Source organism: Streptomyces sp. NPDC055254, from assembly GCF_053606025.1.
In genome coordinates this window covers 55,278-112,680 of record NZ_JBSGQV010000021.1, presented here as the reverse complement: position 1 = coordinate 112,680, position 57,403 = coordinate 55,278, and the positions used below count along the sequence as shown (strand labels likewise).

The 57,403-nt window shown below is 73.9% G+C and carries 44 protein-coding genes and 1 pseudogene (1 of these 45 running past the window's edge); 23 read left to right on the top strand and 22 right to left on the bottom strand.

Translation table 11 applies throughout. The features are described from left to right. The 3 genes from lipA to ACWFQ8_RS20885 form a co-directional block, all read right to left on the bottom strand. A protein-coding gene (gene lipA / locus ACWFQ8_RS20895) for a lipoyl synthase (protein WP_453787745.1) crosses the window boundary here: on the bottom strand, nucleotides 1-392 show its start. It extends 562 nt beyond the left edge of the window; the window shows 392 of its 954 coding nt (coding positions 1-392); it begins with the start codon at nucleotides 390-392; its stop codon lies beyond the left edge, outside the window. 109 nt (nucleotides 393-501) lie between these two features. Beyond that, nucleotides 502-1,329, bottom strand: a complete 828-nt coding sequence (lipB, locus tag ACWFQ8_RS20890) for a lipoyl(octanoyl) transferase LipB (protein ID WP_453787744.1) — start codon at nucleotides 1,327-1,329, stop codon at nucleotides 502-504. 76 nt (nucleotides 1,330-1,405) lie between these two features. Continuing rightward, the gene (locus ACWFQ8_RS20885) at nucleotides 1,406-1,759 is read right to left on the bottom strand and encodes a hypothetical protein (RefSeq protein WP_453787743.1); all 354 of its coding nucleotides are present in this window, start codon (nucleotides 1,757-1,759) and stop codon (nucleotides 1,406-1,408) included. A gap of 382 nt (nucleotides 1,760-2,141) precedes the next feature. On the opposite strand from ACWFQ8_RS20885, the gene ACWFQ8_RS20880 reads away from it, so the two are divergent. Further along, nucleotides 2,142-3,581, top strand: coding sequence for a regulator (locus ACWFQ8_RS20880; protein WP_453787742.1), 1,440 nt, complete (start codon nucleotides 2,142-2,144; stop codon nucleotides 3,579-3,581). A gap of 49 nt (nucleotides 3,582-3,630) precedes the next feature. On the opposite strand, the gene ACWFQ8_RS20875 is transcribed toward ACWFQ8_RS20880, so the two are convergent. The 3 genes from ACWFQ8_RS20875 to ACWFQ8_RS20865 form a co-directional block, all read right to left on the bottom strand. Further along, entirely contained in the window at nucleotides 3,631-4,902 is a 1,272-nt protein-coding gene (locus ACWFQ8_RS20875; protein ID WP_453787741.1) for an NAD(P)/FAD-dependent oxidoreductase, read from the bottom strand. Nucleotides 4,903-5,161: 259 nt separating this feature from the next. Further along, nucleotides 5,162-6,049, bottom strand: a complete 888-nt coding sequence (locus ACWFQ8_RS20870; RefSeq protein WP_453787740.1) for a TIGR01777 family oxidoreductase — start codon at nucleotides 6,047-6,049, stop codon at nucleotides 5,162-5,164. 295 nt (nucleotides 6,050-6,344) lie between these two features. After that, nucleotides 6,345-7,004 carry a VIT1/CCC1 transporter family protein gene (locus ACWFQ8_RS20865; protein ID WP_453787753.1) on the bottom strand — a complete coding sequence of 220 codons (660 nt, stop codon included), beginning with the start codon at nucleotides 7,002-7,004 and terminating at the stop codon, nucleotides 6,345-6,347. Between the two features lie 308 nt (nucleotides 7,005-7,312). On the opposite strand from ACWFQ8_RS20865, the gene ACWFQ8_RS20860 reads away from it, so the two are divergent. Further along, entirely contained in the window at nucleotides 7,313-8,410 is a 1,098-nt protein-coding gene (locus ACWFQ8_RS20860; protein WP_453787739.1) for a PP2C family protein-serine/threonine phosphatase, read from the top strand. Nucleotides 8,411-8,526: 116 nt separating this feature from the next. On the opposite strand, the gene ACWFQ8_RS20855 is transcribed toward ACWFQ8_RS20860, so the two are convergent. Then, the gene (locus tag ACWFQ8_RS20855) at nucleotides 8,527-8,778 is read right to left on the bottom strand and encodes a hypothetical protein (RefSeq protein ID WP_453787738.1); all 252 of its coding nucleotides are present in this window, start codon (nucleotides 8,776-8,778) and stop codon (nucleotides 8,527-8,529) included. 106 nt (nucleotides 8,779-8,884) lie between these two features. On the opposite strand from ACWFQ8_RS20855, the gene ACWFQ8_RS20850 reads away from it, so the two are divergent. The 3 genes from ACWFQ8_RS20850 (at nucleotide 8,885) to ACWFQ8_RS20840 (ending at nucleotide 11,365) form a co-directional block, all read left to right on the top strand. Beyond that, nucleotides 8,885-9,256 (top strand): ArsC/Spx/MgsR family protein, encoded by a 372-nt coding sequence (locus tag ACWFQ8_RS20850; RefSeq protein WP_453787737.1) that lies wholly within the window; start codon nucleotides 8,885-8,887, stop codon nucleotides 9,254-9,256. A gap of 6 nt (nucleotides 9,257-9,262) precedes the next feature. Then, nucleotides 9,263-10,645 carry a MocR-like pyridoxine biosynthesis transcription factor PdxR gene (gene pdxR / locus ACWFQ8_RS20845; protein ID WP_453787736.1) on the top strand — a complete coding sequence of 461 codons (1,383 nt, stop codon included), beginning with the start codon at nucleotides 9,263-9,265 and terminating at the stop codon, nucleotides 10,643-10,645. A 141-nt stretch (nucleotides 10,646-10,786) separates the two neighbouring features. Beyond that, on the top strand, nucleotides 10,787-11,365 hold the full coding sequence (locus tag ACWFQ8_RS20840) for a hypothetical protein (RefSeq protein WP_453787735.1): 579 nt from the start codon (nucleotides 10,787-10,789) through the stop codon (nucleotides 11,363-11,365). 42 nt (nucleotides 11,366-11,407) lie between these two features. Here ACWFQ8_RS20840 and ACWFQ8_RS20835 read toward each other — a convergent pair whose 3' ends face one another. Beyond that, nucleotides 11,408-12,286, bottom strand: coding sequence for a Gfo/Idh/MocA family protein (locus ACWFQ8_RS20835; protein WP_453787752.1), 879 nt, complete (start codon nucleotides 12,284-12,286; stop codon nucleotides 11,408-11,410). Nucleotides 12,287-12,581: 295 nt separating this feature from the next. Here ACWFQ8_RS20835 and glnII point away from each other — a divergent pair, with 295 nt between their 5' ends. Continuing rightward, nucleotides 12,582-13,601, top strand: coding sequence for a glutamine synthetase (glnII, locus tag ACWFQ8_RS20830; protein ID WP_453787734.1), 1,020 nt, complete (start codon nucleotides 12,582-12,584; stop codon nucleotides 13,599-13,601). Nucleotides 13,602-14,076: 475 nt separating this feature from the next. Continuing rightward, the gene (locus ACWFQ8_RS20825) at nucleotides 14,077-14,697 is read left to right on the top strand and encodes a winged helix-turn-helix domain-containing protein (protein ID WP_453787751.1); all 621 of its coding nucleotides are present in this window, start codon (nucleotides 14,077-14,079) and stop codon (nucleotides 14,695-14,697) included. Nucleotides 14,698-14,706: 9 nt separating this feature from the next. Here the strand turns inward: ACWFQ8_RS20825 and ACWFQ8_RS20820 are convergent. Both ACWFQ8_RS20820 and ACWFQ8_RS20815 read right to left on the bottom strand, forming a co-directional pair. Further along, nucleotides 14,707-16,152, bottom strand: a pseudogene (locus tag ACWFQ8_RS20820) (PepSY-associated TM helix domain-containing protein); the annotation flags it as partial. Between the two features lie 72 nt (nucleotides 16,153-16,224). Further along, nucleotides 16,225-16,959: a hypothetical protein gene (locus ACWFQ8_RS20815; RefSeq protein ID WP_453787733.1), complete on the bottom strand. Its 735-nt coding sequence runs from the start codon at nucleotides 16,957-16,959 to the stop codon at nucleotides 16,225-16,227. Between the two features lie 65 nt (nucleotides 16,960-17,024). Here ACWFQ8_RS20815 and ACWFQ8_RS20810 point away from each other — a divergent pair, with 65 nt between their 5' ends. From ACWFQ8_RS20810 to ACWFQ8_RS20780, 7 genes are all read left to right on the top strand, one after another. Continuing rightward, nucleotides 17,025-17,624 carry a rhomboid-like protein gene (locus tag ACWFQ8_RS20810; RefSeq protein ID WP_453787732.1) on the top strand — a complete coding sequence of 200 codons (600 nt, stop codon included), beginning with the start codon at nucleotides 17,025-17,027 and terminating at the stop codon, nucleotides 17,622-17,624. 31 nt (nucleotides 17,625-17,655) lie between these two features. Further along, entirely contained in the window at nucleotides 17,656-18,450 is a 795-nt protein-coding gene (locus ACWFQ8_RS20805; protein ID WP_453787731.1) for a tyrosine-protein phosphatase, read from the top strand. A gap of 138 nt (nucleotides 18,451-18,588) precedes the next feature. Beyond that, nucleotides 18,589-20,514, top strand: coding sequence for a hypothetical protein (locus tag ACWFQ8_RS20800; protein ID WP_453787750.1), 1,926 nt, complete (start codon nucleotides 18,589-18,591; stop codon nucleotides 20,512-20,514). A 105-nt stretch (nucleotides 20,515-20,619) separates the two neighbouring features. Beyond that, entirely contained in the window at nucleotides 20,620-21,516 is an 897-nt protein-coding gene (locus ACWFQ8_RS20795; RefSeq protein ID WP_453787730.1) for a metal-dependent hydrolase, read from the top strand. Then, nucleotides 21,513-22,556: a PDR/VanB family oxidoreductase gene (locus ACWFQ8_RS20790; RefSeq protein WP_453787729.1), complete on the top strand. Its 1,044-nt coding sequence runs from the start codon at nucleotides 21,513-21,515 to the stop codon at nucleotides 22,554-22,556. Before ACWFQ8_RS20795 ends, ACWFQ8_RS20790 begins: the two co-directional genes overlap by 4 nt. A gap of 65 nt (nucleotides 22,557-22,621) precedes the next feature. Beyond that, nucleotides 22,622-23,332 (top strand): TetR/AcrR family transcriptional regulator, encoded by a 711-nt coding sequence (locus ACWFQ8_RS20785; protein ID WP_453787728.1) that lies wholly within the window; start codon nucleotides 22,622-22,624, stop codon nucleotides 23,330-23,332. 25 nt (nucleotides 23,333-23,357) lie between these two features. Next, nucleotides 23,358-23,894 (top strand): N-acetyltransferase family protein, encoded by a 537-nt coding sequence (locus ACWFQ8_RS20780; RefSeq protein ID WP_453787727.1) that lies wholly within the window; start codon nucleotides 23,358-23,360, stop codon nucleotides 23,892-23,894. Here the strand turns inward: ACWFQ8_RS20780 and pulA are convergent. The 7 genes from pulA to ACWFQ8_RS20745 all read right to left on the bottom strand — a co-directional run bounded on the left by pulA (nucleotide 23,881) and on the right by ACWFQ8_RS20745 (nucleotide 37,599). Continuing rightward, nucleotides 23,881-29,265, bottom strand: coding sequence for a pullulanase-type alpha-1,6-glucosidase (pulA, locus tag ACWFQ8_RS20775; RefSeq protein ID WP_453787726.1), 5,385 nt, complete (start codon nucleotides 29,263-29,265; stop codon nucleotides 23,881-23,883). The two genes, ACWFQ8_RS20780 and pulA, sit on opposite strands and share 14 nt — an antisense overlap. A gap of 96 nt (nucleotides 29,266-29,361) precedes the next feature. After that, entirely contained in the window at nucleotides 29,362-31,134 is a 1,773-nt protein-coding gene (locus tag ACWFQ8_RS20770) for a carbohydrate-binding module family 20 domain-containing protein (RefSeq protein ID WP_453787725.1), read from the bottom strand. A 650-nt stretch (nucleotides 31,135-31,784) separates the two neighbouring features. Next, a complete protein-coding gene (locus ACWFQ8_RS20765; protein ID WP_453787724.1) occupies nucleotides 31,785-32,795 on the bottom strand; it encodes a LacI family DNA-binding transcriptional regulator in 1,011 nt (336 codons plus the stop codon). Further along, nucleotides 32,783-34,384 carry a glycoside hydrolase family 13 protein gene (locus tag ACWFQ8_RS20760; protein ID WP_453787723.1) on the bottom strand — a complete coding sequence of 534 codons (1,602 nt, stop codon included), beginning with the start codon at nucleotides 34,382-34,384 and terminating at the stop codon, nucleotides 32,783-32,785. Before ACWFQ8_RS20760 ends, ACWFQ8_RS20765 begins: the two co-directional genes overlap by 13 nt. 50 nt (nucleotides 34,385-34,434) lie before the next feature. Continuing rightward, nucleotides 34,435-35,274 carry a sugar ABC transporter permease gene (locus ACWFQ8_RS20755; RefSeq protein WP_453787722.1) on the bottom strand — a complete coding sequence of 280 codons (840 nt, stop codon included), beginning with the start codon at nucleotides 35,272-35,274 and terminating at the stop codon, nucleotides 34,435-34,437. A 2-nt stretch (nucleotides 35,275-35,276) separates the two neighbouring features. Beyond that, on the bottom strand, nucleotides 35,277-36,320 hold the full coding sequence (locus ACWFQ8_RS20750) for a carbohydrate ABC transporter permease (RefSeq protein ID WP_453787721.1): 1,044 nt from the start codon (nucleotides 36,318-36,320) through the stop codon (nucleotides 35,277-35,279). 7 nt (nucleotides 36,321-36,327) lie between these two features. Further along, entirely contained in the window at nucleotides 36,328-37,599 is a 1,272-nt protein-coding gene (locus ACWFQ8_RS20745; protein WP_453787720.1) for an extracellular solute-binding protein, read from the bottom strand. Between the two features lie 222 nt (nucleotides 37,600-37,821). Here ACWFQ8_RS20745 and ACWFQ8_RS20740 point away from each other — a divergent pair, with 222 nt between their 5' ends. The 3 genes from ACWFQ8_RS20740 (at nucleotide 37,822) to ACWFQ8_RS20730 (ending at nucleotide 41,736) form a co-directional block, all read left to right on the top strand. Continuing rightward, on the top strand, nucleotides 37,822-39,672 hold the full coding sequence (locus ACWFQ8_RS20740; protein WP_453787719.1) for a glycoside hydrolase family 13 protein: 1,851 nt from the start codon (nucleotides 37,822-37,824) through the stop codon (nucleotides 39,670-39,672). Between the two features lie 26 nt (nucleotides 39,673-39,698). Next, complete coding sequence (locus tag ACWFQ8_RS20735; RefSeq protein WP_453787718.1) at nucleotides 39,699-40,730, top strand: LacI family DNA-binding transcriptional regulator; 1,032 nt, start codon at nucleotides 39,699-39,701, stop codon at nucleotides 40,728-40,730. Nucleotides 40,731-40,848: 118 nt separating this feature from the next. Beyond that, complete coding sequence (locus ACWFQ8_RS20730) at nucleotides 40,849-41,736, top strand: phosphatase PAP2 family protein (RefSeq protein WP_453787717.1); 888 nt, start codon at nucleotides 40,849-40,851, stop codon at nucleotides 41,734-41,736. 499 nt (nucleotides 41,737-42,235) lie between these two features. Here the strand turns inward: ACWFQ8_RS20730 and ACWFQ8_RS20725 are convergent, their stop codons facing one another. Next, nucleotides 42,236-45,223: a bifunctional [glutamine synthetase] adenylyltransferase/[glutamine synthetase]-adenylyl-L-tyrosine phosphorylase gene (locus ACWFQ8_RS20725; protein ID WP_453787716.1), complete on the bottom strand. Its 2,988-nt coding sequence runs from the start codon at nucleotides 45,221-45,223 to the stop codon at nucleotides 42,236-42,238. A gap of 580 nt (nucleotides 45,224-45,803) precedes the next feature. Here ACWFQ8_RS20725 and ACWFQ8_RS20720 point away from each other — a divergent pair. Further along, nucleotides 45,804-47,819: a PIG-L family deacetylase gene (locus ACWFQ8_RS20720; RefSeq protein ID WP_453787715.1), complete on the top strand. Its 2,016-nt coding sequence runs from the start codon at nucleotides 45,804-45,806 to the stop codon at nucleotides 47,817-47,819. 354 nt (nucleotides 47,820-48,173) lie between these two features. Then, nucleotides 48,174-50,231: a PIG-L family deacetylase gene (locus ACWFQ8_RS20715; protein WP_453787714.1), complete on the top strand. Its 2,058-nt coding sequence runs from the start codon at nucleotides 48,174-48,176 to the stop codon at nucleotides 50,229-50,231. Nucleotides 50,232-50,237: 6 nt separating this feature from the next. On the opposite strand, the gene ACWFQ8_RS20710 is transcribed toward ACWFQ8_RS20715, so the two are convergent. Together ACWFQ8_RS20710 and ACWFQ8_RS20705 are read right to left on the bottom strand one after the other, a co-directional pair. Then, nucleotides 50,238-50,906: a histone deacetylase gene (locus tag ACWFQ8_RS20710; RefSeq protein ID WP_453787713.1), complete on the bottom strand. Its 669-nt coding sequence runs from the start codon at nucleotides 50,904-50,906 to the stop codon at nucleotides 50,238-50,240. A gap of 98 nt (nucleotides 50,907-51,004) precedes the next feature. After that, nucleotides 51,005-52,366, bottom strand: a complete 1,362-nt coding sequence (locus tag ACWFQ8_RS20705) for a glutamine synthetase family protein (protein ID WP_189963779.1) — start codon at nucleotides 52,364-52,366, stop codon at nucleotides 51,005-51,007. A gap of 172 nt (nucleotides 52,367-52,538) precedes the next feature. Here ACWFQ8_RS20705 and ACWFQ8_RS20700 point away from each other — a divergent pair, with 172 nt between their 5' ends. The 4 genes from ACWFQ8_RS20700 (at nucleotide 52,539) to ACWFQ8_RS20685 (ending at nucleotide 55,196) form a co-directional block, all read left to right on the top strand. Beyond that, nucleotides 52,539-53,216, top strand: coding sequence for a hypothetical protein (locus ACWFQ8_RS20700; protein ID WP_453787712.1), 678 nt, complete (start codon nucleotides 52,539-52,541; stop codon nucleotides 53,214-53,216). A 55-nt stretch (nucleotides 53,217-53,271) separates the two neighbouring features. Beyond that, nucleotides 53,272-53,952 (top strand): DUF3105 domain-containing protein, encoded by a 681-nt coding sequence (locus tag ACWFQ8_RS20695; RefSeq protein ID WP_453787711.1) that lies wholly within the window; start codon nucleotides 53,272-53,274, stop codon nucleotides 53,950-53,952. Further along, nucleotides 53,949-54,629, top strand: a complete 681-nt coding sequence (locus tag ACWFQ8_RS20690; RefSeq protein WP_453787710.1) for a DUF305 domain-containing protein — start codon at nucleotides 53,949-53,951, stop codon at nucleotides 54,627-54,629. Before ACWFQ8_RS20695 ends, ACWFQ8_RS20690 begins: the two co-directional genes overlap by 4 nt. A gap of 147 nt (nucleotides 54,630-54,776) precedes the next feature. Next, a complete protein-coding gene (locus ACWFQ8_RS20685; protein WP_453787709.1) occupies nucleotides 54,777-55,196 on the top strand; it encodes a CBS domain-containing protein in 420 nt (139 codons plus the stop codon). A 192-nt stretch (nucleotides 55,197-55,388) separates the two neighbouring features. On the opposite strand, the gene ACWFQ8_RS20680 is transcribed toward ACWFQ8_RS20685, so the two are convergent. Together ACWFQ8_RS20680 and ACWFQ8_RS20675 are read right to left on the bottom strand one after the other, a co-directional pair. Next, entirely contained in the window at nucleotides 55,389-56,450 is a 1,062-nt protein-coding gene (locus ACWFQ8_RS20680) for an alpha/beta fold hydrolase (protein WP_453787708.1), read from the bottom strand. Further along, on the bottom strand, nucleotides 56,447-57,148 hold the full coding sequence (locus tag ACWFQ8_RS20675; protein WP_453787707.1) for a DUF998 domain-containing protein: 702 nt from the start codon (nucleotides 57,146-57,148) through the stop codon (nucleotides 56,447-56,449). The genes ACWFQ8_RS20680 and ACWFQ8_RS20675 overlap by 4 nt, the downstream gene beginning before the upstream one ends. Nucleotides 57,149-57,403 lie beyond the last annotated feature (255 nt).

Here is a 57,403-nt window from a genome sequence, read left to right as displayed (position 1 = left end):
TCCGCCAGGTCGTCGCGCGCGACGCCGGTGATGGTGGCGTAGTTCAGGTCCATCGTGACCACGGACTCGCCCACCCGGCGCGGCTCGTCCCGGTCGAGGGCCTCGGGCTTGCCCGTGTCGATCTGGCAGAAGTCACAGCGCCGGGTGCACTGGTCGCCACCGATGAGGAAGGTGGCCTCGCGGTCCTCCCAGCATTCGTAGATGTTGGGGCAACCGGCTTCCTGGCAGACCGTGTGCAGTCCTTCGCCCTTCACCAGGGCCTGCATCTTGGTGTACTCGGGACCCATCTTCGCCCGGGTTTTGATCCACTCGGGCTTGCGCTCGATGGGGGTCTGGGCGTTGCGGACCTCCAGGCGCAGCATCTTGCGTCCGTCGGGTGCGATTGCGGACACGACCGGCTCCCTGTGACTTCGATTCTTCGGCGTCCACCAGGGTACGCCCGTAATTTCACACGCTCTTACGACGGCCAACCCGGGGGCGGTCGGCCGCATTCCCCCGCCGCTACGAACCCACGGCCTGCTCGGTCTCGCGGGGCCGGAGCTCCGCGTGCTCCAGCACGTCCCGCAGGTGCCGCTCCACGACCGGCAGCACCTCGGCGATGGTGACCTCTCGGCCCAGCTCGTACGAGAGCGAGGTCACACCCGCGTCCCGGATCCCGCACGGCACGATCCGGTCGAACCAGGTGTTGTCCGGGTTCACGTTGATCGCGAAGCCGTGCATGGTGACGCCCTTGGCGACCCGGATGCCGATGGCGGCGAGCTTGCGGTCCTCACGGCGCTGGCCGGCGTTGGACGGGGCGTACTCGGGGCCGTTCAGCCGGGCGTCGAACTCCTCGTCGTGCAGCCGGGGGTCCAGGTCGAGGGAGAGACCGCCGGTCCCGGGGCCCTGCTCCGTGCTTGCGGTCGCGCTCCGCCGCTCGGCGGGGTCCTCGAGGACCCACACGCCGGAGCGGCCCTCGACGCGGGTCGTCTCCAGGCCGAACTCGGCGGCCGTGCGGATCAGGGCCTCTTCGAGGCGGCGGACGTGCGCGACCACGTCCACGGGTCGGGGCAGCTTCATGATCGGGTAGCCGACCAGCTGGCCCGGGCCGTGCCAGGTGATCTTGCCGCCGCGGTCCACGTCCACGACGGGCGTGCCGTCGAGCGGGCGCTCGCTCGGGTCGGTGCGCCGGCCGGCCGTGTACACCGGCAGGTGCTCCAGCAGCAGGCAGGTGTCCTCGATCTCGTCCGCGAAGCGGGCGGCGTGCACCCGGCGCTGCTCTTCCCAGGCCTCGGTGTACTCGACGGATTCCGGTCCGAAGCCCAGATGGACAAACCCAAGCTCAGCCACGGCAGCGCCTCCTCGTTGAACCTGCTGTGTGCACGTACCGCACGCAGCAAGGGTACGGCGGCCCGCGCGAGCCCCTTCAGGCCCCCGCCCCGCCGGCCGCGGCGCGCGTCGGCGCAGGTCCGGCGCCCGGCTGTGCGGCCGGTTCGTCCGGTTCGGAAAGCGGTGCGTGCGGCGGTTGCGGCAGCTGCTTCGGCCGGCGCCGGCCCTTCGGCGGGCGGTCCGGGTCCTCGTCATCGCGCGGCAACCGCCGGTGGCCCTCCGAGTGGTCGTTGACCCAGCCGCACACCCCGCACGCGTAGCGACCGTCGAGCCCGGCGATGTAGGTACCGCAGCGCCTGCATTCCGCCTCGGTGAGCTCGGGCGCGGGCAGCGGGGCGGTGGATTCCGGACGCTCCTCGGAAAGGCGCGCCGTGCGGGGCCGGCGGTTCATGGCCCGCAGCGTACGCGGACCCATGAGGCCGGCCCGTGAAGGGCCTTCCCAACTGGGCACACGAACGAGTGAGTGCGGCCCTGACCTGGACGTACGGCCTGCTCCATGTGCTACTGCCGACAGGTCCCGGACGCGTGGTCGCGCTCCACTCGCCGCACTCGGCCCACCGGGCGCCGAAGGGCTCCGCCTTCGATCCTTCCGAGCCTGTGATCCAGGGGGAAAGTGCTTCCTGGCCACGCGCCACTGTCCACCCCGGGTCCTGTTCTGCACACGATCGGATGAATGTGGGGCAGACAGGGCGGCAAGGGCGGAGTTCGCCGCTACATTCACGCCGTCACAGGGCCGGGTCTCCGGTCCGTCACGTCAGGAGACCGTGGAGCCGATGACGGAACGACCTGCCCAGCGCGTCCCCAACCGGCAGCTCGCGGCGCTGATCGCGGAAGCCGGGTTCTCCAACGCCGGGCTCGCCCGTCGCGTCGACCAGCTCGGCCTGGAACACGGTCTCGACCTGAGGTACGACAAGACCTCCGTGACCCGGTGGCTGCGGGGGCAGCAGCCGCGCGGAACGACCCCCGCCCTGATCGCCGAGGTCTTCACCCGCCGCCTCGGGCGGCGGCTCTCCGCGCAGGACCTGGGGCTGGACGCCTGCGCGCCCGTGTACGCGGGGCTGGAGTTCGCGGCCACTCCGGAAGAGGCCGTGGACATCGCGAGCGGGCTGTGGCGCAAGGACTCCGGTTCCCACGCCGAACTGCGGAAGATCGCCTTCACCCCGGCCGGGCTGGTCGTGCCGAGCCGGGACTGGCTGATCGGCCGGGCCGACGAGCGGGTGGGCCGCGGCGCGGATCCGGCCTCGGTCCGGGTGCCGGTCCAGGGGCGGGTCTCGGTGCCCCGGCAGCGGCAGATCGACCGGGGCCCCGGTCAGCGGGTGACCGGCGGGGACATCGCGGCGCTGAGATCGGTGGGCGAGCTGTTCCGCACCCTGGACCACGCCTACGGCGGCGGCCACGCGCGGCAGGCCCTGGTGCGCTACCTGGAGCACGAGGCGGAGCCGATGCTCCGCGGCACCTACGGGGAGACCACGGGGCGGCGGCTGTTCTCGGCCGCCGCCGATCTGACCCGGCTCGCGGGCTGGACCTCGTACGACATCGCGGCCCACGGGCTCGCCCAGCGGTACTTCGTGCAGGCGCTGCGGCTGGCCCAGGCCGCCGCGGACCGGCCGTACGGGTCGTACGTGCTGGTCACCATGAGCCGGCAGGCGGTCTACCTCGGGCACGGCCGGGAGGCGGTGCAGCTGGCGCGGGTGGCCCAGCAGGGCGTCGGCTCGGGTCCGCCGCCGGTGGTCCAGGCGCTGCTGCACTCGGCGGAGGCGCGCGGGCACGCGGTGCTCGGCGAGGTGCGGGCCTCGACGGCCTCGCTGGTGCGGGCGGAGCGCGCGCTGGGCGCGGCCCGGCCCGGGGACGACGTACCGCACTGGGCGCGGTGCTTCGACGAGGCGCAGCTGGCGGACGAGTTCGGGCACTGCCACCGGGACCTCCAGCAGTACCGCGCCTCGGCCCAGCACGCGGAGCGCTCGCTCCAACTGCGGGCCCCCGGCTACGCGCGGTCGCGGTTGTTCTGCCGGGTGGTGCTGGCCACGGCGCGGCTGGGGCTCGGCGAGCTGGACCAGGCGTGCGCGCTGGGCGCGGAGGCGGCGCAGCAGGCGATGGAGATGAGGTCGGTGCGCGCGGTGGAGTACGTGCGGGACTTCGAGCGCCGGTTGGAGCCCTACCGGGACGCCTCCGCGGTGCGGACCTACCGGGACCGGGTCGCGGCGCTGTCGTGAGGCGCGGGGGCCCGGTCCCGCGGGGGGACCGGGCCCGGGGCGCGGTCGCTCAGGCCGCCACCGGAAGCGCGGGTTCCGGGGCGGCCGGGAGCGGGATGCCGAAGTCGCGCAGGACGGCGGTGGTGGCGCGGCGGGCCGAGTGCAGGGCGCCCTGGACGGTGTTGATGTCGCGGTGGTCGCCGCACACGTACAGCCCGGCGAGGACCCGGACCGGGCGCTGCCGGTCGTACGGCGGGGGCATGGCGGGGACGGCCTCCCGGGTGTGGTGGACGGCGAGCAGGTCCCAGTCCCGGGTGGAGCTCTCGTAGAGCCGGGCCAGTCGGGAGGCGACCGTGCGCCTCGGGGGCGGCGGGCCGAGCACGGTGGTGGTGACCAGGCTCCGGCCGGCCGGGGCGCGCGTCGGGTCGACGGCGCTCATCACGGCGGTGTGCGAGAGGGGCCATTCGGGGTCCCCGTCCAGGAGCAGCGAGCCGTCCCGGGGCAGCGCCGTCGGGGTGGCGTGGTGCAGGACGGTGACCTCGTGGAAAGCGGGCACGCGCAGGCCGGGCAGCAGTTCGGCGGCGGCCCGGGCGCCGGTGGCCAGGAGGACGGAGCGGCAGCTGAAGGCGCCGTGCTCCTCGGTGGTGACCAGGTTGGTCGCCACCGACCGGACCCGGACCCCGGTGCGTACGGTGCCGGGCGGCAGGCCGGCGGCGAGCAGGTCGGGCAGAGCCGCCGCGCCGCCCTCGGGCACGGCCGGGCGGCCGCGGACGAAGGTGCGCAGCGCCAGGTCGGCGACCCGGCTGGACGTGGTGAGCTCCGGGTCGCGGAGCAGGGCGCTGAGCAGGGGCCGCAGTACGCCGTTGGCGGTGCGCGGCGGCAGGCCGCGCGCGCGCAGGGCGGCGTGCGCGGTGCGTTCGGGACGGGCGAGCAGCCGTTCCTCGGGCAGGGCGGCGAACCGCCCGAGCACGGCGCTGAGCCGGGCCTGGTCGAGGGAGCCGCTGGCCAGGGCCCGGGCCGGGGTGAGTGCGGCGGCCCGCAGCTGTTTGCCGTCGGTGTGGACGAGGACCCCGGGAGCGAAGGGGCGCAGGCGCAGGGCCTCCAGGCCCGGGGTGCGGGCCAGTTCCGGGTACGAGGTGTTGAGCAGCTGGCCGATCCGGTCCAGCCGGAACCCGTCGGCCGACTCGGTGGCCATCCGCCCGCCGGGGTCGTCCGCGGCTTCCAGGACGGTGACCGTGACTCCCGCTGCGATCAGGTGGCGCGCGGCCGCGAGTCCGGAGACCCCGGCTCCTACGATGACGACGTCCGCATGGTGTGCGGTCCGGTGTGCGCTGCTGAGCACGTGCCCCTCCCCGAGGTCGGCGCGGCTGTGTCTCGTCCTCCTTCCCCCGACGGCCTCCGGGGGAACCCCGGTTCGCCGGAGTATTGCGGTCGACAACGGTCGCACCGCGGTCGCATCCGGGTCACGAACGGTCGCACGGCGGTCGCACCCGGCCCGGTTCCGCACGCGGCGGACCGCCCGGCACGGCGACGACGGCGACGGGACGGCGACGGACCGCCCGGCACGGCGACGGGACCGCGCCGGGACCGCGGCGGGCGGTCTAGAGGGCGGCGCGCAGGGCCTGCTCGATGCCCGGGTCGCGGAAGACGAAGCCGGACTCCAGCAGCCGGGCGGGCAGCACCCGCTGACTGCCCAGCACGTCCTCGGAGAACTCCCCCAGCGCGATCCGCAGCGCGGGGGCCGGTACGGGCAGCAGCGCCGGACGGCGCAGCACCCGCGCCATGGCCGCCGTGACCTGGCGGTTGGTCAGCGGCTCGGGGGCGGTGAGGTTGACCGGGCCGGAGAGGGAGGGGGAGTCGATGATGTGGCGCAGGGCCGCGACCTCGTCCCGGAGGGAGATGTACGACCAGTACTGGCGGCCGCTGCCGAGCCGGCCGCCGACGCCGGCGCGGAAGATCGGGAACAGCCGTCCCCAGGCCCCGCCCTCCCGAGCGACGACCAGGCCGGTACGGGCGAAGGCCGTCCGGACGCCGGCCGCGCGGGCGGGCGCGGCGGCCGCCTCCCACTCGACGCAGACCGAGGGCAGGAAACCGTGCCCGGCCAGGGCGTCCTCGTCCACGGGCCGGTCGCCGGTGTCGCCGTAGTAGCCGATGGCGGAACCGCTGACCAGGACGGCGGGCGGCCGGTCGAGGGCGGCCACGGCGTCGGCGATCGCGGCGGTGCCGAGGACGCGGCTGTCGCGGATCCGCCGCTTGTAGGCGGCGGTCCACCGGTGGTCGCCGACCCCGGCGCCGGCCAGGTGCACGACGGCCGCGCACCCGGCCAGGCCGTCGGGGTCGACGTAGCCCCGCGCGGGATCCCACCGCGCCTCGTCCGCGTCGGCGGGCGCCCGCCGCACGAACCGCACCACTTGGTGCCCGTCTCCCCGGAGGGACCGCACGAGGGCACTGCCGATGAGCCCGCTGGAACCGGTGACTGCGATACGCATGCCCCCATCCTGCCGCTTCGCCTCGCCGGCGGGGGAACGTGGACGGGGCGCGCCCGCGACGCGACCCCGGTGCCGCGCAAAGACCGGGGCTCCGCCCCGCACCCCGCGCCTCTAACGCCGGCGGGGCCGGAAGCCGGACCCGGTGCGGCGCGCAACCGGCGGGGGCTACGTCTCGGCCCCCGTGCGGCGCGCAACCGGCGGGGGCTACGTCTCGGCGCCGGTGCGGATCGGCATCGGCGGAGCTGGAACCGCACCGGCGTGGCTCGAAGGCCGGGGCCGGAATTCGCCGTCGGGGTCAGCCGAGCCAGGTACCCACCGCGTAGGTGATGCACATCGCCAGGGCGCCGCCGGCCACGTTGCGCAGAACCGCGCGCGCGACCGGCGCCCCGCCGAGCCGCGCGCTCACCACCCCGCACAGCACGAGCGCAGCGAGCACGGCGGCCGCCGTCACCGGCACCCGCGCCGACGACCCCGGCAGGAGGATCGCCAGCAACGGCAGCAGCGCACCCGCCGTGAAGGCGACCAGGCTGGCGAGCGCGGCGTGCCACGGATTGACCAGCTCGTCGGGGTCGATGCCGAGTTCCACCCGGGCATGGGCCCGCAGCGCGTCGCGCTCCGTCAGCTGCTCGGCCGCCTGCCCGGCCAGGTCCCGGCTCAGGCCCCGGGCCGCGAGCAGGTCGGTGAGCTCGTCGAGCTCCGCCTCCGGCTCCTCCGCCAGCTCCCGGCGCTCCAGTTCCAGCGCGGCCCGCTCGGAGTCCCGCTGCGAGCTGACCGAGACGTACTCCCCCGCCGCCATCGACAGCGACCCCGCCAGCAGCCCGGCGACACCCGCCGCGAGGATCGCCGAACGGGACGTGGTGGCGCCGGCCACGCCGACGACCAGGCCTGCGGTGGAGATGATCCCGTCGTTGGCACCGAGCACCCCCGCGCGCAGCCAATTGAGCCGGGTGCTGATCTCCGCGCTCTGCGAGCCGCCGCCGACCGGGGCCGCGCCGTGGGCCTCGACGTGCGCCCGGCCCGGCGCCCGGCCCGCCCGGCCCGGCTCGCGGCCCGGCTCCTTGCCCGCCCGGCCCGGCGCCCGGCCCTGCTCCTTGCCCGGCCCGCTCGGTTCCCGGCCCTGCTCCTTGCCCGCGCCCCGGTCCCGGTCCCGGGCCCGGCCCTCGTCTTCCGTCACGCCACCACTGTCTCGGCCCCGGCCGGCCCCGGCCACCCGTAGGAGGGGTCCGGGGTGCGCGCGCCCGGCCCGCGTACCAGGGTGGAGGGGTGAGACACGGACGCGAGGAGCCGGGCTGGCTGCGCGGGGAGCCTCCGCCGCGCTGGGCCCGGTTCGCGCCCGTGGTGGCGCTCGTCGTGCTGGTGCTCGCCCAGCTGGCCACACCCGGCGACGTGGAGCTGGGGTACTTCCTCGCGGGCCTGCCCCCGGTGGCCGCCTTCGCGTACGGGCCGGCCGGGACCGCCTGCTTCGCCGCACTGGTGCTGCTCCTGCTGGGCCTCCCCGGCCTGGGGATCGCCCAGGCCAGGGGTTCCGACCTCGCCACCGTGGCCGCCGTCGGGCTGCTGAGCGTGGTGATCGCCTGGGTGCGGCGGCGCCGCGACGCCCAGCTGGTCAACGTACGGACGGTGGCGGAGGCCGCCCAGCTGGCGGTCCTCCCGCCGGTGCCGGAACGGGTGGGCCCGGTGAGCTGCTCCGGCCTGTACCGGGCGGCGCAGCGCGGCACCCTGGTCGGCGGGGACCTCTATGACGTACGGGCGGGGCCCTACGGGGTCCGGGCGCTGGTCGGGGACGTGCAGGGGCACGGTCTGGCGGCGGTCGCCACGGTGGCCTCGCTGCTCGGTGCCTTCCGCGAGGCCGTGCTCGACGACACGGAGCTGGCGGCGGTCGCGGCCCGGCTGGACCGGCGGCTGCTGGCGGACTCGGCGGACGACGTCTCGGTGGAGCACCCGGAGCTGTTCGCGACGGCGATCCTGCTGGAGGTCCCGCCCGGCCGGGACCTCGTTCGGATGGTGTCGTGCGGGCACCCCCCGGCCCTGCGCCTGCGCGGGGCCCGGGTCGAGGAGATCGCCGTGGAGCCGGGCCCTCCGCTGGGGCTCGGGCTCGCGGGTCCGGCGCCGCCGGCCGTGACCGAACTGCCGCTCCTGCCCGGGGACCGGCTGCTGCTGTACACCGACGGGGTGACGGAGGCCCGGGACGTCGCAGGGCGCTTCTACCCCCTGACCGCCCGGTTGCCGGTGCTGGCCCGGGAGCCGGACGGGCTGGTCCGGGCGGTCTGGCGCGACCTGGCCTCCTACACGGACGGCGGGCCCCGCGACGACGTGGCGCTGCTCCTGCTCTCGCTGGACGGCTTGCCGGGCGCGCACTGATCCGCTGGTCCGGGGCTCCGGGAAGCCCCGCGGGCCGCGCGCGGGGGCGGCGGCTCACCGGCTTCCCGGAGGTCGGACGGTCGGACGGTCGGACGGTCGGACGGTCGGTCGGACCCTTACGACTCGCGGATGAACGCGCGCACCAGCCTGCAGGTGACGTTGGACGGCCGGTGGATCCCCGTCCGGACGGCCATCGTCCGGATCTTCCGGTTGGTCGCGCGCTTCGCGTCGTACGTCCCCGAGTCGAGCAGGGATATCGCCAACCGCATGGCCTTCAGACGGCGGTTGTGGCTCTCGTACCACTCGCGGGGCAGCCCCGCCGGCAGCGGCTTCTTCTTGACGTGCTGAATGGTGGTGGCAGTGGCCATCTACAGCCTCCCAAACGGTAGTTGGCTTCCTGTCGTTCTTCCTCGATTTTACTGGGGACCACTGACAAAAGCCCTGGCCGGACCGACTCTGGATAGGGTTGTCGGCATGGAGATCTGGATCAATCCCGCCTGTTCCAAGTGCCGCGCCGCGCTCACCGTGCTGGACGCCGAGGGCGCCGAGTACACCGTGCGGCGCTACCTGGAGGACGTGCCCTCCGCAGCCGAGATCCGCGAGGTCCTCGGCCGGCTGGGGCTGGAGCCGTGGGACATCACGCGCACCTCGGACCCGCTGGCCCGGGAGAGCGGGGTACGGGAGCTGCCGCGCGAGGAGACCGAGGAGGCGCGGGGCCGGTGGATCGCGCACCTGGCCGCGCACCCGAAGCTGATCCAGCGTCCGATCATCACCGCCGAGGACGGCACGGCCGTGGTGGCCCGCTCCGAGGACGCCGTCCGCGAGGCCCTGTCCCGCAAGGCCTGAGACGCCATGCACCCCACCGCCGGCCTCGACCTGCACCTCGAACTCCCCGCCGAGGGCGCCCGCCGGACCGCCCTGGCCCGGGCCCTGCGGGAAGCCGTGCGCAGCGGCCGGCTCGCCGGCGGGACGCGGCTGCCGCCGTACCGGACGCTCGCCGCCGACCTGGGCCTGGCCCGCAACGCCGTCGCCGACGCCTACGCCGAGCTGGTGGCGGAGGGCTGGTTCACGGCCCGCCAGGGTTCCGGCACCCGGGTGGCGGAGGGCGCCGCGACCTCGGCGGTACGGGCCGCTCCGGCCGGGCCGGCGGCCGGGAAGCCCCGGCACGACCTGGTGCAGGGCAAGCCGGATCCGGCCTCCTTCCCCCGCGGCCCCTGGGCCGCCAGCGCCCGGCGGGCCCTCACCGGGGCGCCCACCGAAGCCTTCGGCCCCCAGGATCCGCGCGGCCGCCCCGAGCTGCGGCGGGCCCTGGCGGACTACCTCTCCCGCACCCGGGGCGTGCGCACCGGCCCGGAGAACGTCGTGGTCTGCTCCGGCTTCGCCAACGGCCTGCGGCTCCTGGCCTCCGTACGGCCCCGGGACTGGGCGGTGGAGGCGTACGGACTCCCCTTCCACCACGGCGTCCTGGACGCCGCCGGGGTCCGCCCGCACCCCGTCGAGGTCGACGAGGACGGCGCCCGGACCGCGGAACTGCCCTCCCGGGCCCGTACGCTGCTCCTCACCCCGGCCCACCAGTTCCCGACCGGGGCGCGGTTGCTGCCGGCGCGGCGCGCCGCCGCCGTGGAGTGGGCGCGCGCCACCGGCGGCCTGATCGTCGAGGACGACTACGACGGGGAGTTCCGCTACGACCGCAAACCGGTCGGCGCCGTCCAGGGACTGGCCCCCGAGCACGTCGTGTACGCGGGCTCGCTGAGCAAGAGCCTCTCGCCGGCGATCCGCCTCGGCTGGCTGGTCCTCCCGGACCGGCAGGCCGCCGAGGTGCTGGCGGCGAAGGGCCTGCGGGAGTCCTGGGCGAGCGCGCTGGACCAGCTGGCGCTGGCCGACTTCATCGAGTGCGGCGGATACGACCGGCACGTCCGCCGGATGCGGCGCCGCTACCGGGAGCGGCGCGACCGACTGGTCTCCGTCCTTGCGGCACGCGCACCGGGGGCCCGGGTGACGGGCATCTCCGCCGGGCTGCACGCGGTGGTCGAACTCCCGCCCGGCCGCGAGGCGCCGGCCCTGGCGGCTGCGCGGGCGGCGGGCCTGGCCCTGGACGGACTGTCCGGCTACCGCAGTCCCGCCGCTCCCGGTCCGGCCCGCGAGGGGCTGGTGGTCGGTTACGCGGCCCCCGGCGACCATGCCTTCGGCGCGGCCCTGGAGGCGCTGGTGGACGTGGTCCGCCGGGTGACGTGACCCGGCGCGGGCGCGGTGCGCCGCCGGGGCGCGGCCCCTCGGCCCTCATCCCGCCCCCGCGGCCTTCATCTCGCCCCCACGTCCCGCCTCGTAGGGTGAACCCGGCAACAAAAGTGGAGATACCGTACCGAAGGACCCCTGGTGAACGAGCAGTCCCCGCCGGACCCCCGCCCGCGACCCGAGCGCGGTCCCGATCCCCTGCCGCACGCGCAGCCCTCGGGGCCCGCGCCGCTTCCTCCGCCCCGACGCGGGGCGGACTGGATGTTCGGCGGGGTGTACGGGACGGTCCTGGCCAGCGGACTGCTGGCGGCGCTGCACCAGAAGGGCGAGGAGTACACGCCGTTCTACGACGCCAGCTGGGTGCTCGTGACGGCGTGCGCGGCCGCGCTCGCGCACGGCTACTCGCACCACATGACCGTCCATCAGCGCGGCTCCGCGCGGGACCGGTGGAGGGTGCTGGGGCGGGCCCTGTGGAACGAGTGGCCGATGATCGTGGCCACCCTGCCCACCGTCCTGCTGCTGGTCACGGCGGGGCTGACGGGCTGGGACCCGTACGGGGTGACCGCGGTCGGGCTCGGCCTGAACACGGCCCTGCTGTTCGCCTGGGGTTCCTTCGTGGCGCTGCGCGTGGGCTACCGGATCGGCACGTCGCTGCTGATCGGGATGGCGGACGCCACGATCGGGCTCGTCATCATCGTGGCGAACGCGGTCATCAAATAGCCCCGGGCCGGGACCCGGGGCCGGACCGGGACCCCGACCCTGTCACTCCTCGGGGAGTTGCGCCTGCGCCTGCGCCAGGATCTCCGTCAGCCGGGCCCCGAACTCGGCCCCGCGCGGATCCGGTACGCCCGTCCTCGCGGCGTCGAGCAGTGCGTCCAGGGCCCGCCCGTAGGCGCCCGGCACGTCGCTCCAGCCGGGCAGCGCGTACACGCCCTCGGCGCCGCGCAGTTCCAGCCCCACCCCGGCCGCCTCGCGCGGTGCGCCCAGGCTGAGCACGGCGGTGCTGGCGGCGCCGGAGGCGTGCCGCAGGGCCAGCTGCACCACGTCGGAGGGGCCCCGGGTGGCGCTGACCTCGGTGACTTCGCCGAGAATCGGGATCAGCACGGACAGGGCGTGCGGGCCGACGTCCCACAGGCCCCCCTTGGCCTTGCGCCAGGGCGAGTCCGCGTACGCGCCGGGGGTGCCGTCGGGCGGGAAGACGGCGCCGAGCCAGTGGGCGGCCGCGGTGAACCAGCCGGAGCGTCCGGCCTGCTCCGCCACCCAGCCGGCGGTGGGCTCGGCGAAGCGGAGGGTGAGGAAGACCACGGAGGCGACCCGGTGCCGGGCCGCGGCGTCGGCGACGGACCGGGCCTCCTCCACGGTGGTGGCGACGGGTTTGTCGAGCAGCAGGTGGCAGCCGGCGGCAGCGGCCCGCACGGCCAGCGGAGCCTGGACGTCCGGCGGCAGGGCGAAGGCCACGGCGTCACAGTCGGCGAACAGCGCGTCGGGGTCTTCGTACACCTTCACGCCGTACTCGCGCGCCAGCTCGGCCGCCGCCTCGGGGCGTCGGCCCCACACTCCGACGAATTCCGAGCCCGGGTGCGCGGCCAGCGCGGGGGCGTGCGTGCGGTGTGCCCAGGGACCGGTGCCCAGGAGTCCGATCCGGGGGCGGCGGCCTGCGAAAGCCTGGCCGACGGCACGCTCGGCAGGATCCGCGGCGAGGTGGGCGGAGGGGTCTCCGGAGGGACCTCCAGCGGGGTTCACAGCAGACGAAGTGCTCACCGGGCCAGTCTGCCCCACCCGGGCGGGCGCCCCGCCACCAACCCGCACATCCCGCCCGACCTGCGGTGCAAACCCCGGTAACACGGGGTTCACACCCGGGCAACGGAAGGGAAATCGCGGAGGGGCACGCTGCGGTCATCACCGCAGCGACCCGCAGAGTCTGAGGATGGGGCCCGTGAGCTACAAGGCTGAGTACATCTGGATCGACGGCACCGAGCCGACGGCGAAGCTTCGCTCCAAGACGAAGATCCTCGGGGACGGCGACGCCCTGCCGATCTGGGGCTTCGACGGATCGAGCACGAACCAGGCCGAGGGCCACGCCTCCGACCGCGTGCTGCAGCCGGTGTTCTCCTGCCCGGACCCGATCCGCGGCGGGGACGACGTCCTGGTGCTGTGCGAGGTCCTGAACATCGACATGACCCCGCACGAGTCGAACACCCGCGCCCTGCTGCGTCCGGTCGCGGAGAAGTACGCCGGGCAGGAGCCGATCTTCGGCATCGAGCAGGAGTACACCTTCTTCGACGGGTCCCGCCCGCTCGGCTTCCCGGTCAACGGCTTCCCGGCCGCGCAGGGCGGCTACTACTGCGGCGTCGGCTCCGACGAGATCTTCGGCCGCGAGATCGTCGAGAAGCACCTGGACCACTGCCTCGTGGCGGGCCTGAGCATCTCCGGCATCAACGCCGAGGTCATGCCGGGCCAGTGGGAGTTCCAGGTCGGCCCGGTCGGCCCGCTGGAGGTCTCCGACCAGCTGTGGATCGCCCGCTGGCTGCTCTACCGCACCGCCGAGGACTTCAACGTGTCGGCGACGCTGAACCCGAAGCCCGTCAAGGGCGACTGGAACGGCGCCGGCGCGCACACCAACTTCTCCACGAAGGCGATGCGCGAGGACTACCGCGCGATCATCTCCGCCTGCGAGGCCCTGGGCGACGGCTCGAAGCCGCTGGACCACGTGAAGAACTACGGCGCCGGCATCGACGAGCGCCTGACGGGCCTGCACGAGACGGCCCCCTGGAACGAGTTCAGCTACGGCGTCTCCGACCGCGGCGCGTCCGTGCGCATCCCGTGGCAGGTGGAGAAGGACGGCAAGGGCTACATCGAGGACCGCCGCCCGAACGCGAACGTGGACCCGTACGTGGTGACCCGCCTCATCACGGACACCTGCTGCGCCGGCCTGGAGAAGGACGGCCTGGTCTGAGACCGGTCGCACGCCATGACCGCCCTCGCCACCCATGACGACGCCCGCCGAGCCATCGAGCTCCGGCGGGCGTCGCCGTACGGGCTCGGACACCGCGGGCCCGGACACCGCGCGCCCGGACGCCCTTGCGCAGCCGCCGCGTTGACGGAATGTCCGGGTTTTGACCGACCATGATCACGGAATATGAGATTCCGATCCACCCTGTGAGACAAGGTCTGCCCCGGGACCCGGACATCTGCTTGAATGAGCGCATGGCCAGCCACTCGCACACCTCGAACGGTCGCAGCGACCTCGAGCCGTTCTGGCCGTCCCGTCAGGATCACGATTTCGACCGGGTGTGTTGCCGCGCGAAGAACGCGCCGGCCCTCTAAAGCCTCCGGGACCTGTCTTCCGAACCTCCCCGAGGCCTTCGGTCTGCGCGGTACGACGACGTACGTCTCCCGTCGAACCCTCCGCGTGAAAGAGCTGACCACTCATGTCTCAGACCCGTTCGCTGACCTCTGCCGCCTCCGCCGCGACCGCCCCCTTCCCCTACCCTCCCAGTCCGCGCCACCGGCTTCGCGCCGTGGACCGGGACGAGGTGGCCCGCGTCGTGGACCTCCTGCCGCCCGGGGCCACCTGGCTGCCCGCCCCCCAGCACGCCCTCCCGACGCTGCCGGGCCAGCCGCCGATGATCGGCTACCTGGTGCTCGTGCCGGCCGACCAGCAGCCGCCGATCGCCTTCGCCCCGCACGCCGTCACCGCACCCGTCACCGCACCGGCGGCGCAGCCCGCCCCGCAGGGCCGGGCCCCCGAGGCGCCCGCGACCCGGGGCGACGCCCTGGTCCGCATCGACCCGGCGCAGCGCACCGCCGAGGTCGACGGCAAGGTACTGGACCTGACCTACCTGGAGTTCGAGCTGCTGGCCCACCTGGTGCAGCACCCGCACCGGGTGCACAGCAGGGACCAGTTGGTGACCACGGTCTGGGGCTACGGCCACGTCGGCGACGGTCGCACCGTGGACGTCCACATCGCCCGCCTGCGCCGCAAGCTGGGCGCCGCCCACCGCGGCGCGATCCAGACGGTGCGCCGGGTGGGCTACAAGTACACCCCCTGACCGACCCGCGGAGACGGTCGGCAGGGGCCGGCGGCGGGCCACTGCGCCGAGCAGCGCGTCCACCAGCAGGAAGACGACCAGGCTGATCCCCAGCATCGGGACGAACCAGCCGACCGCGGCCGCCATCGCGGCCAGCGGCAGCAGCAGCGTCACCGGCAACCTCCGCCAGGCGCCGCGCGGCTGCGCCCGGCCGACCGACAGCTTCCGCTCCTTCGTCGGCCGGCGCAGCCACCACATCCGATAACCCCAGAAGACCAGGAACATCACGGCGGCGGCCAGGGCCGCGAGTGCGATCTGGTTGGCGAGCCCGAAGGTCGTCCCCATGTGCAGGTCGATGCCGAAGCGCGTCAGCTGGGCGAGCAACGGGTGGTCGGCGAAGCGCAGTTCGTCCAGGACCCGGCCGTCGGCGGGGTCGACGGCGACGGCGTCCAGGTGCACCGGCACCTGCCTGTCCTTCTCCTTGACCACGTACCCCTTGCCCGCGGTCGGCAGGGTGATCTGGAGGTACTCGGTGACCCCGGCGGCGCGGGCCGCCGACACGGCCCCGTCGATGCCGATGTCGGCGGTGACCGGCGGCGGGGGCATCTCGGTGCCCTCGGGCATGGTGTGCCCGGCGTGCTCGTCGGACCCGCCGGACGGGCCGCCGGCCACGGAGGCGGAGACGGACGGGGTGGCCCCGCCGAGCCGGTCCTGGAGCTGCCCGATGTTCTCACCGGCGTACTTCGACCAGGTCAGGCCGGTGGCGGAGAGCGCGACCAGGCCGATCGCGGCCCAGAGTCCGACGCTCCCGTGCCAGGACAGTGTCCGGCGCCGGCCGGTGGCCCCGCGGTCCGGGAGGACCAGCTGGGACCTGCGCCCGCGGCGGCGGCCGATCCACAGGGCGACGCCGCCCAGGGCAACCACCCACAGCCAGCTCGCGGCGAGTTCGCTGTAGTTCCGGCCGAACTCGCCGAGCTGGAGGCTGGAGTGGAACTCGCTCAGCCAGGCCCGCAGGGGCAGTGCGTCGCCCACCGTCGTGAGCTGCCCGCGCACATCCGCCGTGTACGGGTCGACGAACACGGTGAGGGTCTCGCCCTCGGCCAGTCCCGGGCTCTCCAGGATCACGCGGGTGGTGGCGTCGGCCTCGGGCGCGGGCCACACGGACACGACCTCGCCCTTCGGCGCGACGTCCCGCGCCGCCGCGACCTGGGCACTGAGCGGCAGGGCGCTGTCGCCGACGCGGGCGACGGTCAGCTCGTCGGAGTAGAGGATCTTCTCGGCCTGCCAGGATCCGGCGTACAGCAGACCGGTGGCGGCGGCGAGGAACAGCAGCGGGGCGATCAGGAGCCCGGCGTAGAAGTGCACGCGCAGGAGCAGCGGCCGCAGGGCGGCCCAGCCGCCGCTACGGCGTCCGGGTATGTCGGGGTCGGTGTCGGCGTCCGGGGTACGGACGTCCTGAGCCTCTTCGAGGGACATGTGGGTCCTAAGTGTGGGCGAGACGCGGGGAAGCGGCCCCGGGTGCCGCCCCTCGCCGAAGAGGTGCGCCGGTCAGGCGCGGGCAGGACGGCCGGGGGCCGTGGTGCGGAACGCTCGGCCCGCGGGCGGCCCGCGGCGCACCACGGCGTGGGCGTGCACGGCCCCGCGCAGCCGGCGCGGACGGGCGTACCGGGGGCGTCGCGCCGGCGCCGCCGGGGCGGCGGCCACGGGAGCCGTCCGCGCCCGCAGCAGCAGGAACGCGCGGGCGAGCGGCCCCGCGGCGTGCAGGGCGGCGGAACCCAGGGCCCGGGCCAGCCGGAAGACGGCGGCCTCGCCCCGGACCAACCAGGCGGCGCAGAACAGTCCGGCGAGCACGTGGGCGGCGATCATGGCGACCCCGCCCCGGCCGGCCATGTCTGCCATGTCTGCCACGTCTGCCATGCCGGCCACGTCTGCCATGCCGGCCGTCTCGCCCATGCGGCCCGCCCCGGCCGTTCCACCCGTGTCGGCCATGGGGTGGTGCGCGTGGGCGGCCCCGGGCGGAGGTCCGGCGGCCTGGCTCCCGGAGAACACGAGGTGCAGCGCCCCCTGCACGGCGAGCAGGGTGGCGGTGATCCCCGCCGGGCCGCGTCGGCGTCCGGCACCGAGCCAGGCGAGCGCGCCGGTCACCCCGAAGGCACCCAAAAGGCCGAAGAGCGGAATATCCGTGCCGGACATGTACGAGTGCCCCACCGCACCCAGTGCGACACACATCGCCGCGAAGGTCGCGGCCCGTGTCGCGCGCATCGGCGCGGGGTTCTCTGTCATGGCCGGGACATGTTCCCACGGAACCCGGTGGTGCCCGCCAGTGGGCCGTATCCGATCATGGGCGGGTGAATCCGATTCCACTGGGCGCGGTGTACGCCGGCGGGGTGCAGGTCGGGGCGTACGCCCTGGAGCGGAGGGCGGCGGCGGACCGCGAACGGCTGCTCCGCGACTGCTCGACGAATGTCGACAATCTCGCCGCCGGGCGCTGGGAGACGCTGCTGACCAGCGCCTTCGTCGTCGAGGAACCCATGCCGCTGCCGTACGCACTGCTGCTCGTCGCGGTCCTCGGGTATGCCGAGTACGCGTACGGCGCCTGGTGGACGGCCGCGGTGTTCCTGTTCGGGCACGCCTCGGCGACGCTCCTCGTATACGGCGCACTGCGCAGGACGACCGATCCGCGCACCCGGCGGGCCCTGGACGTGGGGACCAGTTACGGCTTCAACGCCGTGCTCGGCACGCTGACCTCGGCCCTGCCGCGCGGGGCCGTGCGTACGGCCGCCCGGGCGGTACTGCTCGCGCTGGCCGCGGCGCCCGTGGTCAAGCGGGGGCGGACCTTCACCGACGCCGGACACCTGGCCGCGCTCGGCATCGGCATCGGGGTAGGACTGGCCGCCGATTGCCTTTCCGGGGCCAACCGCCGGAACATTGGATCAACGATCTGCTGATACGACTGACCACACCGCTGGAGCAGCCACGATGACCGCCCTCCCCTCCACCACCGTCGCAAACCTCCGCGACCTCGGCGGCACCCCGCTCCCCGGCGGTCGCAGCGTCCGGCCCGGCCTGGTGCTGCGCTCGGGGCAGCTCGACCGGCTCGACCCCGAGGCCGACCCGGTGGTGTCCGCGCTGGGCCTGCGCACCGTCATCGACTTCCGCAGCGAAGCCGAGCGCACCGACCACCCCGACCGGGTTCCGGCCGGGGCCCGGGCCCTGGTCGGCGACGTGTTCGCGGACCGGGTGCGGGCCGGCGGGACGCCCGCCGCCGCGCAGCTCAAGGACCTGCTGTCCGACCCGGTGGTCGCCGAGGAGCAGCTGGGCGGCGGCAAGGCGCAGGCCCTGTTCGGGCAGGTCTACCGGTCCTTCGTGAGCTCCGGCTCCGCGCAGGCCGCGTTCCGGCTGCTGCTCACCGAGGCCGCCGACCCGCAGGCGGGCCCGCTGCTCTTCCACTGCACGGCCGGCAAGGACCGTACGGGCTGGGGCGCGACGGTCATCCTGTCACTGCTCGGCGCGGACGACGAGACCCTGATGGCCGAATACCTCTCGGTGAACCCGGCCGTCAAGCAGGCCTTCGCCCCGATGATCGAGGGCTTCACGATGGCCGGCGGCGACCCGGACATCGCGCTCGCGCTGATCGGCGTCTTCCCCGAGTACCTGCGGGCCGCGCTGGACGAGGTCGAGACCCGCTACGGCTCCATGGAGAAGTACGTGCGCGAGGGGCTGGGCGTCCCGGACGAGACGGTGGGGGCGCTGCGCGCCCGCCTGGTGGTCTGACCAGGACGGACGGGCGGTTCCCGGTCCCGCACAGCGCTCCCGCTGCGACTGCGCCGGCTCAGGATTCCGCCCGCTCCCCGGCGGGTCGGCCCGAACGCGTGGACTGGGGGCGGGTGACCATCCGACGATTCGCTCGTTCTGCTGAACGTGACTGCGCCGGATACCGCCACCCGCCCCCTGTCTCCCGACGTCGAGCAGGCCGAGGCCGCCATCGTCGAGCACTACCCGCGGCTGGTGCGGCTCGCCTACCTGGTGCTGCCGCCCTCCCTCGGCCGTCACCGACGCGTGCTCACCGCCCACTCGCTGGCCCAGCGGGCCCTGCCGCGCGGGCGGCGGGACGCGGCGGCGGCCGTCCGGGGCGGGGTCCCCGGCCGCGGCGGCGAGGACGTGGACGGCCAGGGGTACGCGTACGTCCGGCTGCGCGTCCTGCGCTCCGCGCTGGAGGCCGGGCTCCCGCTGACCTTCCGCGCCCTGCCCCGGCGCGTGCAGCTGCCACCGGCGCTGCCCCAGGTGTGGGGGCTGCGGCTGTTCCCGCGCTCGGGCGGCGCCGAGGAGCTCGCCCTCGACCAGTGGCTGGCCACCCTCGCCGGGCCGGGCCGGGCCGCGTGCGTGCTGCGGGCCCTGGAGCGGCTGTCGGAACCGGAGGTGCTCCGGGTGCTGACCGAGGCCGGGGTCGCGGACCCGGCGGCCGCCGTCGCGGAGTCCGGGGACCCGGTGCACGACACCCTGTTCGCCTCCCCCGAGTTCGACCCGTGCGTGCTCCAGGCGCGGCCCACCGACCTGCTGCGCCGGCGCCGTCTCGCCCGGGCCGCGCTGGCCGCCGGGGCCGCCCTCGCCGTGTGCGGGGCGCTGCTCGCGCTGCCCGGCGGGGGCTGGGGCGCGGACGGGGCCGCCGCTCCCCCGTACGCGCGCAACGCGGCGGCCGAACAGGCCCTGGACCCCGGGCAGCTGGTGCGGGCCGCGGCCGCGCGGTGGAGCACGTCCTCCCGTACCGACTTCTCCGCCTGGCCCGCGCGCGGCGACCGCGCGGAGGACGCGGAGCTGTTGCGCCGGGCGTTGGCCGTATGGGCCCGGCCCGGTTCCGCGGTCGTGGTCTCGGCCACCCCCGGGACCCCGTCCGGGCCGCCGATGGGGCCGGCCCAGCTGCTGTTCGCGGGCACCGTCGACCAGGCCGTCGTGGTCCTGCTGTACGACGGCCTGCGCGTGGTCCGGTACGCCGAACCGCGCGACGGGACCGCGGGCGCCGCCCTCGACTTCGCCCGGACCGACGGCGCGTCGGCCGCCACCGCGACCGGGCTGGTGCTGAGCCGGGTCGACGGCAACGTCCGCTACCTGGCCGCGCCCTGGGTGACCGGCGCCGCCCTGCGGGACCTGCTCAAGCCGGGCGAGGCACCGGCGGCCCTCAGGCTGACCCCGGACGGGGTCACCCCGCCGGTCGCGAGCCCCGCCCCGGGCGGCAGCTGCACCACCTGGAACGCCCTGTCCCTGACCGGGGACGGCGGCGCCCGGCTGGTCACCGACCTCGGTGAACTGACGCCGGCCCGGCTGACCTCGGGGGCGCCCGGCGCCGAACGCGACGTGACGGAGGCCGCCGACTTCGGGGACTGGGCGAAGATCGCCTGCCTGCTGCCCTCGGTCCGCTCGCACGGGGTCCGTACGGTCAACGCCTGGACGTACGCCAAGCAGCCGCTGCCGGAGGGCGAGGGCACGGCGGCCTGGCTCTGCACCCGGGCCGAGACCTGGCAGGGCACCGCGGACCGGGTACAGGCCCAGTTCCTGGCCCCGAGTGCCCCGCTCGCCGCTCAGGCCGCCAAGTCGGAAGGCTCGGTGGCGTGCGGCCCCCGGGAACCGCGGGTGCTGGCGGGCGTGCTGTGGAAGTCCCGCGCGGGCCAGTGGTACGTCCTGGCCGCGGGCAGTGCGCAGTTCGCCTCCCTGTCGGTGTCGGGCGGCGGCGTCAACGGGAGCGCGAACGGCAACCGCCTGGCGGTCAAGGCCCCGGCGGGCGCCGAGGTCGAACTGTCGGGCAAGCTGACGGACGGCACGAAGGCGGGCGTCCTGCGCTGAGACCGCAGGCGCGGGGGGGGGCGCGGGCACGTCACGGCACGTCACGGCACGGGAAGTGGGCGCAGGGGGGTTCTCCTGACTCCTACCCATCAGTACATTGACGCCATGTCTAATACGCCGCCCGCGCCCGCCCCCGTGGCGTCGGAACACATAGACCTCGCGCCCCGGAAGGTGTCCTTCGGCTGGGAGGACACCCCGCTCCACTGGCTGCCCGAGGAACCCTTCGCGGGGCACATGATCAATGTGCTGCACCTGCTGCTGCCCGCCGGCGAGCGCTGGTTCGTGCACGTCTACAAGCAGGTCCTCCCGTACATCGAGGACGAGCGGCTGCGCGCGGACGTCATCGGCTTCATCGGGCAGGAGGCCATGCACGCCGCCGCCCACGACGACGTGCTGCCCCACCTCAAGCGGCTGGGCCTGGACCCGACCCCGTACACGGCCCAGGTCGACTGGCTCTTCGAGAAGCTGCTCGGCGACCGGACCCTGCCGCCCGGTCGGGCCCGGCACTGGTGGCTGATGGAGCGGGTCGCGATGATCGCGGCCATCGAGCACTACACCGCCTTCCTCGGCGACTGGGTGCTGAACGCCGACGAGCTCGACCGGCGCGGCGCCGACCCCACCATGCTGGACCTGCTGCGCTGGCACGGGGCGGAGGAGGTCGAGCACCGCTCGGTGGCCTTCGACCTGTTCATGCACGTCGACGGCAACTACCGCCGCCGGGCCCGGACCTGGGCGACCGGTTTCGCGGCGCTGGTCTTCCTGTGGCAGCGCGGCGTCCGCTTCTTCATGGAGAACGACCCGCACCTGGTCGACGGCAAGGCATCCTTCGGGCAGTTCTTCCGCGCCGGCCGGCAGGGCGTGCTCCCCACCACCGGCGCGATGCTGAAGTCCGTCCCGAAGTACCTCTCCCGTACCTACCACCCCTCGCAGGAGGGCTCGACGGCCCAGGCCGCGGCCTACCTCGCCACCTCCCCCGGCGCGAACGGCGGTGCGCGTTCATGAGGCGCGCCCTGGCCGTCACGGCGGTGGCGGGTGCGGCGTGGGCGGCCAGGCGCGCCCTGCGCCGCCGCATCGGGAAGTCCCCGCTGTGGCCGCTGCCCGCCCTGGAGGCACCGGTCTCCGGCCACTCCCCGCGCCGCCCGCTGCGCGCCCGGATCACCTCGCGCACGGAGCCGGCCGAGGGCGTGCTGCGGCTGACGCTGGAGGGCCCCGCCCTGCCGCCGTGGACGCCCGGAGCGCACGTGGACGTCACGCTGCCCTCGGGGCTGGTGCGCCAGTACTCGCTGTGCGGCGATCCCGCGGAGGCGGGCACGTACACGATCGCGATCCGGCTGGTCGAGGACGGCCGGGGCGGCTCCCGCGAGGCGCACGCCCGGCTGTTGGAGGGCGCCGAGTTGGAACTGCGCCCGCCGCGCAACCGGTTCGCGCTCCTGCCGGCTCCCTCGTACGTGTTCGTCGCGGGCGGCATCGGCATCACCCCGCTGCTGCCGATGGTCCGGGCGGCCGAGGCGGCGGGCGCCGACTGGACCCTCCTGTACGGGGGCCGCTCGCGCGCCTCGATGCCCTTCCTGGCCGAGCTGGCCGCCTACGGCGACCGGGTGGCCGTCCTTCCCGAGGACGAGGTGGGCCTCCCGGACCTGGGCGCGCTCGCCGCGACGGGGCCCGGCGCCCTGGTCTACTGCTGCGGCCCGGAGCCCCTGATGCGGGCCGTCACGGCGGCCGTACCCGACCCGGAATCGGTCCGGCTGGAGCGTTTCGCACCCGCGGCGTCCGGCCCGGCACGGCCCTTCACCGTCGAACTGCGCCGCTCGGGGCGCACGGTGGAGGTCGGCGCGGACGAGAGCGCCCTGGCGGCGGTCCGCCGCGAGCTGCCCGCCACGCCCTACTCCTGCGGGCAGGGCTTCTGCGGCACCTGCCAACACCGGGTGCTGGCGGGCGAGGTGGACCACCGCGACGCACTCCTCACGGACGGCGAACGCGAGGACTCCATGCTGCTGTGCGTCTCCCGCGCCGAGGGCGACCGCCTGGTCCTGGACCTCTGAGCTCCCGGGACGTGCGCCCGCGGAGCCCTGGCCGGGCTGGGGGTGGCTCGAAGTAGGGTGTCCGCATGACAACCGGAGTGCGGCGCAGGATGGGTGTCGAGGAGCGGCGGCAGCAGCTGATCGGGGTGGCCCTCGAACTCTTCAGCCACCGCTCTCCCGACGATGTGTCGATCGACGAGATCGCGGCGGCCGCGGGCATATCGCGGCCGCTCGTCTACCACTACTTCCCCGGCAAGCTGAGCCTGTACGAGGCGGCGTTGCGGCGCGCTGCCGACGAGCTGGCGCAGCGGTTCGTGGAGCCCAAGGAGGGGCCGCTCGGGGCGCGGCTGCTGCGGGTGATGGGGCGGTTCTTCGCCTTCGTCGACGACCACGGGCCGGGCTTCTCGGCGCTGATGCGCGGCGGCCCGGCGGCCGGGAGCAGCCGGGCCAACGCCATGATCGACGAGGTCCGGCAGGCGGCGTACGAGCAGATCCTGACGCACCTGGGCATCGAGGAGCCGCCCGCACGGCTGGAACTCGTCGTGCGTTCCTGGGTGTCGCTCGCGGAGTCCACGGCGCTGATCTGGTTGGACGGGCGCAGGATCCCCCGGGCCGAGCTGGAGTTGCAACTGGTGCACGACTTCGCCGCGTTGGCCGCCGTGAGCGCCGCGTACGACACGGAGATGGCGGGGATCCTCGTACGGATCCTGGCCGGTGAGCCGGCCGACGGGCCGTTCGGGGAGCTCGTGGGGCGGCTCGGCGGCTTGATTCCGCATGAGGTGCCCGGCCCCCGGTGATCACGGTTGTGGCGATAATGCCCGCGTGATCATTGACGACGGGATCTTGTTCCGGCGGGCCGGGGAGAAGGACACCGGCACCTTGGTGCTGCTGCACGACCAGGCCGCCCGGTGGATGCTGGAGCACGGGATCGAGCAGTGGAAGCCGGGCGAGAAGGATGCCGCGCACTTCCTGGCGCGGATGCGCGACGGGGAGGTCTGGCTGGTCGGCGACGCCGACGGCCGCGTCTGCGGGGCGTACGAGCTGTGGTGGTCCGACGAGGAGGCCTGGGGTGTCCAGCCTCCGGTGGCGGGCTACGTGCACCGGCTGATGGTGGAACGCGAGGCCGCGCCCGCCGGGACCGGGCGGCGCATGCTCGAACACGCCGAGCGGCGGATCGCCGGGACCGGCCGCGAGCGGGCGCGGCTGGACTGCGTCTCCACCAACCCCCGGTTGCTCGCGTACTACCGTGGCGCGGGCTACCGGGTGGTCGGGGAGTTCCCCCACAAGGAGGGTGCGGACGGCAGGATCTACGGGGTGATCCTGCTGGAGAAGCGGCTCGACCGGCTCAGCGTCGTGTGAAGACCGCCACCGTGCGGGCCGGGGTGGTGAACTCTCCCGTCGTGGTGTCGTAGGCGGACCGCTTGACGGCGGCGTCGGATCCCGCCGCCTGCACCGGGTGCAGGGCGTAGGCGGTGCCCGCGAGGGCCGGCACGCGCTGCGGCTGGTCGGTGGGGGTGGCGTTGAAGACCACGACCAGGTCGCCCAGGACCATGGTGATCACGCCGGGGGTCTCGTCCTTGCCCGAGAGGGGGAAGGACAGCTTCTGCTGGACCGCGTCCGCCGTGGTCAGACCGAAGGACCGTTCCGTCGTACGGATGGTGAGCAGGTCGCGGTAGGCGGCCGAGGTCGCGCCGATCTCGGCGCAGCCCGGGGCCGGGCCGGTCAGCAGGGGCTTCGCGTAGGGCCACTTGGGGGCGTTGTCCGCGGCCGGCGGCAGGCCCCGGCCGAAGCCGTTGCCGTCCCGGCAGTCCCACTGGATGGCGTTGAACCAGTCGCCGCTGTCGTAGGAGTTGCGGTCCAGGGACTTGGAGCGCAACAGGTCCGTACCCGCCTGGGAGAGGGCCGGCCCCTGGGAGAGGGCGGCCGTCGCCATGGCCAGTACCTGCATGCGGGCCCGGTCGCCGGGGGCGGTGGCCGGCGGGAGCTTGAACGTCAGGGCGTCGGCGAGGGTCTCGTTGTCATGGGCGTCCGCGTAGGCGAGGGCGTCCCCGGGGGCGGCCGCGTAGCCGGCCGGGGCGCCGTTGTAGTCGACCTCGGAGCCCTTGACGCGGCGGCCGGTGGTGTCGGTGAAGGTGTAGGAGGCCAGGTTCCCGGACAGGCCGACCTTGATCAGGTCCTGGGCGTGCAGCAGGCGCGCCCGCTGCTCGGCCGGGGTGCCGTTGGCCGGGGATCCGTTGGGCTCGGTGAACAGGCCGGACGCGAAGCCCTGCACGCGCGGGTCCTCGTCGAAGGGGCCGCCGCCGCGGACCGCGTCGCGCGCCCGGTCGGAGAAGGTGGCGATGCCGGTCCCGGCCATGTTCTTCTGACTGGCCTGGACGAAGCGGGCGTCGTCGGCGATCTCGCCGAAGTTCCAGCCCTCGCCGTAGAGCACGATCTTCTTGCCGTCGACCCCGTCCTTGGCGGGCGTCAGGGCGTCGAGGGCGGCACGGACCGCCAGGATGTTGGCCTTGGGGTGGTGGCCCATCAGGTCGAAGCGGAAGCCGTCGACCTTGTACTCCTTGGCCCAGGTGACGACGGAGTCCACGACGAGGCGGCCCATCATGGCGTTCTCGGGGGCCGTGTTGGCGCAGCAGGTGGAGGTGGCGACGCTGCCGTCCGCCAGCAGCCTCTGGTAGTAGCCGGGGACGATCCGGTCGAGCACCGACTTGTCCGACTGCCCGGCGGCGACGGTGTGGTTGTAGACCACGTCCATCACGGTGCGCAGCCCGGCGCCGTTCAGGGACTGGACCATCCTGCGGAACTCGACGGTGCGGGCGGTGCCGTTCGGGTCGCTCGCGTAGCTGCCCTCGGGGACCGTGTAGTGCAGCGGGTCGTAGCCCCAGTTGTAGGCGTCCTTGGCGGCGGCCGCCGCCACGCAGGCCTGCTGCTCGGGGGAGTCGGGCGCGTACACCGTGAGATCGCAGGCGGGCTCGGTGCGGTCCGCGGGCTTCTCCGGGATCGTGCCGATGTCGAAGGCGGGCAGCAGGTGCACGTACGAGGTGCCGGCGGCCGCCAGGTCGCGCAGGTGGCGCATGCCGGCCGAGCCGGACTCGGTGAAGGCCAGGTACTGGCCCTTGTGGGTGCTGGTGCGGTCCGCGACCGAGAAGTCTCGGACGTGCAGCTCCTGGATCTGCGCCGAGGTGAAGGGCACGGGCGCGGGCTTGCGCAGGTCCTTCCAGCCGGGCGGCGCGAGCTTCGGGTCGGTGAGGTCCACGGCCAGGCTGTGCGTGGAGTCGGTGGTCAGGGCGGTGGAGTAGGGGTCGGTGACCAGGTTGCGGACCACCTGCCCGGCGGCCGGGGCCCAGACGGTGACGGCGTAGCGGTAGGGCTTGCCGGTCCAGGAGCGCTCGCCGCGCACCGACCAGACGCCCGTGGCGTCGTCACGGCGCATGGCCACGGTGCGGCCGTCGAGTTCGAGGGCCACCTGCTGGGCGGTGGGCGCCCATACGGACAGGGTGGGGCGGCCGTCCTCGAAGACGGGTCCGAGCGGGGCGGCCTGCGCCCCGGGCGCGTACAGGTCGTCCAGTACGCCGGCCAGTTGCACGCCGGTGGCGGCCAGGACGGCGCCGTTCGCGGCGCGGGCGCCGGCGACGAGCTGCCCGCGCAGGGCCTCGCGGACCCGGTCGCGGTCCCGGGGGTCGACGGTGAAGGCGGTGGAGGCGGCCAGGTGCGGGAACCTCCGCTTCTGGGCCTCCGAGAGCTGCGACGCGTTCAGGCGCAGCCATGTCGCCCGTCCGGTCAGGGTGCCGCCCGCCGCCTTGATCGCGCCCTCGCGGGAGGCGAGGAGCTGGACGGAGGCAGCGGCGGCGGGGGCGTTCCAGGCGACGGTGTCGCGGTCGATCCACACCGCGTGGGCCTTGGTGAGGTCCAGTGCGGCGGCCGAGCCGGCGGGTTGCGGGAGGAGGTACTTCTCCTGGCCGCCCAGCATCCACACCTCGTGGCCGGTGGCCCTCAGGTCCAGGGACTGGTCGGAGGGCAGGTCCTTCTCGTCGCCCTTGTGCAGGATGTAGCTGAGCGAGGTGGCCCCGGCGGCGAGCGGGACCTCGTACACCGCGCCGTAGGAGTCGGTGCGGGCCGGAGGCAGCGGCTTGGACCAGTCGGTCGGGTTCGCGGCGCCGGTCCACACGTGCAGGCCCCAGCCGTCGTAGGCGCCGTCGGGGCGCTGGTAGTGCAGGACGGCCTTGCCCGTGTCCTGCGGGGGGTAGGCGGGCCGCTCGGTGCGGGCGGCCTCCTTGCCCTGCTCCAGCCAGACCTCGCCGGTCTTCGTCACGTCGACGGTGCGGTCGGCGGCGACGTCCTTGTTGCCGTCCTTGTCGATGACGAGGTAACCGACCGAGGTGGCGCCGGGCTTGAGCTTGACGTGGGCGAAGGCGCCGTAGGCGTCGCGGCCGGTGAAGGCGTGGCCCTCGGGCCACGGCGTCGCCTCGCCCTCGGCGATGTCGCCCCAGGCGTAGAGCCGCCAGTTCGTGTAGTCGCCGTCGGGTCGGTTGTAGTGGACGACCGCGTAGTCGCGCTGGGTGGCGGTGGGCACCTCGACGGGCGGGAGCTGCCCGGCGACGGAGTCGGCGAGGGCGCTCGCGGTGCGCCCGGCGGAGTCGACGACGACCGCCTTGTAGCGCAGCGGCGTGCCTGCCGGGACGGTGAGGTGCTGGGTGACCTTGTACGGCGCGTGGTCGGCCGAGCCGAGCACCTGCCACTTCTCATTGCCGGTCCGGGCGGCGAAGACGACCCGGTTCAGGCCGCCGCCGCTGACGTCGGCGGACAGCTCGACGGTGCCGGCCGCGCCGGGGGCGGGGGCCTTCAGGGTGAGGGCGGGCTTGCCCGCGGGTGCGGCGAGCGGGGCGACGCCCTGGAGGACGACCGAGCCGAGGGCCGGGACGTTGACGGTGAGCTTGCCGGCCGCCGAGGCGCGGATCAGCGCGGTCCCGCCGTACAGGGTGCGGTACTGGGCGCCGGCCGGGGCGTCGATCTCCACGGTCCGGGGCTGGTTTCCGTTGTTGGCGGCGACCAGGTACTCGGTGCGGTCGCGGGGGTCCGTACGGGCGAAGGCGTAGACGGAGCCGTCCGCCAGGCGCTCGCTCTGGACGCCGTCGCGCAGGGCCGGGTGGGCCTTGGCCAGCTTCGAGAGAGCACTGATCTGTTGGTAGAGCGGGTGTCTCTGGTCGTAGGCGTCGCTCGCGTGCGTACGGTCCGTCCCGAGCTGGTCGTCGTCCAGGTAGTCGGCGGCCCGCGCGGCGAAGAGCGGCTGGCGGGAGTCCTTGTCGCCGCCCGCGCCGGTGAAGCCCTGCTCGTCACCGGAGTAGACGACCGGGTTGCCCCGGGAGAAGAACATCAGCTCGTTGGCCAGCCGGTAGCGGTCCAGCAGCTCCGGCTCCCCCGCTCCCGGCCGGTCCTGCTTGAGGAAGGTCCCGAAGCGGCCCATGTCGTGGTTGCCGAGGAAGGTCACCTGCTCGTAGGCGTTGGCCTTGTCGGTCGTGTACCGGTAGTCGTCACCGAGGACCGCGGCGAGCCGCCCGGCCCCCGCGCCCTGGGAGGCGTACGCGCGGATCGCGTCCTGGAGCGGGAAGTCGAGGGTGGCGTCCAGCCGCCCGCGCGTCACGTACGGGGACGTGACGGCGGTGTCGGCGGAGTAGACCTCGCCGAACATGAAGAAGTCGTCCCGGCCGCGCTGGGCGGCGTACTTGTCGAGGGCCGTCGCCCACTGGGTCCAGAAACCGGTGTTGACGTGCTTGACCGTGTCGATGCGGAAGCCGTCGATGTCGAAGTCCCGGACCCACTTCTCGTAGATCTTCTCCATTCCCTCGACCACCTCGGGGCGCTCGGTCCACAGGTCGTCGAGGCCGAAGAAGTCGCCCTGCTCGGAGGATTCGCCGGCGAAGGTGGAGTCGCCCCGGTTGTGGTACATCGCCGGGTCGTTGAGCCAGGCCGGGACCTTGGCCTTCTCCTTGCCGGCCGGGAGGAACGGCGTGCGCGGGAAGGATTCCGCGTCGGTCCTGGGGAACCTCTCCCGGGAACCGCCGGCCTCGTTGCGCTTCCCGCCCGCGCCGTCGGCGTAGTCCGCGTCGTCGAACGGCACCCCGTCCTTGGTCAGGTACGGGAAGGCGCCCTTGGAGAGGTATCCGTACGAGGCCTCGCGGTAGTCGACGACGTCGGCGGTGTGGTTGGTGATGACGTCGAAGAAGACCTTCATCCCCTTCCCGTGCGCCTTGTCGATCAGCCGCTCCAGATCCGCGTTGGTCCCGAAGTGCGGGTCGACCTGGGTGAAGTCGGTGATCCAGTAGCCGTGGTAGCCGGCCGAGACGTCGGTCCCCTTGCCCTGCACGGGCTGGTTCTTGAAGATCGGCGCCATCCAGATGGCCGTCGTCCCCAGGCCCTTGATGTAGTCCAGCCGGTCGGTGAGCCCCTTGAGGTCCCCGCCCTGGTAGAAGCCCTTGTCCGTCGGGTCCAGGCCGGTCTCCAGCCGGGTGCCGGTCAGGCCGCCCCGGTCGTTGCCCGGGTCGCCGTTCGCGAACCGGTCCGGCAGGACGAAGTAGAACTGCTCCCGGGTCAGGTCGTGGCGCGCCGGTTCGGCGGCGAGTTTCGCGTCCGAGGGCGGCGCGGGTGGGCGGGCCGCGGCGGCCGCGGCGGGGAAGGCGGGCAGGAGCGTCACGGCCAGGGCGGCGGCGAGGACTCCTGCGGCAGGGCGTATCAAGGCGAATCTCCTTGGTTACGTGTCGCACGGATGAGGGCCGCCCGGCGGTGGCGGGGTTCGGTGTGCCGGGCGGCCCTGGTCTGTGGGGGGGGCGGTTCAGCTGCGCCAGGTGTCGGACAGCGCGACCTTGCCGCTCGCGGGGACGGTGGCGGTGCGGTTGGCGCCGCTCTCCCAAGTGACGTTCCCGGCGGCGTCCTTGCGGACGTACTTGTACGCGAAGGACGTGCCGGCGGGGAGGGTGACGTCGAGCTTCCAGACCGGGTAGGACGCCGGGTCGAGCTTGGGGGCGGCCGCCGTGTTCCAGCCGCCGAGCTCGGCCCGGTCCCCGACGACGTGGATGTTCTGGCCCGGCACGGTGGTGGCGTTCACGGCGAAGGACGCGCCGGGGGTGGCCGCGGGCGGCGGGGTCGTCCCGCCGGAGCAGGTACGGGCGTTCACGTGCAGGGCGACGGCGGTCCCGGCGGCGACCGTGGCGGTGAACCGGCCACCGGAGTCGACGCCGACCGTGCGACCGCTCTGCACGTCGCAGTAGTCGCCGGCCGGGAGGGAGGTCTGGAAGGTGCGGGTCAGGGCCGAGCCCTCGTGGTTGATCGCCACGTACGCCTTCGAGCCGCGCCCGAAGGCTATCCGGTCGCCGCCGTTGTCCCACCAGTCGGTGACGCCCTGCCCGCGGGCCGCGTTGCGCAGGCCCACCATGGAGGCGACCTCCCGCCAGGCGTGCTGGCACTTCCAGCCGTCGGCGTAGCAGGCGTTCACCGTGCCGCCGGCCGGCGGGCCGGCGTCCTTGTCGGCCCACTCGTAGCCGGAGTGCACGTCCGGGGAGCCGTACGGCCAGGCCAGCATGAAGACGTTGGCGAGGGTGTAGGCGGAACCGTCCTTGTAGCTGAGGGTGTCCCCCACGCGCTCGGTGTCGTGGTTGTCGACGAAGACGCCGGACTTGCCGCTCGCCATGTGGCCCCAGGCCTCGCCGAAGTTCTTCAGATGGGAGAGGTTCTCGTTCTGGAAGACCCTCTTGAGGTCGCGGGCGTACCGGAACTCCTGCACGTCGCCGGTGCCCAGGTACTCGCTCGGTGAGACGGCCTCGCCCGCGCCGAAGATGGCCTCCTGCTTCCAGTAGGCGGAGGGGTTCGTCAGCCGGGACTTGATGTTGGCCAGGTCGGTGGCGGGCATGTGCTTGGCGGCGTCGATCCGGAAGCCGTCGACGCCGAGCGAGAGCAGGTCGTTGAGGTACGCGGCGATGCGGCCCCGCACGTACTCCTCGCCGGTGTCCAGGTCGGCGAGTTGGACGAGCTCGCAGTTCTGGACGTTGCCGCGGTCCTGGTAGTTCGAGATCGTCGCCCGGCAGTCGTCCAGGTCGGAGCCGGAGAAGATCCCCGGGTAGGTGTACTTCGTGTACGAACTCCCGCCCGTGCCCGTGCCGTCGCCGGCCGCCATGTGGTTGATGACGGAGTCGGCGACGACCTTGACGCCCGCCGCGTGACAGGTGTCGATCATCGACTTGAACGCCGTACGGTCGCCCAGCCGGCCGGCGATCTTGTAGCTGACGGGCTGGTAGGAGGTCCACCACTGCGGGCCCTGGATGTGCTCCTGCGGGGGCGAGACCTGCACATAGCCGTATCCGGCGGGCCCGAGGCTGTTGGTGCACGCCTTGGCCACGGAGTCGAACCGCCACTCGAAGAGCACGGCGGTGACGTCCCGCTCCCCGGGCGGCGCGGCGGCTGCCGGCGCGGCCTGCGGGGCCTGCGCGGCGAACGCGGCGACGGCGAGCAGCCCGGCGGCGGCGGAGCGGGCGGCGGCGGAGCGGGCGGCGGCGGAGCGGGCGGCGGCGGAGCGGGCTGATCGTGCGGGTCTGGCGGCTCTGACAGACATGCGGGGGCCTCCTGGCGGAAGAGGTGGGGATTGTTGGCGACCGTAGAGGGGTGGCCGGTTCTGTTGCAAGAGCTTGCGCAAGAGATTGCAGATTTGTTTCCCGCGGGGTCGGCAGCGGGGCGGCGCGGCGGGGCCTCTGCTGTGCGGGGCATCCGGCGCCGGGACGGGGCCTTCACCCCTCGACCACCCCACCCACCCGGGGCTGCCCACCCGCCGGGGCCCGGGACGCAGCACCACGCCCCGGCGAGCCCGGACCTGGCGCGGGTCACTCCCACCCACCGGGACCGACAGGAGGAGCAGAACTCCAGCTGTCCGAACACGAGTTGACCGGCAGGAAGAGAGCGGAGCGTCCTTGAGGGGCCGGGCCGAACCGCCCGGCCGGTCCGGCCGCCGTGTCGAGGATGGTCAACCCGTCATCGCGGGTGGCGGGACCGGCCTCCTGTGGGGGCTTCCCGACAGTCTTCGCATGTCCGGGGCGGGGCGGTCGGTCAAGGGTCGAGCGCAGCGACATCGCGAAGCGACGCGAACGCGGTGAGCGCCCTTTCGGCCGCCGGATCGGACGGGGGAGCCCGGGGGCGAAGGCGCCGCCCCACCATGGGAGGCCGCCACCGCTCAGCGCCGCGGGCGTCACGGGTCCCCCGCCCCCACCCCTACGGCGCCTGGGCCGTCGAGCCCCTCACCACCAGTTCCGGCTGGAAGACGTACTCCGTGCGCTGGACCGGCGTGCCGCCCACCGCCTCCAGCAGGGCGCCGACCGCGGCCGTCGCCATGGCCCGTACCGGCTGGCGCACCGTCGTCAACGGCGGGTCCGTGAACGCGATCAGCGGCGAGTCGTCGAAGCCGACCACCGAGACGTCCTCCGGGACCCGCAGCCCCCGTTCCCGCGCCGCGCGGATGACGCCCAGCGCCATCGGATCGCTCCCGCAGACGATGCCCGTGCAGCCGCGGTCCAGCAGGGCGATGCCCGCCGCGTGGCCGCCCTCCACCGTGAACAGCGTGCGCTGGATGAGCCCTTCGGACTCGGCCGCGGGCACCGCGGCGACGAAGCCCTGCTCCTTGCGCGCCGACGGCACGTACCGCGTCGGACCGATCGCCAGCCCGATCCTGCGGTGCCCGAGGTCCTCCAGGTGCCGTACGGCCATCTCCGCCGCCGCCCGGTCGTCCGGGGACACGAAGGGCGCGCTGATCCGCTCGTTGAAGCCGTTGATCAGTACGAACGGCACCCCGCGCGCCGCCAGTCGCTGGTAGCGCGCGGGGTCGGCGGCCGAGTCCGCGTGCAGGCCCGACAGAAACACGATCCCGGTGACCCCCCGCTCTTCGAGCTGCTCCACCAGCTCGTCCTCGGTGGCCCCGCCCGGCGTCTGCGTGCACAGCACGGGGGTGTACCCGTGCCCGGCCAGCGCCTGCTCTATGACCTGCGCGAACGCCGGGAAGATCGGGTTGGTGAGCTCCGGGATCAGCAGCCCGACCAGCCCGTTGCTGCGCCGCTTGAGCCGTACGGGCCGCTCGTAGCCCAGCAGGTCGAGGGCGGCCAGCACCTTGTGCCGGGTGCCGGCCGCCACCCCCGACTTGCCGTTGAGCACGCGACTGACGGTCGCCTCGCTGACCTGGGCCTGCGCGGCGATGTCCGTCAGCCGCAGCGGGGAAGTCACCCCTGCCACCACACCGCGCTGTCGGCGGGCAGGACCTCCGGGTCCGGGACCTCGGTGCTGGACAGCAGGATCCGTCCCGGGGCGGGCAGCCGTACGGGCGCGTCCGTCGTGTTGACCGTGCAGACGAAGTCGCCGCGGCGGAAGGCCAGCACCCCGGCCGGAGCGGGCAGCCACTGGACCGCGTCGCCCGCGCCCAGCGCCGCGTGCTCGCGCCGGATGCGCAGGGCCGCGCGGTACAGCTCCAGCGTGGACGCCGGGTCACCGCTCTGTGCCTCCACCGTCAGCGCGGCCCAGTCCGCCGGCTGCGGGAGCCAGCTGCCGCCCGCGCCGAACCCGTACGGGGCCTCGGAGCCGGACCACGGCAGCGGGACGCGGCAGCCGTCGCGCAGTCCGTCCTGACCGTTCTCCTTGAAGAAGGAGGGGTCCTGACGCACCTCGTCGGGCAGGTCGAGGACCTCGGGCAGGCCCAGCTCCTCGCCCTGGTAGACGTACGCCGACCCGGGCAGCGCCAGCATCAGCAGCGCCGCGGCCCGCGCACGGGCCAGGCCCTGGGCTCCGCCCCCGTACCGCGTCACGTGCCGCACCACGTCGTGGTTGGACAGCACCCACGTCGTCGGCGCACCGACCGGGCGCATCGCGTCGAGCGAGTCGTCGATGGCGCCGCGCAGGGCCTCGGCGTCCCAGCCGGTGCCCAGGTAGTGGAAGTTGAAGGCCTGGTGCAGCTCGTCGGGGCGCAGGTAGAGCGCGGTGCGGTCGGCGCTCGGGGTCCAGGCCTCGGCGACGCCGATGCGGTCGCCGGCGTACTCGTCGAGGACGCGGCGCCAGGAGCGGTAGATCTCGTGGACCCCGTCCTGGTCGAAGAAGGGGAGCACCTGGTTGCCGAGGAGCTTGAGCTGCTCGTCGCGGCCGAGGTCGGGCAGGCCGGGGGCCTTGACCAGGCCGTGGGCGACGTCGATGCGGAAGCCGTCGGCGCCGAGGTCGAGCCAGAACCGCAGGATGGAGCGGAACTCGTCCTGGACGGCGGGGTGCTCCCAGTTGAAGTCGGGCTGCTCGGGGGCGAAGAGGTGCAGGTACCACTCGCCGTCCGCGACGCGGGTCCAGGCCGGGCCGCCGAAGATCGACTCCCAGTCGTTCGGCGGCTCGGCGCCGTCCGCGCCCCGCCCCGGGCGGAAGTGGAACCGCTCGCGCAGCGGGGTGCCCGGGCCTTCGCGCAGTGCCTGCTTGAACCATTCGTGCTGGTCGGAGCAGTGGTTGGGGACGAGGTCCACGATGATGCGCAGGTCCAGGGCGTGGGCCTCGCGGATCACGGCGTCGGCGTCGTGCAGGGTGCCGAACATGGGGTCGATGGCCCGGTAGTCGGCGACGTCGTAGCCGGCGTCGGCCTGCGGGGAGGCGTAGAAGGGGCTGAGCCAGACGGCGTCGACGCCCAGCTCCTTGAGGTAGGGCAGTCGGCTGCGGACGCCTTCGAGGTCCCCCATGCCGTCCCCGTTGGAGTCGGCGAAGCTGCGCGGATAGACCTGGTAGATCACCGCTTCTCTCCACCAGCCGGGCTGGGTGCCGGTGGAGGTGGGAAGTGCGTCGGCGAGGTGCTGGGTCATGGTGTCCTTGGAGAGATCGGGCCGGGGGTGGGAGGGGGCAGGCAGGGTGGTCAGCCCTTGGTGGCGCCTGCCGTCATCCCGGCGACGAGGTGACGCTGGGCGAAGACGAAGAAGATCGCTGCGGGGATGGCGATGAGGACCGAGGCGGCGCTCATCGCACCCCAGTTGGAGGTGTACTGCGTGACGAAGGTCTGCAGGCCGCCGGCCAGGGTGAGGTTCTCCTCGCCGACCATGAAGGCGGAGGCGTAGGCGACCTCGCCCCAGGCGGTGATGAAGGCGTAGAAGCCGGTGACGGCGAGGCCGGGCTTGGCGAGCGGCAGGATGAGCCGCCAGAACGTGCCGAAGGGGTTGAGTCCGTCGACGCGGCCGGATTCGTCGATCTCCACCGGGATGGTGTCGAAGAAGCCCTTCATCATCCAGGCGCAGAACGGCACGGCGATGGTGAGGTACGTGATGATCAGGCCGACCGGCTGGTTGAGCAGGCCGAGGTCGCCCATCAGGTTGTAGAGCGGGACGATGAGGATCGCCATCGGGAACATCTGCGTGATGAGCAGGGTCCACATCAGGGGCTTCATGCCGGGGAACTTGAACCGGCTGACCGCGTACCCGGTCGTGGCGGCGATGAACACGCCGAGGACGGTGGTGACGCCGGCGACCAGGACCGAGTTCGCGAACCAGCTGAGGAAGTGGCTCGACTCCAGCAGGTACGCGTAGTTGCCGAGGGACGGGTCCTTGACGAAGTCGGTGCTGATCGCGTGCTCGGCCGGCTTGAGCGAGGTCAGCAGGATCCACAGCACCGGGAAGACGGCGATGACGGAGGCCGCGATCAGGGTGGCGTGCAGGCCGACGGAGGCGAGCGGGGCGCGGCGGCCCCGGATGCGGGTGGTCATGGTCACCACACCTCTCCCTGCTTGCGCAGCGAGCGCCGGTAGACCAGCGCGAAGATCATGAGCAGGGCGAGGATCAGTACGCCCCACGTGGCGGAGCCGGCGAAGTCGCGCGGACTCGCCACGAACGCCTCGCGGAAGGCCTGGGTCACCAGGATCTCCGTGGAGTCGCCCGGTCCGCCCCGGGTGAGCAGGAAGATCACCGGGAACATGTTGAAGGTCCAGATGGTGGAGAGCAGGATCACGGTCATGCTGACCGCGCGCAGCCCCGGCAGGGTGATGTGCCGGAAGCGCTGCCAGGCGCTCGCGCCGTCCATCTCGGCGGCTTCGTAGAGCTCGCCGGGGATCGACTGCAGTCCGCCGAGCAGGGCGACCATCATGAAGGGGACGCCGAGCCAGACGTTGACGGCGACGACGGAGAACTTGGCCCAGGTGGGGTCGTCGAGCCACGGGACGGCGGCGATGCCCCCGCCGTCCAGGATCTTGTTGAGGATGCCGTTGTCGCGGTTGAAGAGGAACCGCCAGGCGAAGACGGAGACGAAGCCGGGAACGGCCCAGGGCAGGATGAGCGCCATCCGGTAGGCGGCGCGGCCCTTGAAGTCCCGGTTGAGCATGTTGGCCAGGATGAGGCCGAGCGCGAAGGTGACGGACACGCACGCGACGGTCCACACCACCGTCCACACCAGCCGCTGCAGGAACACCGGGTCGCTGAGCACGGCCGCGTAGTTGTCGAGCCCGACGAACTCGTACGTGGCCTCGATGTGGCGCGCGCCGATGGTGCGGGAGACGTTGCGTTCGTTGGCGTCGGTCAGCGACAGGTAGACGCCGCGCACGAGCGGCCAGCCGATGATCACGCCGAGCACGAGCACCACCGGGGCGATCATGGTCCAGGCGTACCAGTGCGTGGCGAGCGCGCGCCGCAGTCCGCCGTTCCCGCCCCGGGTCCCGTTGTTCCCGTTGTCAGTCATGCGGCTCCGGCCGCGGGCGGTGTCGTCGGTCTCGACATCGCCCGCGGCCTTCGCCACCGACTGGCTGGTGTGAGCAGCCATGGTTTCGTTACTTCCAGCCCTTGAGGATCTTGCGGAACTCGACGCCGGCCGCCTTGGCCGCGTCCTCCGGGCTCGACGCCCCGGTGATCGCCTTGGTGTATTCGACCTTCAGCGGCTCGAAGAGGGAGCCGTTCTCCGGGATCCAGGCGCGCTCGACGGCCTTGTCGACGGCCGGCTTGAAGAACTGCACCATCTCGCTGCCCTTGACGTCGGGCTGCTCGTAGGCGGCGGTACGGGTCGGGAGCAGGCTGAGCTCCTTCGCCGACTGCACCTGGACGTCCTGGGAGGTCATGTACTCCACGAAGGCGTGCGCGGCGTCGCGGTTCTTGGAGCCGGCGTAGACGCCGAGGTCGTGACCGCCCTGGGGGGCGCCCGCCTTGGCCGAGCCGGCCGGGACCGCGGCGACGCCGAGGTTGGCCTTGTCCTTGAACTGGTCGCCGGCGTAGGTGTCGGCGACGGCCCACGGACCGTTGATCATCATGGCGGCCTCGCCGGACTTGAAGGCCGTCTGCATGTTGGTCCAGCCGTCGGTGGCGTTGGTGATCGCCGCGCCGGAGGTGACCAGCTCGCGAGCGGTCTTGAAGGCCTTGACGCCCGCCGCGTTGTCCACGGTGACCGTCTTGTTCTTCGCGTCGACCAGGTCGCCGCCCTCACCGTAGATGAGGGGGAGGAACCAGTAGGAGTCGTCGCCGCGCAGGTAGAGGCCGGCCTTGCCGGTCTTGGCCTTGATGGCGGCGGCGGCCGTCTTCAGCTCCTCCAGCGTGGTGGGGGGCTGGACGCCGGCGTCGGCGAGCATCTTCTTGTTGTAGAAGAGGCCGAGGGTGTCGATGACCTGCGGAACCGCATAGGTCTTGCCCTCGTACTTGCCGCTGGCCGCGGCCTGCGGGAGGAACTCGGCGTCGACCTTCTTGGCGGTCTCGGCCGGGACCTCGTCGAGGTAGCCCAGCGACGCGAAGTCGGCGACCCAGCCGACGTCGGCGCGGATCACGTCGGGCGCGTCCGAGCCGCTGCTGAAGGCGTTCTTGACCTTGTTCTGCGCGTCGCCGTACGGGACGTTGACGTACTTGACGGTGACCTTCGGGTGCTTCGCGGTGAACGCCTCGGCGATCTTCTGGAAGCTGGCCTTCTCGGCGTCGTTCGAGGTGTCCCACCACGTCACCGTGCCGGAAAGCTCGCCGCCGGCCTTGGTCTCGCCGTCGTCCTTGGTGTCACCGCCGCAAGCCGTCGCCGCGAGCGCCAGGGCCGCGACCAGCGCGGTGGCCGCTATGCCACGCCGCATATGAACTCCTTCGATGATCCCGGCCGCGTCCTCGCGGTCCCGAGTTGCCAGGAACGTAACAAGCCTGCAAGGAGTCCGAAAGAGCTTGCGGCAAATTTCTGCAAGACCAGCTGATCGTTACATCCGTGTGTCCGGACGGTTGCCGCAGCTTGCTGTTAGTTCGAGTCACCTTCGACTGTCCGGGCCCGCAACCAGGGGGTGTGTGTGCGCGTTGACCCCGATATGACCCATGAGCTGACCGCCTCCCGGCTTGCAAGCGCTTCCAGCAACGCCACCGCGAGCGGAGCCTGGTGGCGCGATGCCGTCATCTACCAGGTCTACGTACGGTCCTTCGCGGACAGCGACGGGGACGGCGTCGGGGACCTGCGCGGGGTCTGCGACCGGCTGCCGCACCTGGCCCGGCTCGGTGTCGACGCCGTGTGGCTCACCCCCTTCTACGTGTCCCCCCAGGCGGACGGCGGCTACGACGTCGCCGACTACCGGGCCGTCGATCCGCTCTTCGGCGACCTCGCCGACGCCGACGATCTCGTCCGGGCGGCGCACGGGCTGGGGCTCAAGGTCATCGTGGACGTGGTGCCGAACCACACCTCCGAGCAGCACCCGTGGTTCCGCGCCGCCCTCGCCGGGGACCCTGCGGCCCGCGCGCGCTACTACTTCCGCCCGGGGCGCGGCCCGCGGGGCGCCGAGCCGCCGAACGACTGGGAGTCGATCTTCGGCGGCCCGGCCTGGACCCGCGTCGCGGACGGCGAGTGGTACCTGCACCTCTTCGCCCCCGAGCAGCCCGATCTGGACTGGGAGCATCCCGAGGTCGCCGCCGAGTTCGCGTCGGTGCTGCGGTTCTGGCTGGACCTGGGCGTCGACGGATTCCGCGTCGACGTCGCCCACGGGATGGTCAAGGCCCCCGGCCTGCCGGACATCGGGCGCGGCGCGCAGGCCACCTTGATCGGCACCGAGCCGCTCCCCTTCTTCGACCAGGACGGGGTGCACGAGATCCACCGTTCCTGGCGCCGGCTCCTCGACTCCTACGACGGCCCGCGCATCGGTGTCGCCGAGGCCTGGGCCCCCACCTCCGAGCGGCTGGCCCTGTACGTGCGGCCCGACGAGCTGCACCAGGCCTTCAACTTCCGCTTCCTGAACTGCCCGTGGGACACGGCCGCGATGCGCTCGGTGATCGACGAGTCCCTGGCCGCCACCGCCTCGGTCGGTGCGCCGACGACGTGGGTGCTGTCCAACCACGACGTGGTGCGGCACGTGACGCGGTACGGGGGCGGAGCCCAGGGCCTGGCCCGTGCGCGGGCCGCGGCGCTGCTGATGCTGGCGCTGCCCGGGTCGGCGTACGTCTACCAGGGCGAGGAGCTGGGCCTGCCCGAGGTCCTCGACCTGCCCGACGAGGTGCGCCGAGACCCGGCGTTCCGACGGCCGGCCCCCGGCCCGGTCCGGGGGGCGGTCCCGCGCCCCGGGTCGGTCCCGCGCCCGGGCGCGGGGGCGCCGGGGCAGGACGGTGCGGGGCACGCGGCCGACGCCGGGCGGGACGCCGGCGGGCCGGTGGCCGGCGGAGCGGAGGCCGACGGGCAGGAGGGGCTGCGGGACGGGTGCCGGGTGCCGATCCCCTGGTCCGGCACGGAGCCGCCGTACGGGTTCGGGCCGGCCGGCACCTGGCTCCCGCAGCCCGCCGGCTGGGGCGGCCTCAGCGTCGCCGCCCAGACCGGCGACCCGCACTCGACGCTGGAGCTCTACCGGGCCGCACTGGAGCTGCGCCGCGCCCTGCCTGGCCTGGGCGCGCCGGAGGCCGGCCGGTCGCTGCCGCGCGAGGAGGGGGCGGCGGACGCGTGGGAGGCCCTGGCGGTCACAGCCGTCGGCGGCGGCGACGCCACCGGCGCGATGCGCTGGCTGCCCGCCCCCGACGGGGTCCTCCTCTTCACCCGGCCCGGCTTCGCCTGCACCCTCAACGGCCGCCCGGTGCCCGTCGAACTTCCCGCGCCCGGACGTCCCGTACTCTCCAGCGCCCCGGTGGAGACGGACGGCCGCACCGTGCTGCTCCCTGCGGATTCCTGCACGTGGTGGGCAATCTGAACGTGCGACCGGTACAGTCCAATCCCGTGACCGCACGGCTAGCCGACATCGCAGCCCAGGCGGGGGTCAGCGAAGCCACAGTCAGCCGCGTGCTCAACGGCAAGCCCGGTGTGGCCGCGGGCACCCGTGAGTCCGTGCTGGCCGCGCTCGACGTGCTCGGCTACGAGCGGCCCGTGCGGCTGCGCCAGCGCAGCGCCGGCCTCGTCGGCCTCATAACCCCCGAGCTGGACAACCCCATCTTCCCGGCGCTCGCCCAGGTCATCGGCCAGGCGCTGACCCGGCAGGGGTACACGCCGGTGCTGGCCACGCAGACCCCGGGCGGGTCCACCGAGGACGAGCTCACCGAGATGCTCGTCGACCGGGGCGTCTCCGGCATCATCTTCGTCTCCGGTCTGCACGCCGACACCACCGCCGACATGGGCCGCTACGACCAACTGCGCGGACAGGGCGTCCCGTACGTCCTCATCAACGGCTTCTCCGACAAGGTGCAGGCCCCCTTCGTCTCCCCCGACGACCGGGCCGCGATGCAGCTCGCCGTCACGCACCTCGCCGCGCTCGGCCACACCCGGATCGGCCTCGCGGTCGGCCCGAAGCGGTTCGTACCGGTGCTGCGCAAGATCGAGGGGTTCCGGCTCGGGATGAAGGAGCGGCTCGGGCTCGACGACGCCGAGATCGAGGAGCTCGTCCAGCACTCCCTGTACTCGCTGGAGGGCGGCCAGGCCGCGGCCGCGGCGCTGATCTCGCGCGGCTGCACGGCCGTCGTCTGCGCCAGCGACATGATGGCGCTCGGCGCGATCCGGGCCGCCCGGCAGCAGGGGCTGCGGGTACCGCAGGACGTGTCGGTCGTCGGCTTCGACGACTCGCCCCTCATAGCGTTCACGGATCCGCCGCTGACCACCATCCGGCAGCCCGTGCAGGCCATGGGGCAGGCGGCCGTACGGACGCTGCTGGAGGAGATCGGCGGTACGCCGGCTCCGCACAGCGAGTTCGTCTTCCTGCCCGAGCTGGTGGTGCGCGGCTCCACGGCATCCGGTCCCGGACAGCGCCGCCGTTCCTGAGCGGTACCACCCCCGACTCCCGGGGGTTCTCCCCTCCTCCGCAGGACCTACCGGCTGCGCCGAAGACCGTCCCAGGGGATGATCGGAGGCGAGTACGCATCTGGCAGACTCTCTCCCCATGGGTGAAGCGAGCGTGAAGACACTGGAAACCCGGACGGACGTCTCGTCACCCACCGTGACCGAGAGCGAGGCCCGCCCGGGGCGTCCGCGCACCCTGGTGAGGCGCCTGCGCGCGCCGCGCCGACCGCGCATCTGGTTCGAGATCGTCCTCATCGCGGTCAGCTACTGGACCTACTCGCTCATCCGCAACGCGGTGCCCGAGCAGAAGGCGGCCGCCCTCGCGAACGCCGACTGGATCTGGAACGTCGAGCGGACCCTGGGCATCGCCGTGGAGCAGTCGGTCAACCACGCCGTCAATTCGGTGACCTGGCTGATCGTGGGCATGAACTACTACTACGCCACGCTCCACTTCGTGGTGACCATCGGCGTCCTGGTGTGGATCTACCGTTTCCATCCCGGCCGCTACGCGGCCACCCGGACCGTCCTGTTCGCCACCACGGGCGTGGCACTGGTCGGCTACTACCTCTACCCGCTCGCGCCGCCCCGGCTGATGAACGGCCAGGACTTCATCGACACCGTGCTGGTCCACCACACCTGGGGCTCCATGGCCTCCGGGAACCTCAAGCACATGTCGAACCAGTACGCGGCGATGCCCTCGATGCACATAGGGTGGTCGCTCTGGTGCGGGCTGACGATCTTCGCGGTCGCCTCCGCCCCCTGGGCCCGGATCCTGGGCCTGCTCTACCCGACGCTGACCCTCGTCGTCATCGTGGCCACGGCCAACCACTTCTGGCTCGACGCGGTCGGCGGCCTGCTCTGCCTGGCCTTCGGTTACTCCGTGTCGCGCAGCTGGTACGGGTCCCTGCCGCACCGGCTGCCGCGCCACCCCGAGCACACGGGCCCGCACCCGGCGGCCGCGCTGCTGAACCGCTTCCGCCGCGCCTGATTCGGGCCCCGGAACCCTCTTCCTTCCTTTCCTTTCTTCGTCGCTCTGCCGCGTTCTGCCGCGTCTCGGACCGCGTACGTCCGCGTCTCGGACCGCCGCGTCGCGGTGGGTGATCCGCCCGCCGGACCTGGTCAGCCCGACGGGCGGTGGCCAGGACGGCGGGCGTCGTAGGGGGCGATGGGCCGGTCCGGGCCGAGCGCGAGGACCGCCCCCGCCTCCCGCAGGTCCCGGCAGGTCCTGGCAGTGCCAGGCGCGGCCGGCCGCGTCGCCGATGGCGTGGGTCGCGGTGCGCACGCCGGCCGCGTCCAGGACCCGTACCGCCCGGACGCAGGCCCCTGGGTCGGGCCAGCAGGCGTCGGTGCCCTGACCGCGGCAGTCGGCGTGCTCCAGCCAGGCGGTGCCGCGCTCCACGGGGCCGTCCATGAAGAACTTCACGCCGCCGACCCGCCACGCCCTGGCGACCGTAGCCGGGGGGCGCGGACGCGGCCTTCGAGACGGGCTACGCCCCGTAGAACAGCTCGTCCACCACCGCCCGGGCCCGCCGCGTGATGCGCCGGTAGTCGTCCAGCATCTCGCCGACCGTGCCTTCGGCGTAGCCCAAGTAGCGTCCCACCGCCCCGAGTTCGCGCGCACCGGACGGGAAGGTGTCCCCGGCCCGGCCCCGCACCAGCATGACGGCATTGCGGACCCGGGTGGCCAGTACCCAGGCCTCGTCCAGGATCTGCGCCTCCTCGGTCTGGATCAGTCCGGCCGCGTGGGCGGCCGCCAGTGCCTCCCGGGTCCGGGTGGTGCGCAGACCCGGTTCGGCCCAGGCGTGCCGCATCTGCATCAGCTGGACGGTCCACTCGACGTCGCTGAGGCCGCCACGGCCGAGCTTGGTGTGCAGGGTCGGGTCGGCGCCGCGCGGCATCCGCTCCGTTTCCATGCGTGCCTTGAGCCGGCGGATCTCCCGTACGGCGTCCTCGCCGAGGCCTTCGGCCGGGTAGCGCAGCGGGTCGATCAGGTCGATGAACAGGCGGCCGAGGTCCTCGTCACCGGCGACCGGCTCGGCGCGCAGCAGGGCCTGGCTCTCCCAGGTGAGGGACCAGCGCCGGTAGTACGCCGCGTACGAGGACAGCGTACGGACCAGCGGCCCGGAACGGCCTTCGGGGCGCAGGTCGGCGTCGATGAGCAGCGGCGGGTCCGTGGACGGCAGTTGGAGGAGCCGGCGCATCTCGGTGATGACCGCCTGGGCGGCCTTCGCGGCGACCTGTTCGTCGACGCCCTCGCGCGGCTCGTGGACGAACAGGACGTCGGCGTCGGAGCCGTAGCCGAGCTCGTGCCCGCCGAAGCGGCCGACGCCGATGACGGCGAAACGGGTGGGCAGGGTGTCGCCGTAGTTGCTCTGGACCGCGGCGCGCAGGGCTCCGGCGATGGTGGCGGCGGTCAGCTCGGAGACGGCTCTGCCGACCCGGTCGACGAGGGCGCCGTGGTCCTCCTCGGCCGGCTTCTCCTCCGTGCCGTAGGAGCCGATGATGTCGGCGGCGGTGGTGCGGAAGAGCTCGCGCCGGCGCACCCCGCGGGCGGCGGCGACGGCGGCCTCCGGGGTCCCGGCGCGTCCGACGGCGGCGAGCACCTCCTGTTCCAGGGCCTCGTGCGTACGGGGCTGCAGGCCTTCGGGGTCGCCGAGCAGGGCGACGGCCTCGGGGGCCCGCATCAGCAGGTCGGGGGCGAGGCGGCCGGCGGACAGGACGCGGGCGAGGTTCTCGGCGGCGGCGCCCTCGTCGCGCAGCAGCCGCAAGTACCAGGGGGTCTTGCCGAGGGCGTCGGAGACCTTGCGGAAGCCCAGCAGGCCGGCGTCCGGGTCGGCGGAGTCGGCGAACCAGCCGAGGAGCACGGGCAGCAGGGTGCGCTGGATGGCGGCCTTGCGGGTGACGCCGGAGGCGAGGGCTTCGAGGTGGCGCAGGGCCGCGGCCGGGTCGGCGTACCCGAGGGCCTCCAGGCGCTGGCCGGCGGCGCGCGGGGAGAGCCGGGTCTCGCCGGGGGTGAGCTGGGCGACGGCGTCGAGCAGCGGCCGGTAGAACAGCTTCTCGTGCAGCCGGCGGACCACGGAGGCGTGTCGGCGCCAGGCCTTGTTGAGCTCGGCGACGGGTTCGGTGCGCAGGCCCATGGAGCGCCCGAGGCGGCGCAGGTCGCCCTCGTCCTCGGGGACGAGGTGCGTGCGGCGCAGCCGGTAGAGCTGGATGCGGTGCTCCATGGCGCGCAGGAAGCGGTACGCGTCGTGCAGCTGGGCGGCGTCGGCGCGTCCGACGTAGCCCCCGGCGGCGAGGGCGTGCAGGGCGTCGAGCGTGGTGCCGGAGTGCAGGGTGGCGTCGCTGCGGCCGTGCACGAGTTGGAGCAGCTGGACGGCGAACTCGACGTCGCGCAGGCCGCCGGGGCCGAGTTTCAGCTCGCGGTCGACCTGGGCGGCGGGGATGTTGTCGACGACGCGCCGGCGCATCTTCTGGACGTCGGGGACGAAGTTGTCGCGTTCGGCGGCCTGCCAGACCAGGGGGCTTATGGCGTCGATGTACTGCGCGCCGAGCTCCGGGTCGCCGGCCACGGCGCGGGCCTTGAGCAGGGCCTGGAACTCCCAGGTCTTCGCCCAGCGCTGGTAGTAGGCGAGGTGCGAGGCCAGGGTCCGGACCAGGGGGCCGTTCCTGCCCTCGGGGCGGAGGTTGGCGTCGACGGGCCAGATGGTGCCCTCGACGGTGGTCTCGGAACAGATCCGCATCAGGTGGGAGGCGAGGCGGGTGGCGGCCTGGAGCGCCTTGCCCTCGTCGGTGCCGGGGGGCGCGTCGCCGACGAAGATGACGTCGACGTCGGAGACGTAGTTCAGCTCGTTGCCGCCGCACTTGCCCATGGCGATGACGGCGAGCCGGCAGTGGGCGGCGTCCTCGGGGGCGGCGGCGGAGGCGATGCGCAGCGCGGCGCGGAGGGTGGCGGTGGCGAGGTCCGCGAGCTCCGCGGCGGTCTGGGCGACGTCTATCGTGCCGCAGACGTCGCGGGCGGCGATGGAGAGCAGGCAGCGGCGGTAGGCGACGCGCAGGGCGACGGGGTCGTGGGCGTCGGCGAGCCCGCGCTCGAACTCCGGGAGGCCGGGGTGCAGGTCGGCGGCCTCGTAGGTGACGAGGGTCCGCCAGTCGTGGGGGTGGCGGGCGAGGTGGTCGCCGAGGGCCTCGGAGGCGCCGAGCACGCCGAGCAGCCGGTCGCGGAGCGGTTTGGCGCTGACGAGGGTGTCGAGGAGCAGCGGCCGCTCCTCGTCCTTCTGCGCCTCGGCCAGCCGGACGAGGCCGAGCAGGGCGAGGTCCGGATCGGCGGTGGCGCCGAGGGCGTCGAGGAGCACCGGGTCGGTGCGTACGGAGGCGAGCGCGTCGGTTTCGAGCAGCCGGGCGGCGGCCGAGGGGTCGGTGAACCCGCTGCGGAGCAGCCTGATGAAGGTGCTGCTCCTGCGTCCCGGGACTGTCATCCCCCAGCCTCCCGCGGTTGTCGCTGCCACTTCCGTGACGTGCCTGGTCCGAGCCTAGCCGGAGCGTGCGTTCGACTCGCCGGTACGGGGCGGCGCGTACCATGAGGAGACTTATCTGATCATCAGATTACTCGGTGAGTCCGTGCCGAGTGAGTGACGCGCTGTGGCATGACGGGGCCGGCCCGCTCCCTGCCGACCGGCCACGAGGAGCCACCCCCCTTGTCCGACGCCCGCCCCCGCCCCACCGCCGACACGCCGGACCCCGCGGGCGTCCGACCCCTCCACCACCCCGAGAGCCCGACCGACCGGCCCCACCACCGCGCACCCGACCGACCCTGCGGAAAACCGGACGGCCCCGCCCCGGTCCGGCGGCCGGCCCGCGGGGCCGTACCCGACGGGCCCTGTCGGGGACTGGCGCCGGGCCGGAAGTGGGCATGGGGCCGGAACCGGGCTTGGGGCCGGGCGCCGGACCGGAAGCGGGCATGGGGCCGGGCGCCGGGCCGGAAGCGGAACCGCCGCCGCCCGGCGGTCGCGGCTCGTCGCCGTCGTCGCCCTCGGCGCCGCCACCGCCGCCGCCGGCATGCTCCTGCTCCGCGGCAACGACGCCCTCGGCCGCCTCGCCGCACCCCCCGCCCCCGCCGGCAGGGCCACCGCCACCGCCGACACGCCCGACCCCGGCCGCGTGCTCCAGATCGTCGCGCACCCCGACGACGACCTGTACTTCATGAACCCCGACCTGCGGTACTCCATATCCGCCGGCCACCCCGTGACCTCCGTCTACCTCACCTCCGGCGAAGCCGACGGCGTCAACGCCGTCGCCGCCAAGGAGGCCGGCACCCGGCCCGACAAGCCCGCCTACGCCGAGGCCCGCCAGAACGGCATACGCGCCGCCTACGCCAAGATGGCCACCGGCGACCGTGGGAGCGCCTGGCATCGCACCGTCGTCCCGACCAGGGGCGGCGGCCAGGCCGAGGTCGACGTGCTCGTCGCCAAACCCCACATCAACCTCGTCTGGCTCCAACTCCACGAGGCCGGCAACGTCTACGCCGACGTCCCCGACAGCCTGCGCGGCCTCTGGGACGGCAAGGTCCCCCGCCTGGAGTCGATGCTCGCCTCCGGCAGCCCGGTCACACAGCGGTTCGCGTACACGAAGGAGCAGGTCGTCCAGACCCTGGTCGGCATCCTGGAGCGGTACGGACCGACCACCGTCCGCTCCCAGGACCCGACCCCCGGCCGCCAGGCCGACACCAAGCGCTACGCCGACCACCAGGACCACTTCTACGGCGCCCGCTTCGTCCAGGCCGCGACCGCCGTGTACGCGAAGGACGTCGGCGTCGACAAGCGCCCGCACTTCGCGGTGCAGAACTACCTCGGCTACGTCAACGGCTCCCTCCCCAGCGCCCTGGACCCCGAGGAGGCCAAGGAGAAGCTGGACATCATGGGCACGTACGCCTGGACCGACCAGCAGAACCACTGCGGCAGCCCCGCCGGTTGCGGCGACCTCAAGGTGGCCGACCATCCGGCCGGCAACCGCTGGACGGACTCCATCAACTACGCCCGCGGCACCAGCACTTCCTGGCTGACCTCCGACCGGGAGCGCGGCCTGTGGGCGTTCAAGGTGCTCGACGGGCAGGTCGCCGTCTGGCACCGGGCGGGCCTGATCGGCCGCTGGAGCGGGCCGAACCTCCTGCCCGGCACCGGCATGGACCCGGGCGTCGCGACCGTGACCCTGCAGGACGGCCGGATCGCCGCCTTCGGCACCCGCACCTCCTTCGGCGCCAAGCCCGCGGACTACCGGCGCGAGGTCGTCCACGCCGTGCAACAGGCGCCCGGGTCGGAGGCGTTCGGCGCGTGGCAGTCGCTGGGTACGCCCGAGGCCGCGGACGAGACTTGGACCTCCGACATCAGCGCGCCCGCCGTGTCCGTCGACGGCACCGGGCACCTGGCGGCGTACGTCCGCGACGGCGCGTACACCCTGCGCGGCCGGGTGCGGCGACCGGACGGCAGCTGGGGGCCGTGGGAGGCGTACGGCGGCTCCGACCTGCACGGCACCCCGGCGACCGCCACCGACGGCGCCGGGCGGCGCATGGTGTTCGTCACCACGCGGACGACGGTGCTGGGCTGGGCGCAGCCCGAGCCGGGCGCGCCGCTGGGCCCGGCCACCCCCACCGGGCTGCCGGACACCACGCTCCCGCTGACGGCCGACGGCCGCGAGGGCGGCGTGCGGCTGTGGTTCCGCAAGCCGGGATCGGGCAATGTGCGTACCGCCCTGGTGACGGCCGAAGGCGGGCTGAGGGTGAACAACCTGACCGACCTCGGCGGCCTCCAGGGCTTCGGCTCGGTGACGGCGAGCGGGCACGTACTGGCCGGCCGGGTGGCGGGCGGGCAGCTCGGCTCCGACGTCGGGGGGCGGCCGTGGGAGCGGTCACCGCTGATGTTCGTCGGCGCGCCGTCCTCCACGATGACGGGCCCGAACATGGTCAGCCTGGCGGTGGTGGGGCTGGACGCGCGGCTGTACGTGACCTCGTCGGAGGACTCCCCGGACGCCCACCTGGCGCCCTGGCAGCCGGTGGGCCCGCGCAACACGGCCCCGTAGCCCGCCCTTCACACATCCGGACATCCCCGCACCCGCGCCCCGCGCATCAGCGCACCTGCGGCCGCGCCCGCGCCCGCACCCGCACCCACACCCACACCCGCGTCACCGCACCGCACACCCGCACACCCGCACACCCGCGCCCCACACAACCCGTTGACGCCTTCCCGGCCCAACACCGCAACGTTCACACCTCGATCACATATCCGGACCAAGACCTCCACAGCACACCATCACGCCCGGCCCTTTACGAAAAGTCGCGGTCTTCGGCGAAATCGGTGAACCAAGTACCCGGTATTTGCCTCTCTTTGACTGCTCGGGGATTCTTCCCGCCCGGAACGACTCAAGGCGTGACCGATGGCACTCACCCGCCGCCGCTTCGCGGCTCTGCTCACCGCGCTGACCGCCGGTACGACCGGCGTGCTCGCCGTGGCCTCCGGCCAGCAGACGACGGCCGAGGCCACCCAGGAGAAGAACCCGGGCGTCGCCCTGCCCGCGAGCACCACGGCCGGGTCCGTCGTCCAGGTCGTCGCCCACCCCGACGACGACCTGTTCTTCATGAACCCCGACCTCAGCCGCTCCTTGCTCGCCGGCACCCCCGTCGCCACCGTCTACCTCACCTCCGGCGAGTCCGACGGCCGCAACCAGGCCCGCGGCGCGCAGCTCAAGGACCCCGAGCAGCCCGCCGATCGCGCGCACTACGCGGAGGCGCGGCAGAACGGCATCCGCTCCGCCTACGCCCAGATGGCCACCGGTGACCGGACCAGCGCGTGGAAGCGTACGGTCGTACCCACCGACGGCGGCGGCCGGGCCGAGCTCGACGTCCTCATAGCGAAGCCGCAGGTCAGCCTGGTGTGGATGCAGTTGCGCGAGGCCCGCACCACCGGCGAGGAGACCCCGCACAGTCTGCGCGGCCTGTGGAACGGCCGGATACCGGCGCTGGGCTCCCAGCTGACCTCCGGCACCCCCGTCAAGCAGCCGTACACGTACACCAAGGACCAGGCGATACAGGCGATAGCCGGGGTCCTGGAACGGTTCCGGCCGACGACGATACGGATGCAGGACCCGACTCCGGGCCGGTACGACTCCGGCCGCTTCACCGACCACCAGGACCACATGTACGGCGCGCGCTTCGCGCAGGCCGCGGCCGCCGCCTACGCCGAGCGCGTCACGGACCGGCCGCGCTTCACGGTCCAGAACTACCTCGGGTACCACAACAGCACCCTGCCCCACGCGCTGGACCCGCAGACCGCCGAGACGAAGACCGGCTACCTCAAGACATACGCCTGGCAGGACCGCGAGGACTACTGCGGCTCCCCCTCCGGCTGCGGGGACCGCAAGGTCGCGGGCAACCCGACCGGGCGCAACTGGGCCCAGTCCATGCGCTACACCCGCGCCGACCACAGCTCCTGGCTGACGTGGGGCACGCCCGGCCGGCTCTGGGCCTTCGCCACCCTGGACGGTCGGACCGCGTACTGGACCCGCTCCCCCGGCGGCGAGTGGACGGGGCCCGCCCTCCTCCCCGGCACGGGCATCGACCCGGGCGCGACCACCGCCCGCTACCCCGACGGCCGCATCGCCGTCCTCGCCACCCGCACCACCTTCGGCGAGCGTCCCGAGCAGTACCGGCGCGAGGTCGTGTACGCGGTCCAGTCGGCGCCCGACGGCCCGTTCGGGCCGTGGCAGTCGCTCGGCACCCCCGAGCCGGCCGACGAGACGGGCACCTCGGCGATCAGCGCGCCCTCGGCATCCGTCGACGCGAACGGCCGGCTCACCGTCCACCTCCGCGACTCCCGCCGCACGCTGCGCGCCGTCGTCCAGCAGCCGGACGGCGGCTTCTCCGCCTGGCAGCGGCTGGGCGGCGAGGACCTGCAGAGCGACCCGGTGACGGCGGTCGACTCCGCCGGGCGGCGCCACGTGTACGCCACCACGACGGATTCGGTCCTGGTCTGGACCCAGGCCACTGCGGACGCGCCGCTGCTCGGACCGCTGAAGACGGGCCTGCCCGCCACGACGGTCCCCCTCTCGGCCGTACCGGAGGGCGCGGGCGTCCGCCTGTACTTCCGCCGCCCGGACTCGGGGGTGGTCCGCACGGCCCTGGTGACGGCGGGCCCCGGCCGGCCGCTGGTCTCCAGCGTCTCGGAGGCGGGCGGCCGGGCCGGCTACGGCGCGGTCGGCGCCGCGGGCCGCGTCGTGGCGGGCCGCGCGGACAACGGCACCGCCGCCACCACGACCCTCGGCGGCCCCCCGGCCTGGACGGAGTCCCGCATGCTCTACGCGGGCGCCCCGGCGGCCGCCCTCGAACCCTCCACCGGCACCGTCACCACGGCGGTCCTGGGCCTGGACGCGGAACTCCACACCACCACGACCCCCACACCCCCCACCCACCCCACCTGGCACAAGGCAGTCCGCTGACTCCGTTCAGGGGAGATCAGTCGTGAGGAGGGCAAGGATCTGGGGCGGGGTCCAGTGGCCGGCGGCGCCCGGGCGGGTGGACAGGTAGGAGGCGATGTCCTGTTCCTTCCAGGGGCCCGATTCCAGGAGGCCGCCGGCCAGGTAGCGCAGGTACGCGGCGGACGGGGGGCGCGGCTCGACGTCCCGGAGGGTCCACGGGGCGGTGAACGTCAGCACCGGGATGCCCTGGATCGTCCCCGGGCAGACGAGGGTCTCGTACCGTCCGGCGCCCAGCTCGTCGCGGCCCTCCCGCAGCACCCGGGTCAGGTCGATGTCCGTTCCCGGTTCCCCGTACATCTCCTGCGCGGCGATGTCCGACAGCTGACTCACGGTGACCAGGTGGGCGCGCCCTCGCATCCGGCCGGCGGCCGTCGGGTCGTAGAAGGCCCGACCTCCCGTCCAGACCAGGGACTCGGTGGCGAAGTACAGGGAGCCGTCGAGTTCCACCGCGATCGACCGCTCCGGCGCCCGGTGGTCCCGGCATCCCGGGTACGTGCGCGCCGCGCCGGCCGGCGTCCCGCCCGCGATGTACGCGGCGAGCCGGTCCAGGTGCATGTTGGAGCCGTAGGAGGCGTACCAGACCCGCTCGGGGGCGGGGAGCTCGCCGTTCAGGGGAGCGACGACGTGGACGACCATTGCTCCCAGCCGGGGGGTCGGGGGTGGTTGGCGGTCCGCACCGGCCCCACCGGGACGGCGGTCGATGACCGCCGTCCCGGCGAGCCGTACACGTGCCGCTACAGGACGGGGAGGTTCTTGCGGAGTTCGAAGGCCGTGACCTCCGAGCGGTACTCCTCCCACTCCTGCTTCTTGTTGCGGAGGAAGAAGTCGAAGACGTGCTCGCCGAGGGTCTCCGCGACCAGTTCGCTGCGTTCCATCAGGGCGATGGCCTCGCCGAGGTTCTGCGGGAGGGGTTCGATGCCCATCGCGCGGCGTTCGGCGTCGGACAGGGCCCAGACGTCGTCGTCGGCGCCGGCCGGAAGTTCGTAGCCCTCCTCGATGCCCTTGAGGCCCGCCGCGAGGAGGACCGCGTAGGTGAGGTAGGGGTTGGCCCCGGAGTCGATCGAGCGGACCTCGACGCGCGAGGAGCCGGTCTTGCCCGGCTTGTACATCGGGACGCGGATCAGCGCGGAGCGGTTGTTGTGGCCCCAGCAGATGTACGAGGGGGCCTCGCCGCCCGCGCCGGCACTGCGGGAGGAGCCGCCCCAGATGCGCTTGTAGGAGTTGACCCACTGGTTGGTGACCGCGGCCGTCTCCGCCGCGTGCTTGAGGAGGCCCGCGATGAAGGACCGGCCGACCTTGGAGAGCTGGTACTCGGCGCCCGACTCGTAGAAGGCGTTGCGGTCGCCCTCGAAGAGGGAGAGGTGGGTGTGCATGCCCGAACCGGGGTACTCCGAGAAGGGCTTCGGCATGAAGGTGGCCTGCACGCCCTGTTCCAGGGCGACCTGCTTCATCACCAGGCGGAAGGTCATGATGTTGTCGGCCGTGGAGAGGGCGTCGGCGTAGCGGAGGTCGATCTCCTGCTGGCCGGGGGCGCCCTCGTGGTGGCTGAACTCGACCGAGATCCCCATCGATTCGAGCATGGTGATCGCCTGGCGGCGGAAGTCCATGCCCACGTTCTGCGGAGTGTGGTCGAAGTAGCCGGAGTTGTCGGCGGGCACCGGGCGGGTGCCGTCCAGCGGCTTGTCCTTCAGCAGGAAGAACTCGATCTCGGGGTGGGTGTAGAAGGTGAAGCCCAGGTCGGAGGTCTTGGCCAGGATGCGCTTGAGGACGTAGCGGGGGTCCGCGAACGACGGGGAGCCGTCGGGCATCAGGATGTCGCAGAACATCCGGGCGGTCCCGGGGGCCTCCGCGCGCCACGGCAGTATCTGGAAGGTGCTCGGGTCCGGCTTGGCGATCATGTCGGACTCGTAGACCCGCGCGAAGCCCTCGATGGCGGAGCCGTCGAAGCCGATGCCCTCGTCGAAGGCCTGCTCCAGCTCGGCGGGGGCGACCGCGACGGACTTGAGGAAGCCCAGTACGTCGGTGAACCACAGCCGCACGAAGCGGATGTCGCGCTCCTCAAGCGTCCGGAGGACGAATTCCTGCTGCTTGTCCATGCCTTCATCCTCGCAGTTCAGACGGCCTGTGCACCACCGCCGCGGGAGTGCGGGGCACAGTGGGGCCGGCCCAGTATCGCCAGCCGTGGTTTCCGCCACATTACGCACCCGGGAAAGGTCACGGCACCCCGCACTGACCTCGGGCCCGTCATGAGCATTACCATCTGCGCCCATGGGGGGCCGGGAGTACACGCGGCGGGGGCGTCAAGGACGTCCCTCGTTCCCGCATGCCGTCCTCCTGCTGGCCCTGGGGGTGCTGGCCGGGGCGCTGCTGCTCTGCGCGCGCCCGGGTGAGGCCCACCACGGGCCCGCCGGCGGTTCCGCCCGTACGGCGACCGGCGCGACGGGAGGCGCTGCGGCCGGCGCGACGGGAGGCGCTGCGGCCGGCGCGGCGGGAGGCGCTGCGACCTTCGCGGCGGGAGGCGCTGCGGTCGGCGCGACGGGAGGCGCTGCGGTCGGTGCCACAGCCGGCTCCGCGACCGGTCCCACGGCCGCAGCCACCCCCGGCGCCCGCACGCCCCGCGACGCCGCCCCCGGCGCCCGCACGCCCCGCGCCGCCACCCCCGGTGCCGTCACGCCCCGCGCCGCCGCCCCCCGCGCACCCCGCGGCCCGGGGCACGGCCCGCACGGCGCCGCGCACGCCGTCTGCGCGTCCCCGTACGACCCGCCCGGCTGCTCGCCGCTGGTGCACGTCACCCCGGGGGTGCTGCCCGTCCCGCCGCCCGCCGCGACCCTGGCGGGCGGGGAGCCCGTACCGCTCGCGGCGGCGGACGTGACGGGGTCGGTCCGGCCGCCCCGGCCGCTCGCCCGAGCCCCCGACCTGCACGCCCTGCAAGTGCTGCGGACCTGACGGATCCGGTCCCACGCGTCCCACCCCACCCCCCTCAGCAGAAGGAACAGGGCACATGGCCAGCAAGTCCCGCAGGACCGGCAACACCCCCGAGCCGCAGTCCCGGCAGGCCCGGATAGCCGACATGCGTCGCGCGGACAAGGCACGCGACCGGCGCAACAAGGCCATCGCGATCACCACCTCGGGCGTGATCGTCGCCGGCCTGGTCGGTTTCGGCGCCTGGGTGCTGATCGACCAGAAGGAGACCGAGCGGCGCGAGAAGGCGGCCGCGGAGACCGCCCGCAAGACCCCGGTCGACGGCGAGCAGACCTGGGAGGCCAAGAACCTCGGCCGCAACCACGTCGAGACCCCGGTGAAGTACGAGATGAACCCGCCGGTCGGCGGCGACCACCACCCCCGCTGGATGAACTGCGACGGCGACGTCTACAAGAACCCCGTCCCCGAGGTGAACGCCGTGCACTCGCTGGAGCACGGGGCCGTGTGGGTGACGTACAACGACAAGGCGGCCAAGGGCGACGTGGACGCCCTCGCCGAGCGCGTGGGCAAGACCACGTACACGCTGATGAGCCCCGTCAAGGAGCAGGCCGGCGCGATCATGCTCAGTGCGTGGGGCAAGCAGTTGACGGTGGAGAAGGCGGACGACCCGCGGGTGGCGCAGTTCTTCACCAAGTACGTGCAGGGCCCGCAGACCCCGGAGCCGGGCGCGGCCTGCACCAGCGGGCTGGCCGACAAGTGAGCCGTCCCACCCGTACGTACTGGGTCGCGGGTACGGCCGTCCTGGCGGCGGCGCTGTTCGCGGGGGCGGCCACGGTCGCCGCCGCGAGCGGGGACGCGGGAACGCCGGACCGCGCGCCGGGGCTCCACTCGCCGGACGCGGGCTTCGCCCGGGACATGGCGGTGCACCACCAGCAGGCGGTGGAGATGTCCTTCGTCGTGCGCGACCGCACCCAGGACGAGGCCGTGCGCACCCTCGCGTACGACATCGCCAACACCCAGGCCAACCAGCGCGGCATGCTGCTGGGCTGGCTGGACCTGTGGGGGCTGCCGAAGGTACTGGCCGACGAGCCGCCGATGTCCTGGATGGGCGGCGGTGGCACCGGCGGCGGTGGCGGGCACGCGGGGCACGGGGCGCACGGCGCCGCCGCCGCGCCCGGTGCGCTGATGCCCGGCATGGCCACCAAGGAGGAGATCGGGCGGCTGGGCGCCGCCGCGGGCCGGGACGCCGAGGTGCTCTACCTCCAGCTGATGACCGACCACCACGTGGGAGGCGTCGCCATGGCCGAGGGCTGCGCGCGGCAGTGCGTCACTCCGGTCGAGCGGGACCTGGCCCAGGGCATGGTCGACGCGCAGCGCTCGGAGCTCACCCTGATGGCGGACATGCTGAGGCAGCGCGGGGCCGCGCCGCGCGGGTGAGCGAACACGCTCGTACGGTGGGGGGAGGCGTCCCTTCCCTCACCCGTACGGGCGCGCGTGCGTGCCGCCGTGCGGGTGGGCGGCGAGGGCCGCCGGGGCGGGCGCGCCCGCGTCCGTCCGGAACGGCGTGCTCAGGAGGTTTAAGCGATGACGACCGCCGGAGAGATCATGCACCCCGGGGCCCAGTGGATCCCCGCCACCGAGACCCTGGACCGGGCCGCTCAGCTGATGAGCAGCCTCAACGTGGGCGCGCTGCCGATCAGCGACGCCGAGGAACGGCTCTGCGGCATCCTGACCGACCGCGACATCGTGGTGGGCTGTGTGGCCAAGGGGCACGACCCGTCGAGGATGACGGCCGGTGACATGGCCAAGGGCACGCCGCGCTGGATCGACGCGGGCGCGGACGTCTCCGAGGTGCTGGAGGAGATGCAGAGCCACCAGATCAAGCGGCTGCCGGTGATCCGCGACAAGAGGCTCGTCGGCATGATCAGCGAGGCCGACCTGGCCAAGCACCTCTCGGAGGAGCAGATAGCCGGTTGGGCGGAACGCGTCTACGCCCGCGGCTGACCGCCCCGCCGGCGGCGCGGCCCGGCCACCGCTCCGCCGGCGGCGCGGCCCGGCGGAAAACGCCTCCGCCGGGGCTGGTCGAGGGCCCGGCCAGGGGCCGCGGGCCGGATGAAGGCGCAGCGGCCGAGGACCTGAGCCGCAGGCCGGCTCCCGCCGCCGCCGGCGCGGTAGCAGGTGCGGCCGCGGCGGCGGCTAGCGGCGCGGCCGCGCCGCGGTGAGGATCGCTCCGGTGACCTGGTCCGGGCTGTCCAGCATGATCAGGTGGCCGGCGTGCTCGGCGACCTCGAAGCGGGCGCCGAGACGGTCGGCGAGTTCGGCCTGGCGGGTGAGCCAGCGCGGGGCGGTACGGCCGCCGGCGGGCGCCGCGGCGAAGGCGCGGCGGAGGGCTGCCGCGGCGTCGTGGGGCCCGGGGGTGAGGGCGGCGGGGAGGGTCTGCTCGTAGCCGGCCAGGACGGTGGTGGGGGCGGTCAGCGGGTGGGTCCCGCGCAGGGCGAGGAGCTCGGCGGCCACGTCCATGTAGCCGGAGTTCTCCAGCAGCGCCCCGCGCCAGACACGGCCGGTGCGGTAGCAGCGGCGTACGAGGTCCCGCGGGGCCGGGTCGGCGCCGCCGGTCCGGGACACCCGTACGGCGGCCCGCCGCGCGGCCGGCCCCAGCGCGGCGGGGAGTCCGACGGCGGTCACCGCCCGGCCGAGCAGGCGGGCGGTGCCGGTGCGCAGCGCGGCGGCGGCCGGTGTGCCGGCCGGCCACCCGGGCGGGTCCTCCTCGACGCTGCTGTCGAGGAGGACCAGCGCCTCGGTGCGGTCGGGGTGGAGGCGGGCGAAGGCCTCGACGTGGAAGCCGGCGATCGAGTGCCCCACGACGGTGACGGGCCGGCGGGCGACCACCGGCTCCAGGGCGTCCAGCAGGGCGGCGATCCGGTGGGCCTCCCCGGCGGCGGTCGCCGGGGTGGGAGCGGGGGCGCTGAGGCCGTGGCCGGGACGGTCGAAGCGGACCACCGTGCGGCCGGCGGCGACGAGCCGCGCGGCGACCTCGTCCCAGTCGAACCAGGCCATGGCGAGCCCGGCGCTGAGCACGCACACCGGTCCCGGGCCCCGGCCCCGCGCCTGGTCCCGAGCCCGAGCCCGAGCCCGAGCCCGGTCCTGGTCCCGAGCCCGGTCCTGATCCTGGTCCCGGGCTTCGCCGCCCTCGACGACGACGTGCAGCGCGAGCCCGTCCACCCGGACGAACCGGCCGCCCGCCGCGCCGCCGCTCACGTACGGCCCTCCCGGTGGACGGAGTACGCGAGCAGTCCGAGCCACAGCGCCACCAGCAGCACCTGGAGCCGCTGCCCCGCGCCGAGGGCCCAGGTCCCGTGCCCCGCGGTGAACATCGCGATGGCGCACAGCGTCCACACCGTGGCGAGCAGTTCGAGGACGACGAGCACCGGCCCGAAGCGGGCCAGCGGAGCGAACCAGCCGTACCGGCGCGCGGCGACGGTGAGGGCCACGATCCCGACGACGGCGCCGGTCATCGCGAGGCCGCTGCTGACGGCGTGGGCCTGGTGGGTGGCCGGGACCAGCCCGGCGGTCTCCCGGGCCGCGCATTCGGGGTCCACGGTGGGCGCGCAGCTGAGCGGCAGCCAGGCGTCGGCGGCGGTGGCGGCGCCGAAGAGGGTGACTCCGGACCAGCCGACGACCGCCCAGGGGCGGCGGGACTCGGCGCACCGCACCAGCCGGAGCAGGGCCAGCAGACCGCCCGCGAAGGCGAGCACGCCGGCGGTGAAGTCGGTGGCACGGAAGAGCCCGCCGAGCGGCTGGTTCTGGGCGGCGAGCTCGCTGACGTACGTCTGGACGGGGTCGAGCCCCGTGGACAGGACGACTTCGAGCACCCACGCGGTGTACGCGATGGCGCCGAGGCCTATGAGGACCGCGACCGGCCGGGCCGTCCGCGACGTGAGTCCGTGTGGGGACATGGTGTGACTGATCCTAAGCAGAACGGCCGGGGTCGGGCCTCCGGTCGGATACCCACCCCGGACAGGGTTCCGGCCCTGACGCGCGGGCACCGGCGAGCCGCCCCGAGGGCCCGGCCGCCACTGGCCGGGCTCCGTCCGGGCACCGTCGCCGTGCTCGCCCTGGGCCGTCCGACTGATTCCCACGCCCTGGATGACGTGTCCCCGGCCCACTCCGTTGCCTCGCCCGCCCCGATGGCCCGCAGTGACCCCCACCAC

Bases quoted from the DNA above. Each gene is read 5' to 3' on its own strand.
- ACWFQ8_RS20885 (WP_453787743.1), bottom strand. From the start codon at position 1,759: ATGAACCGCCGGCCCCGCACGGCGCGCCTTTCCGAGGAGCGTCCGGAA.
- ACWFQ8_RS20880 (WP_453787742.1), top strand. From the start codon at position 2,142: ATGACGGAACGACCTGCCCAGCGCGTCCCCAACCGGCAGCTCGCGGCG.
- ACWFQ8_RS20870 (WP_453787740.1), bottom strand. From the start codon at position 6,049: ATGCGTATCGCAGTCACCGGTTCCAGCGGGCTCATCGGCAGTGCCCTC.
- ACWFQ8_RS20855 (WP_453787738.1), bottom strand. From the start codon at position 8,778: ATGGCCACTGCCACCACCATTCAGCACGTCAAGAAGAAGCCGCTGCCG.
- ACWFQ8_RS20850 (WP_453787737.1), top strand. From the start codon at position 8,885: ATGGAGATCTGGATCAATCCCGCCTGTTCCAAGTGCCGCGCCGCGCTC.
- pdxR (WP_453787736.1), top strand. From the start codon at position 9,263: ATGCACCCCACCGCCGGCCTCGACCTGCACCTCGAACTCCCCGCCGAG.
- ACWFQ8_RS20825 (WP_453787751.1), top strand. From the start codon at position 14,077: ATGTCTCAGACCCGTTCGCTGACCTCTGCCGCCTCCGCCGCGACCGCC.
- ACWFQ8_RS20815 (WP_453787733.1), bottom strand. From the start codon at position 16,959: ATGACAGAGAACCCCGCGCCGATGCGCGCGACACGGGCCGCGACCTTC.
- ACWFQ8_RS20805 (WP_453787731.1), top strand. From the start codon at position 17,656: ATGACCGCCCTCCCCTCCACCACCGTCGCAAACCTCCGCGACCTCGGC.
- ACWFQ8_RS20795 (WP_453787730.1), top strand. From the start codon at position 20,620: ATGTCTAATACGCCGCCCGCGCCCGCCCCCGTGGCGTCGGAACACATA.
- ACWFQ8_RS20790 (WP_453787729.1), top strand. From the start codon at position 21,513: ATGAGGCGCGCCCTGGCCGTCACGGCGGTGGCGGGTGCGGCGTGGGCG.
- ACWFQ8_RS20785 (WP_453787728.1), top strand. From the start codon at position 22,622: ATGACAACCGGAGTGCGGCGCAGGATGGGTGTCGAGGAGCGGCGGCAG.
- ACWFQ8_RS20770 (WP_453787725.1), bottom strand. From the start codon at position 31,134: ATGTCTGTCAGAGCCGCCAGACCCGCACGATCAGCCCGCTCCGCCGCC.
- ACWFQ8_RS20760 (WP_453787723.1), bottom strand. From the start codon at position 34,384: ATGACCCAGCACCTCGCCGACGCACTTCCCACCTCCACCGGCACCCAG.
- ACWFQ8_RS20755 (WP_453787722.1), bottom strand. From the start codon at position 35,274: ATGACCACCCGCATCCGGGGCCGCCGCGCCCCGCTCGCCTCCGTCGGC.
- ACWFQ8_RS20750 (WP_453787721.1), bottom strand. From the start codon at position 36,320: ATGGCTGCTCACACCAGCCAGTCGGTGGCGAAGGCCGCGGGCGATGTC.
- ACWFQ8_RS20745 (WP_453787720.1), bottom strand. From the start codon at position 37,599: ATGCGGCGTGGCATAGCGGCCACCGCGCTGGTCGCGGCCCTGGCGCTC.
- ACWFQ8_RS20740 (WP_453787719.1), top strand. From the start codon at position 37,822: ATGACCCATGAGCTGACCGCCTCCCGGCTTGCAAGCGCTTCCAGCAAC.
- ACWFQ8_RS20730 (WP_453787717.1), top strand. From the start codon at position 40,849: ATGGGTGAAGCGAGCGTGAAGACACTGGAAACCCGGACGGACGTCTCG.
- ACWFQ8_RS20725 (WP_453787716.1), bottom strand. From the start codon at position 45,223: ATGACAGTCCCGGGACGCAGGAGCAGCACCTTCATCAGGCTGCTCCGC.
- ACWFQ8_RS20720 (WP_453787715.1), top strand. From the start codon at position 45,804: ATGCTCCTGCTCCGCGGCAACGACGCCCTCGGCCGCCTCGCCGCACCC.
- ACWFQ8_RS20715 (WP_453787714.1), top strand. From the start codon at position 48,174: ATGGCACTCACCCGCCGCCGCTTCGCGGCTCTGCTCACCGCGCTGACC.
- ACWFQ8_RS20710 (WP_453787713.1), bottom strand. From the start codon at position 50,906: ATGGTCGTCCACGTCGTCGCTCCCCTGAACGGCGAGCTCCCCGCCCCC.
- ACWFQ8_RS20705 (WP_189963779.1), bottom strand. From the start codon at position 52,366: ATGGACAAGCAGCAGGAATTCGTCCTCCGGACGCTTGAGGAGCGCGAC.
- ACWFQ8_RS20700 (WP_453787712.1), top strand. From the start codon at position 52,539: ATGGGGGGCCGGGAGTACACGCGGCGGGGGCGTCAAGGACGTCCCTCG.
- ACWFQ8_RS20695 (WP_453787711.1), top strand. From the start codon at position 53,272: ATGGCCAGCAAGTCCCGCAGGACCGGCAACACCCCCGAGCCGCAGTCC.
- ACWFQ8_RS20685 (WP_453787709.1), top strand. From the start codon at position 54,777: ATGACGACCGCCGGAGAGATCATGCACCCCGGGGCCCAGTGGATCCCC.
- ACWFQ8_RS20675 (WP_453787707.1), bottom strand. From the start codon at position 57,148: ATGTCCCCACACGGACTCACGTCGCGGACGGCCCGGCCGGTCGCGGTC.